This is a genomic window from Streptomyces sp. T12 (assembly GCF_028736035.1).
Lineage (GTDB): Bacteria > Actinomycetota > Actinomycetes > Streptomycetales > Streptomycetaceae > Streptomyces.
In genome coordinates this window covers 4,348,377-4,404,773 of the sequence record NZ_CP117866.1, presented here as the reverse complement: position 1 = coordinate 4,404,773, position 56,397 = coordinate 4,348,377, and the positions used below count along the sequence as shown (strand labels likewise).

The window sequence follows — 56,397 nt, the reverse complement described above, 5'->3', positions numbered from 1 at the left end:
CGTCGCGTACTGGTTCAGTTCCAGGAGCCGTTCCCCCGCCACGCGCACCTCCCGGGCCAGCGGGTCTCCCGGCACCGAAAGCGTCGCGTGATGGGCGATGCGGGCCTGCCGCAGCAGGACCTCGGCAGTTCGACGCAGATTTCCCTGGCGGATCGGCCCAGGCTGCTCGCCGGGTGCGTGGGCTGGCGCCTGCCGGCGCCGCCCTGGGGCGGCTGAGGGCACGGGTGTGGCAGGCGTCGCGTCCTCACGTACGACTGCCACCTGGGGCGGGGCGCCGCGTTCCAGGCCGAGTGCCGGGACGTCGGTCCACTGCCCGCTCCTGTCCCGGATCCAGACGCGGTCCGGGTCGTAGGCGTCGGCATGCACGCTGCGGACGGGCCCGCGCAGCCCGTTCAGCGCCGGTCCCCAATACCGCCGACCCCGCACCTTCAGCCCGGTCGGCGACTGCCGCTGCCCGACCTCGGGCAGCAACTCCGGATAGGTGGTGGGGGGCAGGGGCAGGTGCACCCATCCCTGGCGGGCAACGCATGCGGCGAAGGCGCCGCTCGGGGTGGGCGCGAAGTCCGGTTCCGCCACCGGCCTCAGCGCCTCGATCTCGAGGTGCTGCCAGTCATGCTCCACCCACTCCTGGGCGTACACCTGCACTGTCCGTGCACTCCAATGGCCGGCCGTCGGTGCATCCGGCCGTGCCGCGAGGCAGTCGGTGAACCGGGTGGCCAGCCGGTGCATCTTGCCCTCACCGGAGGTCACCAGCATGGGCGAGGTGGGCAGCAGGCTCACCCCGTACTGCCGACACAGTGCCGAGAAACGGCTGTGCGGGGGGAACACACCGGGCGCGAGGGCGATTCGTTCCGGCATGATCAGCGGCGCCGCTGGCCGCGACCCGACAGGTGAGCCCGCAGCGCCGCCGCTGTGACCGGCGGGCGGGAAGTGCAGGGTGGCGGCGGTCCACCAGCGCGCCAGGAAGGCACTGGCGTCCGCCGGGCGGTCGACGACATCGACCGTCAACGCGCAGACCGACCAGGTCAGTTCGTCGATCGCCACCGTCAACCGCATGCGCTTCTTGCCTTCGGGGGTCCTCAGCACCACGGCATCGACGTAGACACGTTCCCCTGGGCGCGACAGCCACGTTCCTCCCGCGATGACCACAGGCTTCCCGTCCTGTGCCACGCGCTGATCCCGGCCCTGACCTGTGTGCCCGGCGGACAGTAGGCCCAGCAGCCGGTAGAACGTCGAGCGGGACGGCAGCCACGACTCGTCGCCCCCGTGCACGTCGACAACCGTCCGCAGAGTCTGCTGACGGTAGTGCTCCATCGGCCGGCCCGGCCCGCCTTCCTCGGCGGAGAGCACCGCGATGAGGCAATCCAGTACACGCGGGTCGACATGCCTGCCCGGCGTGGAGATTCTGGTGGCACGGCGGTCGTACAGGCCGCTCAGCCCGTGCGACTGATACTGCTGGCGCTTGCGGCGGACCGTGCGTGCCGACGCCCCCTCGATCCCGGCCGCCGCGAGTTCCTCGGCCTTGGCCGCCTCTCGCTCCGCCAGCGTGCGTCTGCCCGGATCGTACGCGGGCCTAGGGGGCAGGGCCGGATCCGTGTCCGGAGGCCGCCCGCTGATCACTTCCACGATGTGCCGCTCCCACCACAGCGCCTGGGCATGGGAGGCGGGTGTCACATCGTGGGGCGGCATGGGGCCCGGACGGGAGCGCGGGCCCTGTTCGAGCACCTCGAAGCCGTCCTTGCCCACCAACTGGTGCACCGGGCACACCGCACCCTGGCCCAGCGCGTTGACGAGCTCGACGCCCTCGCCGTCCAGGCCGATGACCGACCACGCGTGGTCGCCGAACCGGACACGATCCCCCAGTCCGAGCCGAGCGGCCGCCGGTCCCCTCATCAGCCCTTGCCGACCTTCCCGTTGGCCCGCCACAGTGCACCCGGCGCACAGACCACAGATGGTGCCGACGCCGCACGGGCGGCACCTCACTCATGAGCACAGAACGCCTCGTGCGCACCCGTAAGTTATACGCGTCCAGCAATCAAAAGAATTAAGCAATTAACGCCTATACGTCAGTGCGTATCGCCCGAGGCGAGGGCGGCCCCAACAGCTCCTGCCCACCGGCCGGACCGCCTGAGCGCGGATCACCCTCGCAGGCTCTGAGGGGGATACCTGCTGTGGTCGGGGCGGACTGCCGACCCGGCCCGCGTCTACTCGGGGGCTTCCTGAAGATCGCTGACACCGCTCTCCGGGGACTCGCCGGGAGCGGGGATCTTCCACTCCAGATGGTCCGGCCACAGCATGACGCCCAGCGCGCCCTCCAGATCCACCACGGTGAGCATGTCCGGCCACACCGTCCCGTTGAGAACGTTCGCGATCACCTGACGATTGACTCCGCTCTTGCGCGCCAGCGCGTTCGCGCTCATCTGCTGATCCGTCATGGCCTCGGCGAGCCTGCGCGCGATGGCCTGGGCGACGAGGGCGCCGCGGTGCGGCTGCATCATGGCATGCGGCCAGCCACCGCTGACCACGTAGTCTCTCGGCTTTTGCGCACGTCTCGTTCCTCCAGGCACCCGACAAGTGTGGCTGAGACACCCTCCCGATGCGCGCCACCCCCGCCATGCTACTGATGTAGCACCCCTTGGACTGGCTATTCATACGGCTGATTTGTCGGCACCTGCTTGCGGGAGATGGCAGCGGGGCGGTGTATGCGCGTCGGCCAACAGTGAAGGCACCTGGGGGTGCGGTTGTTCTGCGTCATCCGGGGAAGCGCTCCTCCGCGGCGAGGTTTCCTTCCTTCCGGCCGTGGCCCTGGCAGGCTGGGCCAGGCCGAGCAGCGGCACGGCGGCCTACGTGCCGGGCCGCCCGTTGGTCAGCGGCGATGGCCGCCGTGCGATCGCTGTGGTGGGCGAGATCAGGGGGGAGTGTGCTCGGTTGCCGTGTCCGCTTACGCCTACGGCTGCCGCGGGCCCTCCGGGGGCGCGCCCGCTCGGGCAGTGCCCGGAGGGGCGCGGCGGCGCTCCTCGCGACCGGGATGACTTGAAGTTGTTGCTGGGGTCGGGTGCGGAGACGACCGTGTGGCTCGCTTGGATCGCGCACTTGAGATCGTCCTGGTCCGTGACATCCCCGATGGGGACCGTGATGGTGGACGAGGGCGGTGTTGCCGTTTCGGTCACTAGCTGACCGAAACGGTAACCTTTGGTCATGAAGCCAACCGTGAGGCCCACCAGCGAGGAGATCGATCGTGCCCTGATCGACGTGGCGGCCTTCGTCTTTGCGCGGCACGGGTTCGCTCAGGGCCCCGTGCAGGCGATCGCTGACGGTGCCGGCTACTCCAAGGCGGCTGTGCTGAAGCGTTTCGGCTCGAAGGAGCGGATTCAGGACGCCGTGGTGGCTCGCGCGGAGGAACATGCCGCACGAGTGGCGGCTGCGGGTGAGGGCCTCCCGGTCGGGCTCGAGCGGGACGCCGCCCTGCTCGGTGCGCTGGTCGAGCTGATCGAGGAGTGGCCGGGGACTGGTGCGCTCATGGCCGGCGCCTTCTGGCTGACGCGAGAGCCCGAGATCATGCAGCGCCTCTCCGGGGCGCAGCGCATGTTGATGGAAGCCTTTGATCCCGATGTCTGGACTGATGAGGAACGGCATGTGCGGGTGGTGTCCGCGATCGGTGCTGTGACGGTCACGATGATGGCGAACCGTGAGGCCAGGTGGACCGAGCGCACCGATGTGGTGATTGCCGCGGGCCTTGGCGCACTGGGCCACAGGGGCAACGGCGATGCCGGCACGGGTGATTGAGACACTGCGACGGGGTAGCCGGCGCTGCAGTACGGAACAACGGGCCCGGCGACCAGTGCGCAGCGTCGGCTGAGGCAATGCTGCGTCACTTGTACAGTTCGGCCGGGGCAGGGTGCCCGACGTGGCTCGAGGAGCCACTCGTCATGGCTCGCTGACCGCACCCGCCTGGCAGTGACGACGGCTCAGGATCTCGGCTTGAAGTACTCCTTCGTCAAGAGGGTGGACTTGAGGTGCAGAAGGTCGGCCTCGGGTTGGCCGGGGCGCCCGCAGAGGAACACCGTAAATGGCCAGCGTCCATGCCCGCTTCTTTTTCTGTGGCAGCGCCGGCGCATCAGGAGGCGGCGGCTCCCTGTGCAGGCGGCACGGTGGCAGACAGCTGCTGTCGGTGCAGCCAGTCGCCGATCACGGTGCAGGCGTGTTCGCGGTGGCCTGCGGCGGGAGAGCAGGACGTCGTGGAGGGCGCCAGGGAAGGGGACGACGGTGGTTTCGCTGCCGAGGCCACCCGACCAGCGGGCAATCCGGGCGACGTCCAGGACGGTATCGGAGCGGTCGCCGACCTCGGACGAGCGGTCGTCGATGGGCTGATCGAAGGGGGCGCCGCCGCTCCATGCCCAACCGGCGATCTCCATACTGGATACGGTGTTGCTGTTATGGTGCTGGCCGAGGAGGTGGACGTTCAGTGGCAGCAGCTGGTCCTGTGCGAGCGACCACGGCATCGGCTCGGCGCCCGGGGCGTCCGCCCGTGCCGCTGGAGCGCATCGTCTCTACCGCACTGCAGATCGTGGACGATGAAGGGGCCGACGCTCTCTCGATGCGGACGCTGGCCCAGCGCCTGGGCTCCGGCACGGCGACGCTGTACCGGCATTTCGACAACCGGGCAGCGCTGGTCGCTCATGTCGTGGACCGCATGTTCGGCGCCGTGGAACTGAAGGGCGACGAACTCCTCGCGATGGGCTGGCAGCAAGCGCTGCGGACGGTCGCGCACACCATGTTCGAGGCCCTGGCCCGGCACCGGAACGCGGCGCGCCTGATGGTCGAAGAGATTCCCCTGGGGCCGAACGCCATGGCGCTGCGGGAGCACTGTGTCGCGGCGCTGCTCGACAGCGGCTTCTCGCCGCGACTGGCCGCGCACGCCTTTGCCACCCTCTCCCGCTACGTCCTCGGATTCGCCATACAGGTCAACGGTCATGGCGGCGGCGGGCAACTCGACGACGCGCAACTGTCCGCCGTCTTTCAGAGCGTCGATCCAGCCTTGTTCCCGGCAACGGTCACCGTCGCCGGGTCGATGCCCGTTCCGATCGAGGACGAGTTCTCCTTCGGACTCGAACTCCTTCTCAGCGGGCTTGCCCACCTGCGCGACGACGCCTGACCAGCCAGGACGATGCGAACCTGAGGCCGCCCGCCTGCGGAGTCATCCCGGTCGGCATGGAGCGAGGCTGTCAGGGACTCGTGATCGACCCGCCGGCCCCGGCCAAGGGCGAATGCGCCGGCCGAACCGGCCCACCGGTGCCCGCGCGAGGAAAGCCGTCTGCCCCGGGCACTCAACGTTGCAGTGCCCGGGACAGACGAGTCAAACAGCCGCTCGTGGTGCGCCTACAGGGATGCTGTGGAACATCCCTAGCGGAGTCTGTCCGTCACTGCGCGGCGGCGGCAGGGGCGCTGTGCTTCCTGGTCAGCCCTTTGAGGTCGTAGGCACGAGTACCCGCGGCCCCGAAGAGGAGGCCGAGGACAAGCGCGATCACGGAGGCCAACACGGCACGCGTCAGCCCCGAATCCCAGGTGGCTCCGAAGTACAGGATCGAGCGCGTACCCAGATAGATCTGGTGCATGGGCTCGAACGAGCTGAGGAAGCGGACGAAGGGGGGCATGGCTTCCGGCGGTGTCGTACCCCCGGAGCTGGGGATCGACAGCACGATGAAGAGGAAGAGGTTGACCACCATGCCCAGACTGCCCAGCAGGGCGAGAATCGCCTGAGCAACCACTGCGACGGCCGAGATGCTCAGCACGCTGAACAGCCACAGCGCCCCTGGATGGTCCAGCGGCATGCCGATCCAGTCCGCGATCCCCAGATAGACACTGCTGACGAGCACCGCGATACCCGTCATGATTCCCCACTTCAAAACAAGGGTGGCCAGGCGGCTGCGACCCGAGTGGCTTTCCATGCGGTAGAGCGGACCGATCTCCGACGGAGCGAAACCGAGCTGGGAGTCGACGAGACTGGTGGCGATCAGGGAGCCCGTGAACCCGGCCAGCGCCAGCAGGAGGGCGTAGTAGAAGGCCGAGAGGCCGCCGCCGGTCCCGTCGGGAACCGCCTTGAACGGCGTGACATGCACCGGCATCGGTTCGGACAGAACGATGCGTGCCGTTCCTGTGACGGACTGGCTGCCGGATGCCGCCTTGTCCCCGGCCTGTGTCGCAGTGGCGAGCAGTTGCTTGCCCACGGTCTGGTTCGCCTCGGCCAGTGCCTGAGAAGCGAAGGAATTGACGACGGACACGCTGGAAGTGTTCGCGAGGGGATTGGTGTACACGGTGACCGCGGGCTGCTGTGCGGCCCCACCGGTCGCCGCGCTCTCCGTGAGAGCCACCAGCTTCTTGCTCAGGTCCGAGGACAGAACGATCGCGCCGTAGAGCTTCCCCTTGCCCATGTCCTCCTTCGCTGCGGCAAGGCTGACGAAGCGTAGATCGAACTTGTCGTCATCGACCCCCTTGCGCAGGCCGTCGGAGATCTGCTCGCCGACGTCGATGTGCTGCCCCGATGGGCTCGTGGCTCCGGTATCGGCGTTGACGACCGCTACGGGAAAGCCGTTGAGCTCTTTGGAGGAGTTGACCGTTGACCCCAGATACAACGCTGCCAGGGCAGCCATGACCACGGTGACGATGACTGCCGGGGTCAGCCACAACCGCGGCCCCAGCCTGCTTCCTGCGGGCTCGTTGTCGTTCGTCATGGTGTGCACATCCCTTTGGGTGACCATTTCGGTTACTAGGTGACCAGGATGGTAACCATGCTGCGTAAAGTCAAATGCAAAGGCCCCCGGCACGGGTTCGCCCAGGGCACCTCGTGTCGAGGACACATGGCGCTCATCGGTGCGGCCGGGCGCCGGACGGCCTGAGGGCTGAGAGCGGGATGCTGTGGTTCTCCAGGCCTTGATCGGTGTGATCGCGACGTGGCCGTGAACCGGCGCGCTCATCATCGGTGCCTTCCGGCTGACGCTGGAGCCAGGAGTCGTGGAACGTCTGGCTGCCGCACGGCACATGCATGATGGATGCATTCGGTCAGCGTGCGGGGACGGACGAGGAACGGCACGTCCGTGGCGTCGCTGCCCTCGGCGCCGTGACCGTCGTCATGATGGCGAACCGTGATTCCAGTTGGGCCGATCTCGCCGGCGTCGTACGGATTGCCGTGCTCGGGGCCCTGGACCGAGGTTCTGACAGCGCTGGCGGCAAGGCTGGCTGGCCGGCACACTTCGCTCGCAGCCGGGGCCCTTTCCTGCGCGGCGAGCGCAGTTGGGCATCATGCCGCTAGAAGCGGATTGCCCCTTCGGGCAGATCCCGTTCAGCAGTGAGCGGCAGCTCCAAAGAGGTGAGCATGTCCCGGTACCGCTCGGCCAGTTGGGTGGGGAGCTTTCTGCTGAACACCACCAGCTCCCGGAAATAGCCGGGCCCGATCCGCCGGGCGTGCCTCGACCAGCGCAGCGGCACCGCGTTCTCCGGTGTCACCGTCACGCCGATCCCCTCGACCGTGAACAGGAGCGCTGCGGAGACTTGGCCCGTCCGTGCGACGGCGCGCGGCGTGAACCCGAGGTGCCCTGCCAGGCGGTCCACCACTTCGCTCATGCCCTGTTCCTGCTCGTAGAGCACCCAGTCGGCAGCGGCCAGTTCGGCCGGATCAGCCGCTGTCCCCGCCGGGTATTCGGCCGAGCCGGTCACCACCATCTCCTCATATCCCAGGGAGACGACGGGCCCCTCCCACGGGTCGGGCCGTGGACCGACCGCGATGTCGCCCTGGCCACTGCGCATGGCCTCTTCGAGGTCCCGGCGGTGGGAGTAGTCGTGCAGTCTCAGCACGGTGGAGGGGTACGTCGAGTGCCAGCGCGCCGCGGACGGCGGCAGGATCCCCGAGGCGACGGACCGTACGGTCAGGACGTGGACGTCGCCCTGACGGCCCTCCACCACCTCGCGCACCGAGTCCTGGGCGTCCTGAACCGCACGGACGACGTTCTGTGCTCGGGACAGAAAGACACGGCCCGCGGGAGTCAGCGTCACCCCTTGCCGGCCGCGCTCCAGCAGGACCGCGCCCAGCTCCTTCTCCAGGGCCCCGATCTGCTGGGAGAGCGAAGGCTGCGTGACATAGAGCCGCGCAGCCGCTCCGCTGAAGGAGCCCGCCTCCCAGACCGCGAGGAAGTACTCCAGCTGACGTAGCTGCATGTGATCAAGTTACTCGGCCGAGCGTTGCCCAGTACTCGGCGGGGCTAGGTGACGTGGTGCCGTACTGCTGTGCTGAGGGGTGTTGCCTGTGCGTCATGCCATGAGTGCGACCCTGCTGTCCTTACGGGTGAGCCGGGACAGCAAGTAGTCGACCTCGGTGCGGGCACGCGCCGACAGCGCGGCCCCGGGCTTGCGCTGGGTGTCGGAGGCCAGGATTCCGCGGCGCTTCATGACGTACTTGCGCACGGCCAGGCCGATGCCCGGTTGCTGTTCGTAGCGCAGCAGGGGCAGGTGGGCGTCGAAGATGTCATGGGCGGCATCACGATCGCCGGCGGCGGTGTGGCGTACGACGTCGACGAGGAGTTCGGGCACGCAGTAGCCCGTCATCGCTCCGTCGGCTCCGCGTTCGGTCTCGAAGTCCAGGAAGAGACCGCCGTTTCCGCACAGGATCGACAGGCGGGGCATCGCTCCGTCGGCTTCGAGTTGCCGGAGTGCGCTGATCTTCTCCAAGCCCGGCCAGTCCTCGTGCTTGAGCATCACGCACCCTGGCGCGGCGTTCGCGATGCGGGCGATGACGGCAGGGGACATGACGACGGAGAACGACAGCGGATAGTCCTGGATCACGAACGGCACGTCCGCGCCGATGGCGCCCGCCGCTCCCTCGTAGTAGCTCACGATCTGGTCGTCGGTACGCAGCGTGTTCGGCGGGGCGATCATGACGCCGCCGGCACCGGCTGACATGACGTCGACCGCGAGAGCCCGCATGGCGGCGTAGCCGGGTGCGGAGACGCCCACGATGATCGGCAGATCGGTGCGCTTGATGACGTGCTGGACGATGCGCACGCCCTCCTCGTGGGACAGCTTGGGTGCTTCGCCCATCTGGCCCAGGAGAGTCAGTCCGGTGACGCCGGCGTCGCCGTAGAAGTCGACGAGTCGGCTGAGTGAGTCGAAATCGATTGCGCCTTCCTCGTCGAAGGGCGTTGGTGCGATGGCGAAAACACCATTGGTGTTGCGGTCCACGGGTGCCATTGTTCTGCCTCCTCAGAAGTCCGATGTCTTTTTCAGAGGCTGGCGATGAGTCCGCCGTCGACGCGAATGACCGAGCCTGTGATGTAAGAGGCCTGGACGCTTGCGAGGAAGGCGACGGCGGCGGCGTATTCCCGCGGTTCGCCGTAGCGGCCCACAGGGATCGACGCGACGCTCTCGGCGGACGTCTCCGCGACGGACTTGCCCTCCCGATCGGCCTTGGCCTGGTCGAGGAACTTGATCCGCTGGGTGCCGATCCGTCCCGGAACGACCACGTTGCAGGTGACACCCTCGGCCGCGACTTCCCGGGCCAGCGTCTTGGACCAGCCGAGCAGGCTGCCCCGCAAGGCGTTCGACAGCCCAAGGTTGGGGATGGGGGCGATCACCCCCGAGCTGGCGCTGGTGATGATCCTGCCCCAGCCGCGGCTCCGCATCAGCGGCACGACCCTGTCCGTGATCGCGATGACGGACAGCACCATGGACTGGAAGTGCCTCAGCCAGAGTTCAGGGTCCTGCCCCGCAACCGGCGAGGGCGGCGGCCCTCCCGTGTTGTTGACCAGGATGTCCACGGGACCGAGCGCCCCTTCGACTGCCGTGATGTGCTGGTCGATCGCGCCCAGGTCCGCGAGGTCCCATTCCAGGGGCACGGCTTTCCCGCCCGCGTCGGCCACCGCCTCGGCGGTGCTCTCTGCGGCCTGTGGGCTGATGTCCGCGACGGCGACAGCGGCGCCTTCCGCGGCGAGAGCCTGGGCGATCGCGCCGCCGAGACCCCCACCTCCGCCCAGTACGAGCGCGGTCTTGCCCGAAATTCCCAGATCCACAGCTTCGCTCCTTGGGCGGTGGCCCCGTTCCCTGGCCGTACGGCCGACGGCTACGTCCGTCGTTTCCACATGACACTGCCACGAGGTTGTGGTGGGTCTCCAATAGGAATCTCTCGCGACATGCATAAGGGATGCCTATGCGCCGCGAATAGGGAATAGGCGTTGCCGGCGTGCAAGATGAGGTGGGGAATAGGGCCGTTTCGGCCCGTCGATTCCCGACGCATGTTCATGGCCGTAACTGGAGGCCCCTATGTCCTTGCCGGAAACCATGCAGGCCGCGGTGCTGGGCGAGCCCGGCACCCTCGCCGTCACGACGCTGCCCGTGCCGCAGGTGGGACCGGAAGACGTTCTGGTACACGTCCGCAGGGCGTCCCTGTGCGGAACGGACTTGAAGATCCGCAGTCGGCACTTCTTCAAGGACGGCGGCCCGGCCGCGGGCGAGTTCGTACCCGGCCACGAGTACGCCGGCGTCGTCGCCGCGGTGGGCAGTGCCGTGGACGAGCTCCGGGTCGGCGACCGGGTGGTGACGGAAGCCCACCGCGGCTGCATGCGCTGCGCCAACTGCCTGGCCGGGGCCTACACGGACTGCCTCAACTACGGCCTGCGGCACACCGGGCACCGCGTGCAGGGGATGACCGTCAACGGGGGCTTCGCGGAGTACGCGCTCAACCACGTGGCGACCCTCCACCGGTTGCCGGACACCGTGGACTTCGACGCCGCAGTCGTCCTCACCACCGTGGGCACCGTGATGCACGCCTTCGACGTGCTAGACACCCTGCTCGTCGGATCCACGGTCGCTGTGATCGGCCCCGGACCGATAGGTCTGCTCGCGGTACAGGTCGCACGTGAACTCGGCGCCAGGACCGTAGCCCTGGCCGGCACGCGGGAAGCCAGGCTCGCCATCGGCAAGTCCTTCGGCGCGGACCTGGTCGTCAACTCCTGGGAGGAGGACGCCGTAGCGGCGGTTCGGGAGGCGACCGACGGGATCGGAGCCGACATCGTCCTGGAGTGCTCTGGCGCCCCGAGTGCGGTGGACGACGCGCTGCGCATGGCCAAGCGGTCCGGGAAGGTCGTCCTCGTCGGCTTCTTCGAAGAGCCCGTACAGGCCGACCTCAACCACGCCGTGATGAACGGCATCTCGATCCAGACGGTCCGCGGCGAGGGCACCGGTTCGGTGGCCCGCGCCGTGGGCCTGGCCGCCCGGGGTCGGCTGCGCACCGCGGAACTGGTCACCCACCATTTCGGGCTGCCCGACGTCGCCGAGGCGTTCGACACCTACGCCGAGCGCCGGGGCAACGCCATCAAGGTCATGCTTGACATCTCCGAGGACCCGGAGTCCACCGGTGGCCGCTGACCGAGAGGGCACCGTGCCCGACGCCCTGGCAGCCGGACGGGAGAAGGCAGCGGCCGCCATGGCCCATGCTGCCACCGCCTGGCTGAACAGCCTGAGCGAGGACCAACTCCCGCTCGCCGCCTACGACTCCCCGCTCCACCCGTATGCGGAGGCCGAGCGGCTGCGTTGGTTCTACACCCCCACCGAACACGGCGGGCTCGCCGTCCGAGACCAGAACGCCCGCCAACAGAGCCTGGCCATGCGGCTGGTGGCCACCGGACTGTCCATCCCGGGCTACGCCACGGTCACCACCGTGATGGGACTGGAGAACGTCCTGGACCAGCTGGAAGGGTGGCGGGTCCACTGGGGCCGGCAGCGCGGACGGGACCCCGGCCTGTACTGGCTGAGGATCTTCGGCCGCCCCGGCGACCGTGTCTGGGCATGGCGGTTCGGCGGCCACCACATCTCCCTGAACAACCTCGTCGTCGCCGGCCGGCTCGTCTCCACGACCCCCTGCTTCATCGGTGCCGACCCGGCCACGACCGAGCTGATCGGAGGCACCCTGCGGCCCTTGCAAGGCCCTGAGGAGACGGCCCGTCAACTGGTCCGCAGTCTGGACCCGGGCCAACTCCAAAGCGCCCTGCTCCACCCGTCCGCAGTCTCGGACATCGTCTCCGGCAACCGCCCACGCGTCGAACACGGCGACACGATGATGCACATGCAGGACCTGTGGCGCGGCCAGTTCGCCGACCCTGAGCTGGACCGGCTTGTCAACGACATCGACCGCCGGGCGGAAGCGGGCAGCGGGTACACCGAGAACGATCACGCGCGCGTGGCCATCACGATTCCCCCCAAAGGCATCAGCGGTCGCGACCTGAACAACGAGCAGCGGCACCTGTTGCGCCGGCTCGTCACCCTCTACACCGGACGGGCACCCGAGTTCCTCGCAGACGCCTACGACACCCACTACGCCTCTGACACCGTCCTCGACGCGGTGCATTTCGGCTGGGCGGGCAGCACGGACGCCGGGGAACCGCACTACTACCGGGTGCAGGACCCTCGCGTCCTCATCGAGTACGACAACACCCAGCGGTACGCCAACCACGCCCACTCGGTGTGGCGTGACCTGACCTCCGACTTCGGACTGGACGTACTCGCCGAACACCGCGCACACATCGCACACGAGTAGGGCGTACTCGGGGGCGCCGTACACACCCGTACCGCCGGTCCACCCCCCCCCCGAAAGAACCAGCACCATGACCACCCTGCTGATCGTCGACGACGAGTCTTCTGCTGTGTCGGGTCAGGTACGGGCGGCAAGCCTGGCTTCGACGCCGTCGAGAAGCGACTGCAGTCCGAAGGACACATACGGGCGAGGGGTGTCTGCGAGGGCGGCGCCGATCGCGAACGTGACGACGCTCTGGGCGGCTTGCTCGGCATCCCGCCTGGTGAGGCCGGACGCCTCGCAGACCGCGAGCAGGTGCTCGTCATGGCGGTCCCTGGCCGGGCCGTCAAGAGGCTGGATGGTCATGGCGGCCAGCAGCCAGGGGTGCCTGAGAAGCATCGAACGCAGGTTGTCGGCCATGGCCAGGAGGGCCGGACGCCATTCGAGGCCGTCGAGAGCGGGGAGAGGCGTCTGCCCCCAGACGGTGTCAGCGGCCAGCAGGAGCAGATCGTGTCGGCTTTTGATGTGCCAGTAGAGTGCCGCCGCGGTGATGCCGAGACGGCTGCCGAGTCTTCGCATGGTCAGACTCTCGATGCCGCCCTCGTCCAGAAGGGCGATGGCCGCCTGGATGATCTGCTCCTGGTGCAGGGCGTCGCGGGGCATCCCCGCAGTAGGCGGCATGGGGCAGCTCACGGGACCTTCTTGCTGTGGGAACGAGGCCGCGGTGTGCGGCTCTGAGGCGCGTGGCCATCGCGCCGACGAGGACGGGGTGTCGTGCGCGTCGGCGCGCGGTTCATGCGTGGGGGCCGTTGCGGTATGTCAGCCGGGAGAGCCCGCGGGCCCGAGGCTGCGCAGCAGGCGCTCTCCGGACTCGCGTAGCTGGTCCTTGACGTCGTCGAGGCCGGATGCGAGCAGGACGTGATCGCGTTTGCGCCAGGTGCCGGCGACCATCACGGCTTCGATGTTGGCGATGTCGGCGTGCAGGACCGTGGCGACCGGGTCGTGCGCCGGCCACAGGTTGAGCGCCCGGGCGTCGACGGCGACCAGGTCGGCCTGCATGCCCACCTCGATCCGGCCCACCTTGTCTGCCAGGCCCAGTGCCTTCGCTCCTTCGACCGTGGCCCAGGCAAGCGCCTGTTTGCTGGTGACAGACGGTGTGTTGGCGTACATGCCGGTCGTCTGCCGGTGATGGGCGTGGTCCAGGCTGCGCTGGTGGGCCAGAGCGATCCGGGCGGCGGTGAGGACCGTGCCGGGTACGGCGGTATCGATGTCGGTGCCCAGGGAGGGTGCCGCGCCCAGGCTCAGCAGGGATCCGGTGATGGGTGTGCCGTGTCCCTGGCCCAGTTCGTTCTCCGGGGTGGTGGTGAAGGTGACGCCCGTCTCGACGAGCGTCTTGATCCAGTCGTCGGGCAGGTCGGCTCCGTGCACGACGTTGGTCAGGGGGCTGAACAGCCCGGCGTTGCGCACGGCTTCCCAGCCGGGTGAGGGTTCGCCGCCGCTCTGGTGCATCGAGACGACGAGGCCGCGTTCCGCGCCGGCCTGGAAGTCGGCCACCGCGGTCTCGGCGGAGGAGTACTGCGGCCCCTGGAGTGCCATGCCCAGAGTGAGGAGGGCGTGGTCGCGGACGGGGCCGTCGAGCAGCCGGTCGATCTCGGCGAGCGGGTGGGGTGTGTCCGGCGAGCGGTAGGGCGTGCCGTGCAGGAAGACGGCGCGGATCCCGGCCTGGATCAGTCCCTCGACGGCCGCGTCGGCGTGTTCGGGCGACAGGGCGTTGTGACACCAGTCGCCGAGTGTGGTCGTACCGCAGTTGATCTGGCTCAGGGCGCCGGCGAGATTGCTGATGTGCATGTCGGCCGGGGTGTAGTGCCCGACGCACTCGCCGTGCAGGTGGGTGAGGTACTCCATCAGCGTCCAGTCGGCGCCCACGGAGCGCAGCGCGGTCTGCCAGGTGTGCAGATGGGCGTTGACCAGGCCGGGGATGAGGACGCGGCCGGAGAAGTCGACGACCTCGGCGTCGGGCGCCTGGATGGTTTCGCCGACGGCGGCGATGGTCTCGCCGTCGACGAGGATGTCGACATGCTCGGCGTCCGGCCGGTCCGGCGTCATTGTGATGACTTGCGCCCCGCGCAGCAGTATGCGGCTCATTCAGTGGCCCCCGAACCGGGGGAGGTGTGGCTCTGCTGGGACATGGTGCGGCTCCTTGCCTGCGGCGTCATTGCCCGCACGGCGGCTTGTGTGGTGGTGAGGAAGTCCCGAGTGGCGATGTGCCCGATGTAGCCGTCGGGACGGATCAGCAGCAGCGTGTCGCCGGTCAGGCCGTAGGCACTCTGCAGCGTGTTCTTGGGGTCGGAGAAGGCGCGGCCGTCGCCCGCGGCCGATCCGACGGTGAGCCGCTTCAGCTGGGCGCCCGTCGTCGGCCAGTCGAGGAGTTCGAGGTTCCGGGCGGCGTAGGGGCCGTAGGCGATGGCGGTGAAGTGCGGTCCCTGGAAGAGGTTGAACAGGCGGGTCTCGGCGCCGTCGGCGCCGAGCAGTCGGGCGTCCGGGGCGCGGTCGCCCACGTGCAGCGTGCTGCTGTCGCTGCTGTCGCCGTCGGCGGGGGCGAGCGGGCCACCGTAGTAGGTCAGGGCGAGCTGCTGCTCGTCCTTGCCGCGCTTCATGCTGGAGGGGTCGAGCTTGGCGATGCCGCCCCATTTCTCCGTGGACAGTCCCAGGACCCGGGCGGCGATCGGCTGCCGCTCGGCCTCGTAGGTGCCCAGCAGGGCCGGGTCGGCTCCGGCGAGGACCTGGCCGAGCTTCCAGCCGAGGTTGTAGCCGTCCTGCATACCGGTGTTCAGGCCCTGGGCGCCGGCTGGGGTGTGGACGTGCGCGGCGTCGCCGACGAGGAAGACACGTCCGCGGCCGTAGTGCTCCGCAAGACGGATGTTGGGCCGGAACACGGACGTCCAGTGGATCTCGTGCAGCTGGATGTGCCGGTTGCGGGTGTGGGAGTGGATCCGGTCGATGATGGCGCCGATCTCCTGGGGCGGCTTCTCGTCGGGCGTGAGCCGGATCATCCACTGGAACATGTCGCTGTGGGGGAGCGGGCAGGCGCCGATGAGCTTGCCGCCGAGGCCGGGCCACATGTGCCACCGGTTGCGGGCCAGGCCACTTACGGAGGCATCCACGATCAGCACGCGCTCGGCCTCGTCCGTCGTCCCGACGAAACCGATGTCGAGCTGCTTGCGCACCACGCTGGAGCCGCCGTCGGCCCCCACGGCATAGCGGGCGACGATCTCCTCGACCCCGTCCGCGCCCGCCACCTTGGCGACCACCGTGTCCTCGTCCTGCGTCAGCTCGGTCAGTTCCTTGCTGAACTCGACCTCGCGGCCGAGCTCACTGAGCCGGGCGTGCAGGGCGCGGTCCGTGCGGAACTGCGGGATCAGCCAGGTGTTCGGGTACGGGACGTCCGGGGTTGCCTCTTTGTGGGGGAACATCTTCCACGGCACACCGATGGGTCCTGCGTGGATCCCGAGCTTGGGATAGATGCCGCCGCCGGCCAGCACGTCGTCGAGAGCGCCGAGGTCTTCGAGGACTTCGAGGCTGCGGGGCTGGATGCCCTTGGCGCGCGAGCCGTCGAAAGCGTGGGGGGACCTGTCGACGATCCGGACGTCGAGTCCGCGGCGTACGAGGTCGATCGCCAAGGCGGAGCCCGAGGGGCCGGCACCGATGATCAGTACGTCGATGGCCTGCGGGCTGTTCATGAGTCGAGCCTTTCGGTGCGTGCGGACACGAACGGGACGAGCTGATCGGCGACGTCGCGAGGCCGTTCGTATGGGGCCATGTGCCCGCATTTGTTAATTACGTGATGTTTCTGAGGCTTCAGCAGAGCGCGTGCTGTGTCGAACTGCACCAGCGGCGTGACGTTGTCCTCGTCGCCCCACAGCAGCAGCGTCGGAATGCCCAGTGCCCCCGTCCGCCGGAAGAGGTCGTCACGGCCGGTGAAAGGCAGGTGCTGCAGGGTGTCGAAGACCGCGTACAGCGAGCCCTCGAAGCGGAGGGTGTCGAGGACCATCTCGGTCAGTTTCGCGCCGAGCTCGGGGTCGCGGACGTTGTGCCCGAGGTGCCCCTGGAGCAGCTGAAGGCCGCGACGGCGGGCGACCACTCCGGCCAGCAGATCGCTGCGCAGCAGCCGGTGGGGGGAGGCCAACCGCGGTTTCGCGAGACCGGCGGGTCCAACGATGGTGAGAGTGGACACCGACGAGCGGTACTGGGCGGCGTACGTCATGCTGACCAGCGCGCCCATGGAGGTGCCGACCAGGTGCAGGGGCCGCGCCGTCAGGCCGAGCCGGTCCGTCAGCTCGGCCAACTGCCGCGTGAACAGTGTCTCGTCGTATCGCGCCTGTACCCGGTCGGAGTAGCCGCGGCCGTAGGCGCTGCAGGTCAGAGTGCGCAGCCCGCGGGCGTGCAGCTCGCTGACGAGGCCGTCCCAGTAGAACAGCGGGATGGTCAGACCGCCCGCCATCAGGACCACATCCCCGTCCTCGGGCCCCGTCAACTCGTAGTGGGTGACGCCGTCGGACAGCTCGATGAAACTGCCGCGCAGCGCATTGCGCGAGTCGGCGGTGAGCTTGCGGTCCTCGCCCGAGGCGACGAAGTGCTTCATGGAACGGGCCTCCTTGCCCTCAGTTCGCGGGGGTGCCGGCGCAGGAGCCGAGGAACTTCGCGATCGCGTCCGCGACCCACTGCGGTTCCTCCTCCGGCAGCAGATGTCCGCCGTGGGGGTGGACGAGCTCCTGGGCGCCGGGGATGTCGCGGGTGAAGTGCTGGCCGTCGATGCTCGCGCTGCGCAGCACCAGCGTGGGCACCGTGATGCGGGGGATCTGCGCGCTGCGGTCCGGCTGGTCGGTGTTGCAGAAGTCGACGAAGGCCGAGCGGTTACCGGGGCGGCTCATGAGCTGATAGGCGCGGTCCACCATGGCGTCGTCCGCGATCTGGGAATGCGGCCCGACGGCCTCGCGCAGGTTGCGTTCGAGTGCCCCGCGCGGCATCACCCGCCTCAGCAGGGGCCGCACCAGCGGGTTGCGGGTCAGGCGCATCCCCGCGGGCACCGTCTTCTCCGGGTAGCCGGTGGCATTGACCAGTACCAGGCCGGTCAGCCGCTCTGGATGATCCAGCGCGACGTTCCAGGCGATGTTGCCGCCCAGGGAATTGCCGGCCAACGCGTAGCGCGGCACGCCCAGCGCCTCCATGAAGCCCGCCACCGTCGCGGCGTACGCCGGGATGCGGTAGTCGCGGTTCTTGCGCGGGCCCGTCAGTCCGAACGCCGGCAGGTCGGGACGGATGACATCGAACGAATCCGACAGTAGATCCGTCGCGCGGTCGAAGTGCTGCAGGGATGAGGCACTGCCGTGCAGCAGCACGAGTGCCGGGCCGTGCCCAGCACGCTTGTAGTGGATCCGCAGTCCGTCCACCTCGACGAACCGGGAATCGGGCTGGGGCTCAGACCAGGTACTCATAATGGCTACACTGTTACCGATAAGATGGTTGTGTCAAGAGGAAGTCCCCGCGTGTTACGGCCACGGTGGTCTTGAGCGAGGAGATGGATCAGTTGGTGCGCCGCGCTGCCGGTCGTCCGCCGGTCCCACCGGACCGGATCGTCGCCATGGCGCTGCGGATCGTCGACGAGGAGGGAGCGGAGGCGCTGTCGATGAGGGGCCTGGCCGAGCGCCTGGGCTCGGGTACGGCGACGCTGTACCGGCATTTCGGCAACAGGGCAGAGCTCGTGGCGCAGGTCGTGGACCACATGTTCGGCCTCGTCGAGCTGGACGATCGGGAACTGGCCTCGGTGAGCTGGCGGCGGTCTCTGAGGGCGATGGCACACGCCATGTTCCGCGCCTTGGGTCGGCACGGGAACGCCGCCCGGCTGCTGGCCGAGCAGATTCCCGTCGGCCCCAACGCGATGGCGCTGCGGGAACGCTGTGTCGCGGTCCTGCTCAAGGCGGGATTCTCGAGGCCTCACTGGCCACGCGCGCGTATGTGACGCTGGCTCGTTACGTATTTGGCCTGGCGATAGAGCTCAACCATGAGAACGGCGCCGGTGGGCCGCGCAACGAGGAGTCGGTCGCTGTCCTGCGGGGCGTGGATCCGGCACGGTTCCCCGCTGTCCACTCGATCGCGGAGGCGTTGCCGGTGCCTGTCGAAGAGGTCTTCTCCTTTGGGTTGGATCTCATCCTCAGGGGGCTGGGGGCCTTCCGTGATGGCGGCTGACCAGGGCAACAGCTGCGTCGAGCGTCAGGTCGTGCCAGTGGCTGCGTCTGTCGAGCGCGATCTTGTCCATCTCGGGAGTGCGGCCGGAGCGTGCGTCGCGCACTGGGCGACCAGGCACATCCCGGCCTGAATGAGCCACGGGCGTCCGGTGATCTTGATTCAGGCGGACTGAGACGTGCCTGGCTTCGCCGGGGGCGCCAGGCTGGGTTATTCGCTTGGCTCTGCCCGTCTTCACGTCGATCCTGGTGACCGCTGGATCGGGATGCCGACAGCCGTGTCCACGACCGGCGTACACGCACGACAGGAGCGCCGATGGACGCCGGAGACCACCTCGCCCAGCAGATCGAGGCCATGCGGCAGATGCTCGCCGACACCGAGCCTGCCGCGCTGCGGACCAGCTATCTGGCCGACCCCTCGGCCGGCAACCCGGTGCTGCAGGGGTCAACGGCGACGGCTCTCGTCGCGCGCTGGAACGCACGCTCCAGCGGATTGTGGGTGCCCGCCTCCTCCCAGGAGCCGGCACCGATCGATCTGACTGCCGTCTTCCTCACACCGGAGGAAATCTTCGGATTCCAGCTGCCCGCCGACTACAGCCGGCGCCAGCTCCAGAGTCTCCCACTGGAAGGGGTTCTGCGCTTCTGCGCCCTGGCCCTCAATGCCCTGGCCGTTCCTGGGGCGTCCGCCAGCGCGGTTGATCGGCAGTTTGTCGAACTGTTGTTCAAGGAGCCGATCCGCGGGCGGGTGCTGAACCTGCTCAGAGATGAGACCCGTCGACTCCTCGTGCCTCAGGCCTTCATGCTCTTGGCCCGTATGGCGGTGCAAGCCTCGCCGGACACGCTCTCGGAAGGCACATCCCAAGGCGACGTCCTGGGAGCCCTGTTCGGCCTCACCCAGAGCATGGGGGTGTTTCCCGAGTCCGGTCCGACCGTCATCGGAGACCGGCCGGGCACGCTGGGCCGGGAGATCATCGCCAACCAGCACTTCAACCACAACTGGTCCGTCGCCGGCTTTCTGGCCCGCTATGCGCGCCGCTGGCTGCAACTGCCCGCCGAGCACCAGGGCGAGCCGGGCATCGTCGATCTCGGCCAGGCCTACCAGGACTGCACCGGCATTCGACTCGAGTCTCTGGCGGCTGTCGCAGGCTTCCTGTGGATGGTCACCACCTCCGGTCGCTTCGTCATCGAACCGGGCGAACTGGCCAGTCTGGACATGCCCGCTGAGGAGGTCGACGCGGTACTGGCAATGATCAGCACCGACCTGACAGGAATACGGCAGGCGGTGCGCAGCGAACGGCCCGAACAGCGCACCGAATGGTCTTTCGACCCGTTCCAGCGGTGGCCGGTCCTCCGTCTGCTCGAGGGTCGGCTGCTCATTCTCGACCCCCGCCACCTGCTCAACCGCGCCTTCGGCTGGCTCCCGATGCTGGACATCAAGTTCCCGCCGCCGCAGCACACCAAGCCCGTCGGCCACCGCAAGCTGGCCGCCAAGGCCGAATCGACCCTGCGTCACCTCAGCGAGGTCTACGTCAGCGAAGTGCTGCACCGGATCACGGGCGATGAAGGCACCACCCGCCGGGTCTACGACGACGCCGAGCTCAAGGCGGCCTACACCACGCAGGGGCAGCGCATCGCCGACGCGGCCATCGACTACCCCGGCACCTGGATCGTCATCGAGGTCACGACATCCCAACTGCGCCGTGAAGCTGCCACCGCCGTGCCCGGCGAATCACAGATCGAGGACATCGACAAGCTCATCGAGGAACTCGACCAGATCGACGCGACCATCACCGCGCTGCGCCGCGACGAGGCCGCGCTCACCGGCACGTCGGCGGCTGGCGACCGCCGCTACCTGCCGCTGCTCGTGCTGCCCGAGGGTTTCCCCGTCAACCCGGTCACCCTCACCGTCATCCGTGAACGCGCCCGCCTGCGGGGGCTTTTGCAGCTGCCGGACATCGATCAGGTGGAGATCGTGGACATCGAAGAGCTGGAAATGATCGAAGGTATCCAGGAGGAGTCCGGCCCCAGCATGCTGGACATCCTGCGCGACAAGCAGTCCGGCAGCCTGCGCAACGCCGCCGTGCGTGACCACATCCTCCACGGCATGCGGCTGCGGCCCGGTCGGCCCGCCCGGCAGTCAGGCCTGTTCGAGGCAGCGCTGAAGCCGCTCGCAGACGCACTGCCGCGCCCACCTCAGGACCAGTCCCGCCGGGAGCACGGATGAAGCAACGGCGGGGCGAGGCCGGTGCTTCGGCGGGCGAAACCCGTAAGAGCATGACCGTTGAGGCTGGTCGACAGTGTTCACGGAACGGACACCGCCGGTCGCCCGCTACAGCGACACCTGCCTGATGCGCCATACCCCCACCACAGCCCACCAACTGCAAGCCCAGATCGCCGGTCCCGGCGCTCACCATTGCCGCGCGGTGGGGTCGTCGATCTCACTCTCCGCCGGGAGGTGGCCGTGCTGCTGATACGGCATGTCGTCGGGATGCCGTTCGAGCCGGGCGCGCCGCCAGGCCACGTCGAAGGACAGGCTGCGGTTGCTGGCCCGGGTCATCCGCCAGGCACGCCAGCTCGTCAGCGGCGAGAGCAGCCACCGCAGTGTGGAGGTGCTCACCGGACCGCCTCGCCCTCGCGTGGAGGACGGACGCCTGCAGCTCTCCTCATGACTCACCCGCCGACTCGGCGGCACCGTGCCCGTTGAGCAGGGCTTGTGCCTTCGCGGCGTGCTGCGGTCGCTGGGCGCTGGTCATGCCGGCGGTCAGGAGGGTGTACAGCATCTGTTTCTGGGCCGGGTCGGGGAAGCTGGCGAGGAACTCGCGCAGCACTTCAACGGCGGCGTGCTCGACAGTGCGCTCGTCCTCGGGGCGGTGCTGGGCGAACACCTCCGCGACACTGGTCACCTCACTGGCGAGGCCGGAGAGCTTGGACCAGTCCACGCCTTCCCGCTCGACCCAGCGCACCAACAGGGCTGCGGGGTCGGCCAGTTCGACCGCGAGCGCATCAGTCTTCTGCCGGCGCAGGGTGTCGGTGACGGCTTGCTGGCGTTGCGCTGCCAGCAGCGTGGCCACGGCCGCGCGGTCGTCCGGCAGCAGATCCAGGATCAGCTCTGCCGTGAACTCGACGGGAGGAGCGGTCGGCAGCTGACGCTGTCGCGCAAGGTGCTGACCCAAGACGTCCCGGGCCGAGGCGAGATCGGCCGGGTCGCAGTCCGTGGAGACCTCACCCGCCGCGCGTCTGAGCGCGGCGCGTACAGCCCCTGCAATCTCCTCGGCAGCGCCCGGATAGGGCGGCTCTGTAAGGACCGTGCCGGTGATCCGGGCGGTGAAGCCGATGCCGGGGCAGGAACTGCGCAGCCTGACCTCGAAACGGGTCAGGCCGCGCCGGACCGCTCTGCGCGCACGGCGGCGCGACCATCGTGTGGAGGCCATGGATCAGGACTCCGCCGACGCCTGCTCATGGGCGGCCTGCACGGCCGACAACGCGGCAGGCAGCCGGAGATCCTTGCGCAGCTCGATGACAGCCTGGCCGTTGGCGACCCCAGGTTCACCGAAGATGAGCGCTGAGATCGGAGTGGAATAGAGGTGCTCCACCACGACCTGGTTGAGGATGTCCGTCATGAGCTCGGTCGGAACGTCCTCCGTCTGGCGGACCTCCGCCCAGGCCGCGAGGAGTTGTCGGCAGTCGTCGTCGACCCGCGTGTCGGCCAGGGCCGCGCTCCAGCCCTCCACGAGCGCTTCCCGCACGTCCTGCTTCTGCTCGGCCGCCGCCAGCATGACCTGGAGAACATAAGGGTCGATGCGCGGATCCAGCAGCGACAGGAACGCCCGGTGCCCTGCCAGGTGCTTCTTCTGCGTAGCCCAGTTGATGACCGTGCTCCACACCCGGGGCAGCTGACCCTCGCGGGCAGCGATGTCCCGCAGCGCCTCCTGCGCCGTCCGCACGGCCTCATCCGGCTCCTGCCGGTCGAGGATGTGCCGCAGCCGAACCAGGGCTTGGCGCGGGTAGTGCTGGGCGAACTCGCCCTGGCAGACCAGGGCGACGACGGTCGCGACGGCCTCCGACTCGTCCCGCGCCGAGTCCAGCAGCAGGGCGCGGACCTGGGCTCCCAGAGCGCCCGCCTCCGCGGCGACGGTCAGGAAGCGGGCGATCAGCTCGCGGTGCTCGGCACTATTGTCGCCATTGTCGATCCACGCGTGGACCTGTTTCACGACACGGATGTCGTTCTCCGCTACGGCCAGTTCGACCAGGAGATCACTGATCGCAGCCAGTCGGCCGGCACCCGGCTCCTTGGGCGCGGTGATGGCGTCCAGCCAGGTCAGCAGGTGCGGGTGGATGTCGGCGCGCTGCTGCCATAGGTGGAGCAGAACGGCGCGGTCATATCCGGGCTTGTGGTCGAGGGTGACGGTCCGCCCGTTGACCTCGGCGCCCATCGTCGTCAGACGGGTGGTCAGATCGGGCCCGGTCAGGATCGTACGGACACTCGTCTCCGGGTCTTCACCGAGGAGCGCCCGGGCGCCGTCCTGAACTGTTAGCGCGTCCGTGTTGTTGAGGAACAAGGACGAGATGAGCAGGGCGCGGTCCTCCGGCTTGTCCGCCGTCGTCTCGAAGACCGTGTTCACATCGGAGCGCCACTCCTGGAATACGCTGACGGCGCGCTTCAGCCCCTCAGGTGAGTCCTCGGCGGAGGCGAGGGTGATGGCCAGCCGGGCTGCGTCCTCGGGACGACTGCTGTCGGTCAGCAGATGAGCCGCCTGACCGGCCAGGTCCTCCTCCGTGGGCGTCCGGCTGAGCCAGCGGATCAGGTCCGGCCGGTGGTGCACGTACTCCAGATGCATCCGGGCCACGCGATGCGCGGACGGCCGGCCCGTGGCACGGGCGACGACCTTGGCGAGGGCCCCCGACACGGTCTCGGGCCACCCGTGCTCGTCGGCGATCACGACAAGGAAGGAGCCCGAGAACCTCAGCTCCTCGGCATAGCCCACCAACTGCTCCGCGATGTGGCCGGGCTTCTGCCAGGAGCTGATCTCCGCCGCCACATCCAGCAAATAGCCCGTGCCCGGCTCATCAGGCAGCACCGAGACGTCCGGGAAACCCGGCCTCTCCCAGTCCGGTACGATCTCCTGGAGCTTGAGCCCTTGGCCCCGGGAGTTCTCTTCCGCCCGGGAGGTCTCCCACAGCGCCTTGATGCCTGCCGTGCGCTTACCGAAACCGGGAGGGCCGGCGACGACTGCCAGTCGGGGCCCGGCTCCGGTGAGACGCTCGATGGCCTTGGCCGCTGTTCCGACTCGCTCGTCCCGCACACTCAGGTCCACCCATGCCCGTCGTACGGCGTCGAGCTCGATCTGCGGGATGTCCTTTACCGGCAACGGAGGCTTGCTCGTCATCGTGACGGAGCCTGCGGCCACGATGATCTTCGAGTTCCGGTTGTTGTCCACCGATACCTGGAGTCCAGGTGCAGAGACGGTGGGAGGAGCGGGAGGTGGCGGGACGGGCCCGGGCACAGTCTCTGCGCTCACCGGCTCCCCTCCGGCGCGCGGTAGTGGATGCCGCCCGAAGCGCTGATGTCACCGCCGGAGATGACGACCTGGCTGTTGGTGTTACCGCGCACACTCGTGCGCGCCCCCTCGCCGTTGTCCACCCCCTTGACCCGGTCGGCCAGGTCCTGCACCTGCTGCGCGGCGTCCGGGTTCTTCTGCAGGAACGCCGCCAACTGGATCGTCAGTTCGTTGCGCAGCTGGCCCTCCACCGACCCGCGCTCGCTGTCCGGGCTGTCGACGAGTCGCTGCCGCGCCGTGTCGATCAGACGCAGCTCCTGCTCGGCGGTCTCCTCCCCGCCCCGCCGGAAGAGGCTGGCCACCGCATCCCGCACGGACTCCCACGTGCTCTTGACCATCTCGGTGACCAGGGCGCCGGCCCCCACACCCGCGACATCCATGATGTTCAACGCGTCCCCCTATCGTCGTTTCCCCTGCTCCGCGAGGTGTGCAGGGGTCGGCGGCATATTTGCCACATCAGGGTGGATGTCGGCGTGGAGGTCGGCAATCGAAAGTATTTGCCACATACGTGAACGCGTAAATCTCAAGCAGGCGGAATCGGTCAGTCATCGCGTGTGGCCAGGAACCTCACGGCAAGCGGGGTGGCGGGGACCGCTGGCGGGAGTGTTGATGCTGGTTGAATAACGCCCTGAACTGGCCAAAGCATAACTTTGGGTTATTGTCCTGAAGTGGGCGCAGTCTGGGTATGTGTCGCCGGAGCATCCGCTATGCGCGTGTTGAAGGAGTGGCGACCGGCGGGGCGTTGACGCTTCGGAGGAAACGGGCTGGCGTCGTCGGCGTGGAGCGGCTACCAGTCGATTTCTGTCTGCACCGGCAGCCCCGTGTCGATCTCGCTACGGACTGCCGGCATGCCAACGATCGGAACATCGAGCTTGTTCGCGATCGGGGTGTACAGGTCGGTCTCGACTTCCTCGGTCTCCAGGGAGACCAGCAGCGCGTACCGCACGGGGCGGCCTACTCGGTCGGTGCGGTTGTTGCTCTTCCACCAGCCACCGGAAGGGTGGACGGCAAGGACGCCGCAGTCGGCGAGGTCTGCCGCCGAGCCCACCCAGAGGTCGGAGTGGAGTGAGCCCTGATTGCGGCCCTGCGGACCGACCAGCCAGTTCTTGTCTCCCTCGAAGGCCTTGGCATGGGCGGGGGTGTCGGATTCTGCCTCGGCCTGCGCGGTGATGCGCCGCTCGAAACCGTCCACCGACTCGCCCGGTGCCCTGATTGCAAAACGCAAGCGGTGCGAGGCGTAGCTGTACTTGCCCTGCATGCCGCGGCGCCCTGGGTTCGGTTCGACGAAGTACGACAGCGTCACACGGAGCTGGACGGTCGCGGCGCCGAGCTCCCGCAACTGCTCCAATGGCCAAGGGAGTTCATGCAGATGAAGCTCCGCCAGGCGCACGCCGCCACCGGGATGCTTCCGGAACGGAACCAATTCGCTCTGCACGATCAGAGTGACGGCGTTGGCAGCGCTGGAGAGCACCCGCTCGGCGCGCGGCACGCCCCAGCCGTAGCGGCGAATGACCTGCTTCATCACCTCCTTCTTCATCAGTCGTGGTCGACCGGTACTCGTGTGCAGACCGTCCGGGCCCGTCATCTCGGGTGTCCAGCGTGCCTCGTGCACCAACAGCCCACGGACAGCTTCAGGAGTCAGACCGGGGTACGCGGCGTGGACGAGAGCGGCGAGGCGGGCGGCTTGAGCGGTGGCGGAACTGGTTGCGTTCGCGGATGAGACCTGTCGGAAGAAGTCCTTGCCGGTGGTGGTCACGCTGACCACATCGTGCGGAGTCAGCAAGGTCTCCCCGGGGTCGACCAGCAGATTCCCGCCCTCCATGAGGATGTCGGGCTTGACCACGGGCTTTCCCGTCAGCGCGACGGATGTCCGGCTGAACGGAGACAGCTGACCGGAGGCGGCGAGCGGTCGGAACCCCGCGAATGAAGGCGCCTCGGGCACGCTGGTGAGTTCGGTGAACGCTCCGACCGTCAGTACGTTGTGCGCGTGCGCGGGCTCTTCGATCCGCGACAGGTCACACAGCTGCAGATGGTCCAACTGTCCCTGGGGGGTGCGGATCTGCTGAGGCTCGGGTCTCCAGATGTTGCCCGCACTGACGACGATCAGCCGTGAGGCGTCCGGATCGGGCGCGCCGATCAGCTCGATGCGGTCGTCGTGCGCCACCACATCCGTTCCGGCGGCGAGTGCGTCGAGAGTCGCGGACCACAGGGTCGGCGTGCCGTCGGTGCCGTTCCTTCCGTCTCCGGACTGGTAGGTGACCGCCATGGAGAACACCCGGGCGCGCGGCGGGCCCGCGCTCAGCGCTGCGACCTCGGCCGTCGACACGGCATTCGCGGTCCTTTCCGCGTGCGTGCGCGGGTGCGCTGCGTCCTCAGTCACACCGTCCAGCAGCTTCACGGACTCCAGCCCATGCGTCAGGACCACGGGCCCCTGGCTTTCCAGCGGCACGGCGAGATCTCCGTAGAGCGCGATCCCCGCCATCTCGGTGCCATGCCCGTGCCGGTCAGCCGCGGTATGGAGGGGCAGAGCGCTGTGCGCTCGCCCATGCAACGAAGCCTTCAGGAGCGGATGCTCCTGGCTCACTCCTGTATCCAGCACACAGACCACAGGTGCGTCAGGCGGGGCGGCCTCGAGGCGCCCGGCGAGGTCGTCTACCAGACTGTGCTGGAAGGAGCGGTCCACCGAGTGCAGCTCCTGGGCGAAGACGGGTCGGCGGATCTCCACCGGGCACGCGTTGGTCCCCAGAATGACCTGCAGTTCCTCACCGGAGGCCTGGACGTGAGCGATGAGACGCTCGCCGACAGCCAGCGCTACCTCAGCGACCGCCCACTGCTTCTCCGCGGCGAGCTCACGCAGGGACGCCACAGGATCGGACTCGACGATCTGCGGATCGAACCACAGCTCCCACCAACGGCGTTCGTCCATCGGCGGCAGAGGATCGCTCTCCTGCCAAAGGTGTTCGAAGAGCGCTCGCTGGACCGTCTCCATGTTGGCGACAAGAGCCGCCTGCTTGGGCGCACCGCTGGTGGTGTTCTGGGTGAACTCTCGTAGCCGCCGGGAGAAATCAGAGACCTGCTCGTAGGGCACCCACACCAACGCATCCTCGGGGCTCTGATCGACAGGCGCATGCACGCTCATGAGCGTCAGACCGGACCTGTCCAGGGCCTCCAGGGTGAGCGCATGGCCGACCGCGGCCTCGACGCGGACCGCGAATCCGTCCGCCCGGTAGGGCTCCGGGACTTCACCGAGGACCTCCACCGCCTCGTCGCGAGCCTGCTCCAGGCCGCCAACCAGGCGGGACACATGCCCCTGCCGATCTGCGGACCGGTCCGCGAGAGGTCCGCCGCCCGCAGGGCGGGGCTGCTTCGGTCGGAGGGTGCGGCCGGGCCACGGAACGAGGAGGTGTGGGGTGCTGGGGGATGTGTGCGGCTCAGGCATGGTGGAGCGCGTGCCGCTCACTCAGAGCATCCAGCAACAGGCGATCGTCGATCACGTCAGCACCCCCCAGGATGGCCTGCTTGGCAGCGGACTCGGCAGCCTTCACGAGTTCCGCATGGCTCAGCCCGGCCACGCTCTTGGTTACAGAGGGCCACCGTACTGCGCTGGTGTCCATTCCCGCGAGTCTCCTGCGCATCACCTCCACCGCCTGCTCCGGCGTGGGTGTCTCATACGCGATTACCAGATCGAAGCGCCTGAACAATGCCCGGTCCAGGATCTCGTGATGGTTGGTGGCCGCTACGACGAGGCTCTCCGAGGGGGCCTCGTCCAGGAACAGCAGGAATGAGTTGAGGATGCGGCGTGCCTCGCCCACGTCGTTGCCAGCGGCTCGCTGTGCTCCCAGCGCATCGAACTCATCGAACAGGTATACGGCTCGTGTCTGTGCCACGGCATCGAACACCAACCGCAGCTTCGACGCCGTCTCGCCCATGAAACGGCTGATCAGCGCGTCCAGGCGGATGGTGAACAGCGGCAGGGACAGCTCGCCGGCCAGTGCGGCCGCCGTCATGCTCTTGCCGGTTCCCGGCGGACCTGAGTGCAGGATCCGATGGACGGGGGTGAACCCGAAGCGCTCTAGTCGAGCACGCTGCCGCTGCTCGTGAAGTACGCGGTCCATGGTGGCCCGTAGATCGGCAGAGAGCGTCATGTCGTCGAGCCGGATATCGGGATACCAGGCGGTCAGCAGGCTGGACAGTTCCCCGCGGGGCTGGACCACAGGCGTCGGCCCGACGGGGTTGAGGGCCTTCCCGCCCTGCTGCCGCATCGATTCGACGAGTTCTCGCAGCTCTACTGCGAACTTGCCGTGTCCCTGGCGGGCGGACTTGGCCGCCACCTGCAGTGCGATGCTGTAGAAACGGTCGTCGTCGGCCTCGGCGTGTGCTCGCACGAGGGCTTTGAGATGTTCGGCGCTGGCAGCCATCCGCGTCACACCTCCCCGAGCAACCGGTGCGGCCTAGTAAACTTACTGCCACTGACAACGCATCGTACGAGGATCTCGTGCCACGTACCCACTCGACGAAACCGTCCGCACCTCTCTATTCGGTCTCGATGGCATCGTTGTCGAACGGTAGGAGGGGGTGCTCGGCTGGGAGAGCCTCCTCCAACTCGCGCTGTACACGCTCACGGCGCCGCTTGGGGAATTCGCTGACGCGCAGCCACCTTCCGACATTCGGATCCGGGCCGGGCACCAGCCACGTGGGCACGCCGCTGAGCAGGCCACGGAGGCACATGTCGGACGTCCCGCCGGATCCAGGATCGAACTGACTGTGGAAGGCAATGACCATCGACGGCCGTTCCGCCAGCATCCGGGTGTTCCGCTCGGGCCCCGCCAGCCGCCACGTCTTTGGTCTGGCGTGACGCTCGGCCTCCCAGTCCACGGGGTAACACCGATGCCGGTCCGCACCCAGGCCCCTTCGCCGGCACCACCGGTGGGCCGCGCGGTCGGCACCGTTCGCAGCGCCCTCGATCACGACGAGCCGATCACCGTAGTGGGCTGCCAGGCGGTCCAGCACTGCGGCGACGGTGCCAGGCCAGAGCCACCTCCGGTCCCCGCACACGATTACTCGGGGATCAGCCAATTCCATGGCACTCTTCATCCCCAGGGCAAGCTTGGTCGGCCGACCGGTTTTCGAGCCGTGCAAGTTCCCGCTCGCTGATCAATGCTGCGATCGGGCCGGAGTCGTCGGCAAAAGTGAGCCGAGCGCCAGAAGTCGAGACCCTACGGATGAGATTCTCCAACGGCAGAGGGAGTCTCGACACCGCGATTCGGTTGCTGGCATCCAACGGTGACTCCAGCCAAGCGCAGCTGTGCAGCAGGAAACCCAGCGCGCATTCCTGGGCCGCTGCACTTGAGGACCGGTCGCGGGCCAAGGCTTCTCTGATCGCATCGCTCAGGAACTCTTCCGTGTTCTTTCCTGCCGCCCTGGCCCACGAATGGATTCGTCTCTTCACCCCGGGAATGAACGGAATGCTCATCCGTAGCATCCCGTCCGGCCCGGGGAAGAGAGTACACAGCACGTCGATCGGCAGAGCATCCTCAAGCCGTCGCCACACCTTCTTGATCGCTTGCTCTTCGTTACGTGCTGAGACGAGTACGGCGATGTTCTTACCGTCCTGTGACGATGCCATTGGCATTCCGCTGAGCCGTTGCGCGGATTTCAGCTCGACTCCTCGCACGGTCCGGGTCAGGATGATTTCGATGGCGTGCAAGGGCATGGTGGCTCCCGTTCAGTAGAGAGAGATCGGGCCGTCAGGAAGCCAACCTTCGACGTAACCGGAAACAAGAAGGCTCACCCCCTCGGGGGAGACCTCCCGATGGCGATCCTTAAGCTCGTTGACTCCCCACCTAGTGTGTGATGGGGAGGATCGCTGGAATGCATCCGACTCAACGGAACTGATCCTCACGATGAATACGTGGGAAATGGTGTGACGGTTATGCTCCCAGCATTCAGGCTCACGGGTTTCGCGAACTCCGTAGACGGATCCGAAGCGGGGGCTGTCGATGTGGAACCGAGTGGCGAGATGCCGGGTGGCGCCGTCTCTGAAATCGGCACCCGGCGTGAGCAGTGTTTGTGGAACTGTCCAGCCGCTGCAGCAGCAGCCGCACAGCATCAGGCGGTTCTCGTCGTCCAGCAGGAGCAAGTAGACGCGACGATCGGCAACTGACCGTGAGGTGAGCATGCAGCAAGACTGGGGCGCTAGCTACTCAAGTAGCAACTTGGATGCCGCTCAGTGGGTGAGTGCTTCATCAGGCCCGGCTGAAGGTGCGCCGGGACAGAAGGCTGATGTCTCACTGCTGGACTGCACAGGTGGCAGTTGATCGGGCCTCGCGCAGTCACGCACGGCAGCTGTCATGACCTGCGGAAACGCTCAGGCGGCGTTTGAGATTCAGGCTGCGGCGTTTTGGGGCCCTACAGGGCACTGGGCCTGACCTGCGGCGATTGAATTTCCGACAGATCCCACGAAGGCAGAAGGTGCCCTGACAGCGTAGCGGATCCGTGTCTCGTCGTTCGCCCCGGTTGTCGGTGATCGGCGGCGTGCCTCTCCGATCTTCTGCGATCTTCTTCGGCCGCCCCAGGCCACCCCCGGCCCTCCCCGGCCATCCCCACCCATCCCCGGCCCCGCTTGACCTCAAGTTAACTTGAGATTTTACGTTGCTTGCGCGGGCCCACCCAGGGCCGAATCGCGGACTCTCCCGACCACGCGGACTCTCCCGACCACCCGGAATCGAGGCACCTCCATGTCCCAGCCCCCACTCAAGATCGGCGTAATGATCGGCAGCGTCCGCCCAGGCCGTTTCGCCGACAAGGTCTCCCGGTGGTTCGTCGCCGAGATCGGTCGGCGTGACGACATGGAGACGCACGTCATCGACCTGTCCGAACCCGCTCTCGCCGAGGAGCTCAAGCTCACCCTGGAGCCGACCGGCGCCCCGGACGGCGACGCCCCGACGTTGGCCGAGCGCATCGGTGGGCTCGATGGGTTCGTTGTCGTCACGCCCGAGTACAACCATGGGTACCCCGCCGTGCTGAAGCTGGCCATCGACTACGTCTACCGGGAGTGGCGGGCCAAGCCGGTCGGGTTCGTCTCGTACGGGGGCATGGCCGGCGGGCAGCGGGCGGTGGAGCAGCTGCGTCAGGTCTTCGCCGAGTTGCACGCCGTCACCCTGCGCGACACGGTCAGCTTCCACATGGCCTGGGAGCAGTTCGACGACGAGGGCCGCCCGTACGACCAGGACGGCACCGCCAAGGCCGCCGCCGTGCTGCTGGACCAGCTCGCCTGGTGGGGGGTGACCCTGCGCGAGGGCCGTGCCGTCAGGCCGTACGAGGGCTGAAGCTCAAGGGCCGCAGGAGAAGGGCCTCGGGAGCAGGGCCTCAGGGGAAGGGCCTCAGGGGAAGGGCCTCGGCAGAAGGGCCTCAGAGAAGGCCCCCCGGACAAGGGCCTCAGGAGACCGAAACCCGTGTGAATCGGCCCGCCACCCGCAGATCCCCCTCCACCCGCCCGGCCGTCTCCACCAGCTCCGGCAGTACCTCCCGCACGCACTCCTGCACCGATCGCCGCGCCGCATGCATTGCCACGTTCACCGCGGCGACCACCCGGCCCGTCCGGTCGCGGACCGGTACCGCCACCGATCGCAGGCCGACCTCCAACTCCTCGTCGACCAGGGCGTATCCGCGCTGGCGGACGTCCTCCAGAACCGTCGCGAGAGTCTCGGGGTCCGTGATCGTGCGGGGGGTCAGCGGGCGCAGTTCGCCCGGGGGAGTGGCCAACTGCCGTTCCCCGGCCGGGGTGTCCGCCAGCAGCACCCGGCCCAGTGACGTCGCGTACGCCGGCAGCCGCGTGCCGAGGGTGATGTTGACGCTCATCACGCGGCTGGTGGCGGCCCGGGCCGTGTACTGGATCTCCTGGCCCGACGGCGTCAGCACCGCCAGTGACGCCGACTCGTGGACGCGGTCGGCGAGTTCGGCCAGGTGCGGGGTCGCGATCTGGGACAGGGACGTGCGGGACAGGGGCGGGTAGCCCAGCGACAGTACGCGCGGGGTCAGCGTGAAGCCCCGGTTCCCCGACTGGCGTACCAGGCCCAGATGCTCGTAGGTGATGAGTGCCCTGCGTGCCGTGGCTCGTGCCAGGCCCGTCGCGCGGGCCACGTCCGTGAGCGTCAGCTCGGCCCGGCCCTCGCCGAAGGCGGTCAGTACGGTCAGCCCGCGCGCCAGCGACTCGACGAACTCCCGGCCAAGTTCCTGCTTGGAGGCGCCCGTCCAGATGGCAAGGCCCGCCGGTGCCGCCCCGGGCTGCGGCTGCGGTGCCTCGCGCAGCTCGCGCTCCATCTTGGCCACCGCCGCGCGCAGGCGGGGGAGGAGCGTGTCGCGCAGGTTCGCGGCGGTGTGGCGGCTCGTGTGGCTGACCACGTTCGCCACGCAGGCGATACGGCCGCCCGCGCGGGGATCCCGTACCGGTACGGACACGGCCACCAGCCCCGGCTCGATCAACTGGTCGTCCAGCGCCCAGCCGTCCTTGCGTGCGTGCTCCGCCCGGCGCTCGAAGTCCTCGTCGGGCGAGGCGTGTTCCCGGGGCGGTACGGCGGGAAAGTCCCGGTCCTGCGGGTCCGCCGCCCGGCGCTCGCGCCAGGCTTGCCACTCCGCGTCCGTCCACTCCGTTGCGAACAGCGGGCCCGGTGCGGTGCGTTCGGCCGGGAGCAGGTCGCCGATGCGGAAGCTGAGGGACATCGCGCGGCGGCGGGTCGCCTGGTGGATGAAGCGGATGCCGTCGCGGTCGACGACGGCCAACGACACCGACTCGTCCAACTCGTCCGCGAGCGCGTCCGCGTGGGAGGAGAGGAGGGCGGGCAGGCCCAGGGCGGCCAGGTAGGCGTTGCCCAGTTCCATCACGCGGGGCGCGAGGACGACGTCGCGGCCGTCGAGACGGACGTACCCCATGCGCGCGAGCGTGGACGCGATGCGGTCCACGGTGGAGCGGGCCAGTCCGGTGGCCCGCTCCAGCCCGCTCGCGCTCAGCGTCCCGCCGGCCTCCGTCAGCTGCCGCAGCACCGCGACGCCACGGATCAACGGTGTCACCGCCTCCGCCGGTACGGCACGGGCGGCGTCCATGGTCGTCTTCGCGGGCATCGGCTCTCCGGTACGGCGGTCGCAGCAGGCTAACCGTAATGCGACCCACGCGCGCGTACGGCGACGTGGACTCACGCGCGCGTACCGCGTACGACGCCCCCACACCCCGCCCAGCCCTGCTCCACCCCTACTCCCGCGTCACCCGCACCCGATGCTCACCCCCCACATCCGCCCCCACCACCGCAATCCGCACCCCCCGCTTCGTATCCCGGAATTCCTCCCCCGGCACGAACGTGGCGTCCGACAGTTCGGCGTGGACGTTCGGGCTGCGGGTGCAGCCGGCGCTGTCCTCGTGGGAGTCGTGGACCTTCACCGGGCCCATCCCGGTGTCCACGTCCGCGTCGACCTTGTAGATCAGGACGCCGGGGCGGCACACGGTCTCGTCGTTGCCCTCGCGGGTGCGCAGTTCGACGGCGTAGCCGCTGCGGCGGTCCAGGGGCACGAACACCAGCTTCGGGCCGCCCTTGAGGGCCAGCGGGGTCAGGGCGTACTCGGACGTCCCGGGGCCGGCCGCGCACCGCACCTGCGCCGCGTCCAGCCAGCCCAGCTTCCACTTGTGCCAGCCGAGCAGGTCGTTGTTGGACCCCCAGTCCTCGCTCATGATGTCCCAGTGGCCGACCGCGCCCCCGCCCTCGGCGGTGTAGAGGTCGGGCAGGCCGAAGACGTGGCCGTTCTCGTGGGGGAGGACCCGGTAGCCGGTGCGGTGGTAGGTGCCGGAGCCGTCGTCCTGGCGGGAGTAGACGAAGGAGGCGTTGGCCACCGAGACGCCGTCGGCCACCGGGGCCTCCAAGTTGCCGGCGAAGGACACCGACAGGACCGTGTCCAGGGCCGACGGGCCGGCGTTCGGCGTCACCAGCACGTTCAGGAAGTCGTACGACCGGAAGTCCACCTTGGGATCGGCCGCGGCCACGATGTCCTGGACCAGCTCCCGGTAGCCGGGGTCGAAGGGCGCGCCGCGCTCTATGCCGTACGCCCGGAAGGACTTGGGCATGCGCAGCCAGCCGGGGATCGGGGTCCGGGGGTGGTAGTCGAGGCGGCCGTAGGAGCTGGTGCGGAACCACTCCTGGGTCTTCGGGAAGAACTCCGCGAAACGGTCGAGCGCGCTGCCGGGGCCGGGCGCGTCGGGGAAGTCGACCATCAGGGTGAGGGCGCGGACGGTGCCGGTGGAGCGGGCGTAGCCGCGCGGTGTCGGTACGCCCTCCGACATCTGGACCGTCGGACGGCCGCTGATCATGCAGGGGCCGAGGGGGGAGGAGCGGGCCAGCGCGATCGGGCCCGCTCCGGTCGCCGTCGGGGTGCCCGCCGTGTGGTGCCCGATGCCTGCCGAGGTGCTGACCGCCAGGGTCAGGGCGGTCACGGAGGCGAGGGCGGCCACACGGCGGGGGCGTATCCGACGGCTCGGCTGCATGCATGGGCCCTTCAGTCCATGGCAGAGCGCCGGACTGCGCGCTGCACCCTCTCGATCACCCTGTGTCGAGGGGTGGGCGGGCGCGCGCTGGAGGAGACCGAACGTGGGTTTCTCATCCAGAGGAGATGTGACTCAGGTCACAGAGAATTTCCTCAGGTGGGAAATAACCGGGGAGCGTCTCCCCGTTTAGACCTGTGTCCGCGCGAAACGGGGAGACCTTCCCCGGATCGCGATCCATCAGCACTCAGGAGTACGCCGTGCAGACCGCAACCCCTGTGCAGCGCAAGGCGGCCCGGCCGCGTGCCGACGCCCTGCGCAACCGGGAGCGGATCGTCACCGCCGCCCGGGAGATGTTCGTCGAGTTCGGCCCCGACGTGCCGCTCGACGAGATCGCCCGCCGGGCCGGCGTCGGCAACGCCACGGTGTACCGCAACTTCCCGGACCGCGACGCACTCGTGCGGGAGGTCGTCTGCTCCGTCATGGACCGTACGTCGGAGGCGGCCGAAGTCGCGCTCGCGGAGACCGGGGACGCCTTCGAGGCCCTGGAGTGCTTCGTGCACACCGCCGCCGACGAGCGGATCAGTGCGCTGTGCCCGATGGTCCAGAGCACCTTCGACCAGCATCACCCCGACCTGGAGGCGGCGCGCGAACGGGTCGAGCAGCTCACCGAGCAGCTCATGGACCGGGCCAGGGCGGCCGGTCAGCTCCGCGCGGACGTGGGTGTCGGTGACCTGATGACCGCCGTGGCCCAGCTGTCCCGGCCCCCGGCCGGCACCGCCTGCCTCACCTTCGACCGCTTCGTACACCGAACGTTGCAGCTGTTCCTGGACGGCCTGCGGGCACCGGCCCGCTCCACCCTGCCGGGCACGGCCGTGACCATGGAGGACCTCCGCCAGGCCTGACCGATCAGTTCAGCGCTCAACGCCAGTCAGTACACCGAGTTCACGCCCGTCACCGAGCGGCCGTCACCGTTGACGGACCGTCCCCTTTAGACACGCTTTTTCCCTTACGAAGTCCCGAAGTGGGTACCCCCATGTCTGAAACAGCCGCAAAGGCTCCCGGCGCACCGGCGACATCCGGTGACGCCAACCGCTGGAAAGCGCTCATCTTCATCGCGCTCGCCCAGCTGATGGTCGTCCTCGACGCGACCATCGTGAACATCGCCCTGCCCTCCGCCCAGCAGGACCTGGGCATCTCGGACGGCAACCGTCAGTGGGTCGTCACGGCCTACGCCCTCGCCTTCGGCGGTCTGCTGCTGTTCGGCGGCCGGATAGCCGACCTGTGGGGCCGCAAGAACGCCTTCGTCGTCGGTCTCGTCGGCTTCGCCGGTGCCTCCGCGCTCGGTGGCGCCGCCACCAACGAGGCGATGATGTTCGGCGCCCGCGCCCTGCAGGGTGTCTTCGGCGCGCTGCTCGCGCCCGCCGCGCTCTCCCTGCTCGCCGTGATGTTCACGGACGCCAAGGAGCGTGCCAAGGCGTTCGGCATCTACGGTGCGATCGCCGGTGGCGGCGGCGCCGTCGGCTTCATCCTCGGCGGTGTGCTGACCGAGTACATGGACTGGCGCTGGACGTTCTTCGTCAACATCCCGTTCGCGATCGCGGCCGCGGCCGGCGCGTACTTCGTCATCCGTGAGCCGGAGGGCGGCCGCAACCGCAACCCGCTCGACATCCCCGGCGTCCTGCTGTCCACCCTGGGCCTGGTCGCACTGGTCTACGGCTTCACCCGCGCCGAGTCCGACGGCTGGGGCGACTCCGTGACCGTGGGCATGTTCGTCGCCTCCGCGGTCCTGCTGCTCGCCTTCGTCGTCACCGAGGCCAAGGTCAAGGCCCCGCTGCTGCCGCTGCGCGTGGTGACCGACCGCAACCGCGGCGGCATCTACCTCTCGCTCGGTATCGCGATCATCGCGATGTTCGGCACGTTCCTGTTCCTGACCTACTACCTGCAGATCGTGAAGGGCTACTCGCCGATCAAGACCGGCTTCGCCTTCATGCCGATGATCGTCGGCATGATGGTCGGCTCGACCCAGATCGGCACCCGTCTGATGACCCGCGTTCCGGCGCGGCTGCTGATGGGCCCCGGCTTCCTGGTCGCCGCGCTCGGCATGCTCCTGATGACCCAGCTGGAGATCGGCTCGTCGTACGCCTCGATCATCCTGCCGGCGATGCTGCTGCTCGGTCTCGGCATGGGTACGGCGTTCATGCCCGCCATGTCCCTGGCCACCCTGGGCGTCGAGCCCCGGGACGCGGGTGTCGCCTCCGCGATGGTCAACACCTCGCAGCAGGTGGGCGGCGCGATCGGCACGGCCCTGCTGAACACCATCGCCGCCTCGGCCACCACCTCCTACATCGCCGACCACATCGGCTCCGCGAGCTCCCGCTCGCAGCAGCAGCTGGTCCAGCTGGAGGGCATGGTGCACGGCTACACCAACGCGATCTGGTTCGCCGTCGGCATGCTGGTGCTGGCCGCGGTCATCGTCGTGACCTTCGTCAACGCCGGCCGCCCGGACGGTACGACGGTCGCGTCCTCCGAGGAGGGCGCCGAGGACGAGGTGCTGGTGCCGGTCGTCGCGCACTGAGGCCGACGACGACCGTACGGTCGTACTCCTTCGGGACCAGGCGTACGTACGGGGATGGGGACGCTCCGTACGTACGACCCTCAGGACCTGCCCCGGCTCGCTGCTGAATGAGCGGTTCAGCGGAGCCAGGGCAGGTCCGCACCCGCTTCACTGGGCTGCAGGCCCTCGGCGACGATCCGCATGATCTCGCCGAGGGCCTTTTGCTGTTCGGTGGTGAGCCGGTCGAACATCGCCTGGCGCACGGCCTCCACATGGCCCGGCGCGGTCTCCCGCAGCACCTCCATGCCCGCGTCGGTCAGGACCGCGAACTGGCCCCGCTTGTCGTCGGGGCAGTCCTCGCGCCGGACCCAGCCGTTCTTCTCCAGCCGGGCGATGGCGTGCGAGAGACGGGAGCGGGTGATCTTCGCGTACATCGCCAGCTCGGTCATCCGCAGCCGGCGGTGCGGGGACTCGGCGAGCTTGACGAGCAGGCCGTAGTAGACGTGCGGCATGCCCGCATCCCGCTGGAGCTGGCGGTCCAGGTGGTCCTCGAGCAGGGTGGTCGCGTCGATGTAGGCGCGCCATACGCGCTGCTCATCGTCGGTGAGCCAGCGCGGCTCCGCCGCGGACGCGGCTGCGGGCGAGGGTGGTGCGGAGGTCGATGCCGTATTCATGTACTCCACTGTACGAGAGCTCTCCTTGAAATTTTAACTACCGCGGCGTACCGTCTTCTGAGTAGAGAAGCTTTAGATTTGAAGCAAATAACGCTTCAGGTCTCCGGAGGGAGTCGCCGCCATGTCCGCCGCCACGCAGGAGCGCATGCCCGCTCTCTATCTCAGCCACGGCGCCCCGCCCCTCGCGGACGACCCGATCTGGCCCGGCGAGCTCGCCGCCTGGTCCGCCGGGCTGCCGCGCCCCAAGGCGATCCTCATGATCTCCGCCCACTGGGAGGAGGCCCCGCTCGCCATCGGTGCCACCGAGACCGTTCCTCTCGTCTACGACTTCTGGGGATTCCCCGAGCACTACTACAAGGTGACGTACGCGGCACCCGGCGCGCCCCAACTCGCCGAGTCCGTCCGGAAACTGCTGCGCGCCCCCGGCATCCCCGTGCAGGACACCCCCGACCGCGGCCTCGACCACGGCGCCTACGTCCCGCTCGTCGAGATGTACCCCGAGGCGGACATCCCCGTCCTGCAGGTCTCCATGCCGACCCTCGACCCGGTGAAGCTGATGGAGATCGGCCGCAAGCTGGCGCCGCTGCGCGACGAGGGCGTGCTGATCGTCGGCTCCGGCTTCTTCACCCACAACCTCGCCGCCCTGCGGCAGGGCGGCATCCCCGCCTGGTCCGTGGAGTTCGACGACTGGGGCCGCCGGGCACTGGAGAGCGGCGACTGGGACGCCCTGCTGGACTTCCTCCACAAGGCGCCGGCCGGCCGCTACGCCCACCCGCGCACCGAGCACTTCGCCCCGCTGTTCGTGACGATGGGCGCGGCGGACGCGGCCGGTGAGCCGGCGGCGCAGAAGTCGGTGATCGACGGGTTCTGGATGGGGCTGGCGAAGCGGTCGGTGCAGTTCGGCTGATCGCTGCTGATCGGTGCGGTCCGGCTGCGGGGCTGGGCCTCTCGTGAGGCTCAGAGCTCCTTCTCGTACCAGGCGACGTCCCAGTAGCGGCCGAACTTGCGGCCCACCTCGCGATACGTGCCGACGTGCCGGAACCCGAACCGCTTGTGCAGCCGCACGGACGCCTCGTTCGGCAGGGCGATCCCGGCGTAGGCGCGGTGCAGGTCCTCGTCCGCCAGGGCCTCGAAGAGGGCCTCGTAGAGGAGGCTGCCGACGCCGCGCCGGCCGGCGTCCGGCGCGAGGTAGATCGTGACCTCGACGGAGGTCTCATAGGCGGGCTTCGCCCGGAAGGCGCTGGATGTGGCGTAGCCGAGAATCCGCTGTGAGTCGTCCCCGAGCCCGCCCTCCTCGGCAACCATCAGCCGGTGCGGGCCGTCTTCAGGGTGGGAGAGCAGCCAAGGGCGGCGCTCTTCCGGCGTGAAGACCGCGGTATCGAATGTGATGGGCGTCTCACGTACGTAGTGGTTGTAGAGGTCGGTGAGGGCTTCGAGGTCACTCTCGACTCCTGGCCTGACCTGCACCTCTGTACGTGCCGACGACATCGTGCCTCCTCGCGTGGCCGGACAGGGTACTGCAAGATCAGAAAAATAGGGGGGCGGGTTGGGAATTCTGTCCTGATTCCAGTCGTTGTTTCCATCGAACGGCGGGCACTCGAGAAGAGTCCCAAGCGTTCAAGAACCACCCGCCAGCCCACATCGCAAGGGAGCACGCATGGCAACCCGTGCCGTCGCCCGTCGTCAGTCCGCCACTGGCGGGACCGACGCGGCAAGCAGTGTTCGCGCCCATGGCGGCGAGATCGCGGACCGCGACCTGGTCGGCATGTACCTCGACGAGATCGCGCGTACGCCGCTGCTCGACGCAGCCAAAGAGGTCGAGCTGTCGCAGATCATCGAGGCGGGTGTGTTCGCAAGGCAGGTCCTCGACGGCTGCGAGGAGGCCAGGGCGGACGCCACCCGCGAGGAGCTGGAGGCCCTGGTCGCCGAGGGCGAGCGGGCCAAGGACATCTTCATCCGCTCCAACCTCCGCCTGGTCGTCGCGGTGGCCCGCCGCTACCCGCGCAGCGGCCTTCCCCTCCTCGACCTGATCCAGGAGGGCAACGCCGGCCTGGTGCGCGCGGTGGAGAAGTTCGACTACCGCAAGGGCTTCAAGTTCTCGACGTACGCGACCTGGTGGATCCGTCAGGCCATCACGCGCTCGATAGCCGACCAGTCCCGCACCATCCGCCTCCCCGTCCACCTGGTCGAGGAGCTGGGCCGCATCCGCCGCGTCCAGCGCGAGTTCAACCGCGAGCACGGCCGCGACCCGGAGCCCGCTGAGATCGCCGCCGAGCTCGGCTCGAACCCGGACCGCGTGATTGACGTCCTGGACTGGGCCCGCGACCCGGTCTCGCTGAACATGGCGGTGGACGACGAGGGCGAGACCCAGTTCGGCGACCTGCTGGAGGACACGTCCGCGGTCTCCCCGGAGCAGTCGGTCCTCACCCTCCTGCGCAGCGAGGAACTGGACGACCTGATCGGCCGCCTGGACCAGCGCACGGCGTCCATCATCAAGATGCGCTACGGCATCGAGGACGGCCGCGAGCGCACCCTGACCGAGGTCGGCAAGGAGCACGGCCTGACGCGCGAACGCATCCGCCAGATCGAGAAGCACGCCCTGCTGGAGTTGAAGAAGCTGGCCCGCAGCACCGGCTTCGACGCGGCCGCGTAGCCCCTCCGGCCCGAGGGGCGGGGGCGTACGACCCGTGCTGGCGCGTACGCCGGGTGGCCAAAGACCGCGCAAACATGGCGATGTAACGCCGCTTCAAGGCGCGGGGCACCGGGAACAAGACTTCCGGGTAAGGGAGTTCGGGTCCTGAGGCGACCGCCCTCAGGCCCCCCCGGACAAGGACCACGGCGCCCCACCAGCCGACCACGACCACACCGAGCACCGACAGACCAAGTCCCGACGCACTCCCCCCGGCGCCGGGACTCTCCCCGAGCCGGGCTTCGGCGCCCATCCCCCCTGGGTGCCGGGGCCCGGCTCTTTTTCGGCCACCGGGCAGGCAGACGGGTGGGCCACCCCGTACCTGAACCACGGGGTGGCCCACCCGAATGGCAGATTGTGCCACATCGGCATAGCCTGCCGAACGTGAGCAGTCCCACCCCCGCCCACCACCCCTCCGCCGCTCCGTCCCTCACGGAGCGACGCAAGGCAGCGACCCGCATGGAGATCGCCCGCGCCGCGGCCGCCCTCTTCGTGAAGCAGGGTCTACGGGCCACCCGCGCCGAGGACATCGCCCAAGCGGCCGGCATAGCGCCGCGCACCTTCTACCGCTACTTCGCCACCAAGGAGGAGGCGGTGGCCCCTCTCTACGCGGCCGGCGCCGACCGCTGGGCAGAAGCAGTCCGCACGGCCCCACCGGAACTACCCGTACCCCAAGCCCTGGAACACGCGGCCCACCACACCCTGACCCCGGGCGCCGGCGTCTCCTCACCCTCCTGGGAGTGGGTCCGCACACTGGTCCGCCTGGCCGACACGAGCCCCGCGCTGCGCAAGGTGTGGGCGGAGGTGTGCCATGAGGCGGAGACAAGGCTGGCGGAGGTACTGGCAAGCAGGGGCGACAACGTTGCCGAGCCCACCCCCGCCCTCCGCTTCGCCGCAGCCGTGGCAGCCGCCGCCGTACGCGTGGCCGTAGAAACCTGGGCAGCGGGAGACGCCCCCGCACAGGGCCCGCAGGGCCCGGCCCCCCTGGCGATGCGCAACCTGGCGGCACTGAGGAACTTCCCGTGGGAGGACATCACGGCACGCCCACGCCCGGCGTGAAGGCATTGGGCCGGTGCCCCCGCGGCGCAGCACCCGCGTACGGCGGGAAGGGGACGTGCCGGGGGGTGTCCGCCCGCAGCGGCGGGCGTCAACGCAGGGCACCCCACTGACGTACGGCAACCGCCCGACCGAGGACGGACACCCCCCGGCACGCCCCGCCCCACAACACAACCCAAGGCGCTACGCGAACCCCCACCCCACCCGCACAGGCCGCCGCAGGCATCCCCGCTCAACCGCCGGAGGCCCCCGCCCCCGCCCGACTCAACCGCCCCCCCAACTCCCGCACACACCGCACCAGTTCCTCCGGCGACTCCACCACGAACTCGCAGTCCACCATCGCCAACCGCACCGCCATCCACTCCACCGAGTCCCCCACGGACCCCCGCAACCGACACCGCCCCCCACCCTCAACCGCCTCCGGCGCCCCCAACCACCCAGGCAAGCGAGCCGCGACAAACTCCGCAGGCGCCTCGAACGTCACCGAGAACTCGTACGTCTCCTGCCGCCGCCACATGGACTGCCGCAGATACTCCGCCGCACTCCCCGTCGGCAACTCCCGCGGATCGAACCGCGCCCCCGTCGCGAACGGCTCGCTCACCCGGTCGACCCGGAACGTCCGCCAGTCCCCCCGGTCGAGGTCGTACGCGACGAGGTACCAGCGCCGCCCCGTGGACACCAGCCGATACGGCTCGGTCAAGCGGCGCGACTCCGTCCCGTCCCCTGCCCGATACGCGAACCGCAACCGCTCCCGCCCCGCCACACTCGACGCCATCACGGTCAGCGTCTCGGGCGCGATACTCGCCCCGTCCCCACTGATCAGCGGCGTAGTCGCGGCCTGAAGCGTCGTCACCCGGTGCCGCAACCGCGCCGGCAGCACCTGCTCCAGTTTCGCCAGCGCCCGCACGGACGCCTCCTCCACCCCCTCGACCGCATGCCCGGCCCCGGCCCGCAGCCCGACCGCGATGGCCACGGCCTCCTCGTCGTCGAGAACGAGCGGCGGCATCGCCTTGCCCGCCACGAGCCGATACCCACCGTCGGCCCCCTTGGTCGCCTGCACGGGATACCCCAGCTCCCGCAGCCGGTCGACGTCCCGCCGCACCGTGCGCCGGGACACCCCGAGCCGATCGGCAAGCTCGCCGCCGGGCCATTCGCGGGGTGTCTGAAGAAGAGAGAGGAGCGTGAGGAGCCGTGCCGGAGTATCCGTCGTCATGGATCCGAGGATGCCGTAGAAGTAGGACACGATCTGACCTAATCAAGGCATAGCTTCACACCATGACCTCAAGGACCTCAGCCGGGACAGAACCAGCACCCCTGCCCAACCCCGGCGCACAGCCCACCTCAGCCGCCGCAGCAGCAGACCGCCGCCGGTGGTTCGCCCTGGCCATCGTGATGACCGCGGCCTTCATGGACCTGGTCGACGTCACGATCGTCAACGTCGCGATCCCGTCGATCCAGCGTGAGGCCGGCGCGACGTTCAGCCAGATCCAGTGGATCACCGCCGGCTACGCCCTCGCGTTCGCCGCAGGCCTGATCACCGGCGGCCGCCTGGGCGACATCCACGGCCGCAAGCGGCTGTTCCTCATCGGCATCGGCGGCTTCACCCTCGCCTCGGCCCTGTGCGGCTTCGCCGCGAACCCGGAGATGCTGGTCGCCTCCCGCATCCTGCAGGGCACGATGGCGGCGCTGATGGTCCCGCAGGTCCTGTCGATCGTGCACGCCACCTTCCCGGCGCACGAACGCGGCAAGGTCTTCGGCCTGTTCGGCGCGGTGGTCGGCCTCGGCGCGGTCACCGGCCCCCTCCTCGGCGCACTCCTCACGGAGTGGAACCTCTTCGGCCTCGAATGGCGCCCGATCTTCCTGATCAACCTCCCGGTCGGCATCGCGGGCCTGATCCTGGGCAGTCGCTTCATCACCGAGTCCAAGGCGCCGAAGGCACTGAAGCTCGACCTCGTCGGCGTCGCCCTCGTCACGCTCGGCCTGCTGATGCTGCTCTACCCGCTGACCCGCGGCCGCGAGCTGGGCTGGCCGCTGTGGGGGTACGTGTCGATGGCGGGCGCACTCGTCGTCCTCGCGGCGCTGGTGGCGTACGAGAGGCGGAAGGCGGCCCGCGACGGCTCCCCGCTCGTCGAACTGTCGCTGTTCAAGGTGAAGAGCTTCGCGGCCGGTATCGCCGTACAGACCGTCTTCGGTGTGGCGCTCGGCATCTTCTTCCTGGTCTGGACGCTGTACATGCAGTTCGGTCTGGGCTGGAGCCCGCTGAAGGCCGGTCTGACCGGGATCCCGTTCTCGATCGCCGTCTCGACGGCGGCCGGGATGTCCGTCCAGAAGCTGGTCCCGCGCTTCGGCCGCAAGGTGCTCCAGGCGGGCGCGCTGGTGATGGCGATCGGCGTGCTGCTCTACATCTGGGAGGCCGGCCGCTACGGCCTGTCCATCGCCCCCTGGCAGATGGCCCTGCCCCTGGTCGTCATGGGCGTCGGTATGGGCCTGATCGTGGCCCCGCTGACGGACGCGATCCTGTCGGACGTGCCGCGCGAGCACGCTGGTTCGGCGTCGGGCCTCATCAGCACCGTCCAGCAGATGGGCAACGCGCTCGGCCTCGGCCTGGTCTCGGTGGTCTTCTTCGGGGTCGTCGACGACCGGCTGACCGAGGGCGCGGAGCGCACGGCAGCCGGCATGGCCTTCGCGGACGGTTTCCAGCACGCGCTCGGCTGGGTGGCCGTGGTGATGGGCGCCATCTTCCTGCTGATGTTCGCGCTGCCGAAGCGCCCGGCGCAGCACATCGAGGGAGCGGCCGATGATCCGTCGCCGACGCCGGAGAAGGAGCCCGCGCTGGTGGGCTGAGAGCACTGGTGGGCTGAGAGCGGGGGAGGGGCCCGGCGCTTCGGTGCCGGGCCCTTCGTCGTTTCCGTATCTCCCCATGTCAGAAGCCGGATCCCCCTGCGTCAGAAGCCCGATCCCTCCGCGCCAGAGGCCCGATCATGCCCGATTGGGCCCGAACCTGTTTACTTTCCGGAAATCCGGGCGTAGCCTCCCAGCGAAACCACAAGTTCGGGCACAGTTCGGAGGCGAACGGACATGTACGCACCGGAGCGGCAGCAGGAGATTCTCCGGCTCGCCCGTGACGGCGGCCGAGTGGACGTCCTGTCGCTGGCCGAGGAGTTCCAGGTGACGGCGGAGACGATCCGCCGGGATCTGAAGGCCCTCGATCGCGCGGGGCTCCTGCGCCGGGTGCACGGCGGTGCGATCCCGGCCGGGCGTCTGGACTTCGAGCCGGACCTCGCCGAGCGCGAGTCGACGGCGGCCGACGAGAAGGACCGCGTCGCGAAGGCGGCCCTCGCCGAGCTGCCCACCGAGGGCACGGTGATCCTCGACGCCGGTACGACGGTGGCCCGCCTCGCCGCCGCGCTGCCGCTGGAGGCGTCCCTCACCGTCGTCACGCACAGCCTGCCCATCGCGGCCCGCCTCGCGGACCACCCCGGCATCCAGCTCCACCTGGTCGGGGGGCGCGTACGGCACCGTACGCGCGCCGCCGTGGACGCCTGGGCGCTGCGGGCGTACGGCGAGATCCGCGCCGACGTCCTGTTCGTCGCGGCCAACGGCTTCTCCGCCGAGCACGGTCTGACCACCCCCGACCTCGCCGAGGCCGCGGTCAAGCGCGCGGCCGTGGCCGCGGCCCGCCGTGTGGTGCTGCTCGCCGACTCCTCCAAGCACGGCCAGGAGCACTTCGCCCGCTTCGGTGACCTGAGCGACGTGGACCTGCTGATCACCGACAGCGGGCTGAGCCCCGAAGACGCCACCGCGATCGAGCGCGGCGGCACGGAAGTAGTGCGCGCATGATCCTCACCGTCACCCCGAACCCGTCTCTGGACCGCACCTACGAGGTCCCGTCCCTCGACCGTGGCGAGGTCATACGCGCCACCGGCGAGCGCATGGACCCGGGCGGCAAGGGCGTGAACGTCTCGCGCGCGATTGCGGCCGCCGGGCAGCGTACGGTCGCGGTGCTGCCCCTGGGTGGTGCGCCCGGCGCGCTCGTCGCCGACCTGCTCGACGCTCAGGGCATCGAGGTGGCGCCGGTCCCGGTCGCCGGGGCCACCCGCTCGAACATCGCGCTCGCGGAGTCGGACGGGGTACTGACGAAGATCAACGCGCCCGGTCCCGAGCTGTCCGCGGCCGAGCAGGAGCTGCTCCTGGAGACGGTCCGCGAGCAGTCGCGCGACGCCGACTGGATCGCCTGCTGCGGCAGCCTGCCGCGCGGTCTTGCTCCGTCCTGGTACGCCGATGTGGTCGCCCGGGCGCACGCGGGCGGCGCGCGGATCGCGCTGGACACCTCCGGGCGCGCCCTCCTAGAAGCCCTGCGGGCGCGGCCCGACGTGGTGAAGCCGAACGCCGAGGAGCTCGCGGAGGCCGTCGGGCGCCCCCTGTCCACCGTGGGTGACGCGGTGAAGGCGGCCGAGGAGTTGCGCGAGATGGGCGCACGCGCCGTGCTCGCGAGCCTGGGCGCCGACGGGCAGCTGCTGGTGGACGACGCGGGCGCCTGGTTCGCCGACGCGCGCGTGGACGTCGTACGCAGCAATGTCGGCGCCGGTGACTCCTCCCTCGCCGGCTTTCTGATCGCCGGGGGTAGCGGGCCCGAGGCGCTCGCCTCCGCCGTCGCGCACGGCGCGGCGGCCGTGCAGCTCCCCGGCAGCGTGATGCCGTCCCCGGGTGACCTGGACATGGCGGCGGTGACGGTCACGGCCGAGGTGCCGGTGGATCGCGTACTGAAGGAGCCGGTGTCATGACGAATGTCGTGGTTGTCACAGTTCTTGCCGATCCGGTCCGTAAGCGGCGAAGCTCGGCGTTACTCACGTCCGCCGACGGACGGCAGGGCCTCCTGAGCCGCTCTGCCGCCCGGGGGAGGCGGGTGTTCCCCGACCTCGCCTCCCCCACCCCCCACTTCACCCCTCACTCCACCCCCGCCACCCCCCACGGCACCCCCGTCCCCTTCTCCGCCCACCAGACTCCCCGGGCGATACGCGAGCGAAGGAGCCCGCGATGAGCGACATGATCACCGCGGACCTGGTCGATCTCGACCTGTCCGCCGACACCAAGGAAGCGGCGGCGCGTGCCCTCGCCGAGCGCATGGTGGCCCTGGGCCGGGTGACCGACCTCGACGGCTTCCTCGCCGACGTGGCCGCGCGCGAAGCACAGATGCCGACCGGCCTCGACGGCGGCATCGGCATCCCGCACTGCCGCAGCGAGCACGTCACCGAGCCGACGCTCGCCTTCGGGCGCAGCGCCGCCGGCATCGACTTCGGTGCGGCGGACGGTCCGGCCGACCTGATCTTCCTGATCGCCGCCCCCGCCGGCGCGGACGACGCCCATCTGACGATCCTGTCGTCGCTGGCCCGCCAGCTGATGAACGCCGAGTTCACGGACGCGCTGCGCTCGGCGGGCGACGCGGCGTCCGCGGCGGCGCTGATCCGGGGTGAGGAGCCCCCGGCGGCCGAGGCCGCGGACGCGCCTGATGGCGCCGTTTCCACAGACTCCGTGGCGTCGTCGGTGGCGGCCTCCGCCGACGCCGCCACGGGCACCACCACCCCCGCCGAGGGCACCCCCGCCGAGACGTCCGGCGAGCGCCCCTTCCGTATCGTCGCCGTCACCTCCTGCCCGACCGGCATCGCCCACACGTACATGGCGGCCGAGTCGCTGGAGAACGCGGGCCGCGAGGCCGGTGTCGAGCTCGTCGTCGAGACGCAGGGCTCGGCCGGCTTCACCCGGCTGGACCCGGCCGTCATCGCGGCGGCGGACGGCGTGATCTTCGCCCACGACGTGTCCGTGCGGGAGAAGGACCGGTTCGCCGGCAAGCCGACCGTCGACGTCGGGGTGAAGGCGGGCATCAACCGCCCGGCCGAACTCATCGCCGAGGTGCGCGCCAAGGCCGAGCGCGGCGAGGTCACCGCGGCCGCCAGGCCCGGCGGCGGCACCCCCGTCGAACGCGCCGGCGAGCCCGGCGAGGGCTACGGCACCAAGCTGCGCAAGTGGCTGATGTCCGGCGTGAGTTACATGGTCCCGTTCGTCGCGGCCGGCGGTCTGCTGATCGCCCTCGGCTTCGCGATCGGCGGCTACCAGATCAACGAGGCCAAGTCGGTCACCGAGCACTTCGACTGGGGCCAGGTCGACAGCTGGGGCGCGCTGCTGTTCCAGATCGGCGCGGCGGCCTTCGGCTTCCTCGTCCCGGTCCTCGCCGGATACATCGCCTACGGCATGGCCGACCGGCCAGGACTCGTGCCCGGCTTCGTCGGCGGCGCGATCTCCGTGACGATCGGCGCCGGGTTCCTCGGCGGTCTGGTCGCCGGTCTGATCGCCGGTGGTGTGGTGCTCGGCATCCAGCGGATCGACATCCCGCCGGTGCTGCGCGGCATCATGCCGGTGGTGGTGATCCCGCTGGTCTCGTCGGCGGTGGTCGGCTTCCTGATGTTCGTGGTGATCGGCAAGCCGATCTCCGAGGCGCAGAAGGGCCTGACCGACTGGCTGAACAGCCTCTCCGGCTCCAACGCCATTCTCCTCGGCATCCTGCTCGGCCTGATGATGTGCTTCGACCTCGGCGGCCCGGTCAACAAGGTGGCCTACACCTTCGCGACGGCCGGCATCTCGGTCGCGGCCCCCAGCGACTCCGCGATGAAGATCATGGCCGCCGTGATGGCCGCGGGCATGGTCCCGCCGCTGGGCATGGCCGTGGCCACCACCATCCGCAAGAAGCTGTTCACCACGGCCGAGCGCGAGAACGGCAAGGCGGCCTGGGTGCTGGGTGCCTCCTTCATCTCCGAGGGCGCGATCCCGTTCGCGGCCGCCGACCCGCTGCGCGTGATTCCCGCCTCCATGGCGGGCGGCGCGGTCACCGGCGCGCTGACCATGGCCTTCGGCTCGACCCTGCGTGCCCCGCACGGCGGCGTCTGGGTCACCTTCCTGATCGGCAAGCCGATCCTGTACCTGGTGGCCATCGCGGCCGGTACGGCGGTCACGGCCGGCCTGGTCATCCTCCTGAAGGGCATGCGCAAGACGGCCCCGGAGGGCACCTCCGCTGCCAAGTCCCCGGCGGCCGCGGCCGCGGAGGCGAAGCAGCCGGTGGCGGCGTAAGCCCTCCGCCGGGCAAGCCTCCCGCTTGTCCCTTTGGGGCGCTGTGAGTTGTTCACGGCACCTGCGAGATACGTCACGGTCCGGGCCCAAAGGCCCGGACCGTGGTGTCTACTGGGGCGCATGCCTGAGCACGTCTCGTTCCTCCAGCTGCTGGGGCCGGTCGTCCTCGCCCTGGCGGCCGTGCTCTGGGTGATCGGCCTGACCCGCGTCCTGCGCCGTGCCCGCACCGGATCGTCGCCGTGGCGCACGGCCCCGGCTCTCTCCGCACTCCCGCACCAGCGGCAGGCCGCCCCCGAGCTGGAAGCCGTGGAACTGACCCCGGCGGAACGGGACGCGTTCGCGGGACTCGTACGGCAGCTCGGCGACGGTCGCTGAAAGAGGGGCCGATCCGGCGGCACGGCACCTGCGCTGTGCGGCGGAGCCGGCGTCACGACACCTGTGCGCTGAACAGCCAAGCCGGCGTCACGACACCTGCGCCGCCCGCCGCTCCATCGCATCCCGTGCCGCGTCCTCGCTGACGTACACCTCGCACATGTGCCGCCCGTCGGGTGTCGCCGTGTGCTCGACCTCCCAGAGGGAGACCTCCTTGCCGTCGTGCAGCAGGAAGGCGTGCTCGTAGAGCGAGAAGCACAAGCCGGCGCGCCTCGCGCGGCCCGGGCGCCCGAAGGCCTGCGTGATCTGGTGCGCGAACGCCGTGGTCAGCAGCGCGGCCGTCTCCGTGTCCGGCCGGTCGGCGTTCTCCGCCCGGCGCAGTAACCGGCGCGCGTGGTCGGCCGAGTCGTCCGGCACATACGCGTGCCGGGGCGCGGGTATCGGCGACAGCTGCACCGTCACCGGCAGTTCGAAGTCCGGCGCGTCCGGCGGCAGCGGCAGCCGCCCGGTCGCGGCGCGCAGCTCCTCCTCGTCGACGTACACCTCGTGCTGCGGGGCGCGGCCCTGGGCGGTGTTGTGGACGAGCTCCCACAGTGTGAGCGCCGAGCCGTCGGCGAGCAGCCAGGTGTGCCGGTACGTCTCACGGTGCAGCCCCGCGCTGTGGTGCGCGGAGTGCAGCGAGCTGTCATGAGCCAGCGCACAGTCGAGCCGCCGTATCGTCTCGTCGGGCAGCTCGAAGGAGTTCAGGGCGCGGCCGAGGAGTCGCGCGAGGTGCTCCTCCGGAGACTCCGGCGACTCGGGTGGTTCGTACGCTGCCGTCTCGTACGGAACGCTCAAGGTTTCTCCCGGCGTTGCTGCATGTCACCTTGTGGGTGCATACCGTAGCCCCTCGGGCGGACATCATGTCCGGGAACCGAGAAAACGTACGTCCGGTAAAACGCACGGGTCGCGCGAGAAGTTCCCGCGCGACCCGACGAACTGTCAAGAATCCCTGCTCGGACGGTACTTCAGTGGATCACGCGGCGCTGCCCGCGACCCATTCGCTCCACGCCATGTTCCAGCCGTTGAGCCCGTTGTCCGGCGTGACGGCCTTGTCGGGGGAGTTCTTGACGATCACCACGTCGCCGAGGATCGAGTTGTCGTAGAACCACTTGGCGGGGGTGTCTCCCTGCCCGCCCTGCATGTCCCGCAGGCCGACGCAGCCGTGGCTGGTGCCCTGGCTGCCGAAGGGCGGGTTGCCCTTGTTGTACCAGTAGTTGCCGTGCAGGAAGGTCCCCGACTGCGTCAGTCGCATCGCGTTCGGTACGTCCTTGATGTCGTACGCGTCGGCGAGGTTGACCGTGCGGCTGTCCATGCGCAGCTTCTTGTACTTCTCGGAGATCACCATCTGCCCGTTGTAGGTGGAGAACTCCGAGCTGCCCGCCGAGATCGGCACGGACTTGAGGGTCTTGCCGTCGCGCACGACCGTCATGGTCTGCGTGTTCACGTCGACGGTGGACACCTGCGAGCGGCCGATGGTGAAGGTGACCGTCTTCTTCTGCACCCCGCGGATGCCGTTCGCGCCCTCGACGCCGTCCAGGTCGATCTTCATCGTGACCTTGGAGCCGGCCTTCCAGTACTCCTCGGGCCGGAAGTCGAGCCGCTGCGTCCCGAACCAGTGCCCGACGACCTGCTGCCCGCTGCTGGAGGTGACCTTGATGTGCGACTGCACGGCCTTCTTGTCGCTGATCGCCTTGTCGAAGTTGAACGACACCGGCATGCCGACACCGACCGTGGTGCCGTCGTCGGGTGTGTACGTCCCGATGAAGCTGTCGGCCGAAGAGACCGTGGTGAAGTCGGAGTCGGCGGCGGCCGTGCGCCCTTCGTCGTCCTTCGCGGCGGCCGATATCTGATACTTCGTCCCCCGTTCCAGCTGCTCCTTCGGCTGCCAGCTGCCCCCGTCGGCGGACAGGGAACCCGGCACGGCCTGCCCGGTCCCCGCCACGGTCATCTTCACGTCGGTCAGCTTGCCGTCGCTGACCTTCACGCCGGTCGTGTTGATCGACGCGCCTGTCGAGCCGTCCTTCGCCGAGATCACGATCTTCGCGGCGGACGTCTTGGAGGAGTCGCTGCCCCCCTTGTCGTCGTTGTCGGCGTTGGCGCTCCCACCACAGGCGGTGAGGGTCAGGGCGCCGATCATCAGGGCGGCACAGGCCCCCAGTGCGCGCCGCGCTGCTATGTCCGGCGTTGTCACGAGCTGCTCCAGTTCTTACGATCTGCGGGATCCGTTCCGTTCCACGGTGGAAGAGGCCACCGTCACCGGACCGGGTTCCCGCCGTTCGCGGTGAATGCCATCACGTGACACAACCGCGACAATCGACCACGCGGAGCAGGCGCCACCCCCTCAGTGTTGCCCCCTGCCGTCAGCGCTCCCCGTACAACTCCCCGTACGACGGCCACACTCCACCCGGTCCGTCCACCGACTCGGCCGCGCGCACGGCACGCACGATCGCCCGCGTCACCGCGTCCGCGCCCGCCGCGAGAAGCTCGTTCAGCGCGAGCGGGTGCCCGGCGTCCAGCGGCCGCTCCCCGGTGGCCAGCGCGAACACGGTGTCCCCGTCATTGAGCAGATGCACCGGCCGCAGGGCGCGCGCGATGCCGTCGTGCGCCGTGCCGGCCAGTTTCTGCGCCTGCGCCTTCGACAGGTCCGCGTCGGTGGCGACCACCGCGAGCGTGGTGTTCAGCGGGGGCGGCGCGCTCTTCGCCGCGATCTCGGCGAGCCGCGCCCGCGCGGCCTCATGGACCTGCTCCTGCGGATAGTCCACGCGCCCCTGGAACAACTCCCCGTACAGCACCCCCGTCTCCGGATCCACCGCCGCCCCCGCCGCGTTGGCCACCACCAGCGCCGCCACCGTGATCCCCGAGTCGAGAACGACGCTCGCCGTGCCGACCCCGCCCTTCACCGACCCGACCGTCGCCCCCGTACCGGCGCCCACGCACCCCTGCGACACGGGTGCCCCCGCCTCGCTCGCCGCGGCCTCCTCGACCGCCGCCCGCCCGGTGTCCGCGTCCGGCCTCGCCCGGAAGTCGCCGCCCCGGCCCAGATCGAAGACGCAGGCCGCGGGCACCACCGGCACGACGTGCGCCGGATCCACCCCCACGCGCACCCCGCGCCCCCGCTCCTCCAGCCAGGCCATCACCCCGGACGCCGCGTCGAGCCCGTACGCGCTGCCGCCGGTCAGCACGATCGCCTCGACCTTCTGCACGAGGTTGCGCGGATCGAGCGCGTCGGTCTCCTTGGTGCCGGGACCGCCACCGCGTACGTCCACGGCTGCGACGGCCCCGCCCTCGGGTGCGAGGACGACCGTGGTGCCGGTGAGCCAACCGTCGCCTTTGCGCGTCGCGTGCCCCACGCGCAGCCCGGCGACATCTGTCAGAGCGTCAACTGTCATGGGGCCAGTCTCGTCCAGCACCCGGCGCGGTCCCGCGATGTCCGGCCACGCGGGGTTGGTCAGGCGACCGGCGCCCGCGCCGCCGTCCCGCGCTCCCGGGCCGACCTGCGTGCCGTCAGCGTCTCCCCGGTCGCCACCGCCCCCGCCGAGACGAGGCCGGCCGCGAGCACCGCCCAGTCGCCCAGGAACGTGCAGCAGATCACCAGCAGGGCCGTGGTCGGCAGCACCAGCTGCTGGGCGATGCCCACCTTGAAGTACCGCGAGTGCAGCGCCCAGACGGTGAGCAGATAGAGCGCCGTCGGCAGGGTCACCGCCGCCGACGCGGCCAGCGTCGAGATGTGCGCCTTGCCGACGACCTGCTCGACCGCCACCTCCAGGCCCGCGCCGATCGCGGCAGCCGAGGCGAAGACCAGATAGTGGCCGTAACCCCACAGGAACGCCTGCCTGTTGGAGCGCAGGTGGCCGTGGATCGGCACCACGAAGTAGATCCACCAGGCGGCGAAGATGATCAACAGCCCGCCGGCCGCGATCGGCAGCAGGTCGCCGAGTGCGTCGTTCTCGTCGATGCCGGTCTTCACGGCGACCGTGGCCGCGGCGATGGTCTCGCCGAGCACGATGATCGTGAACAGCCCGTACCGCTCGGCGATATGGCGCGGATGCCAGGACGTGGGATGGTCCTTCTCCGCGTACGGCGGCACACACATCTCCAGGATCGCCATCACCAGGAACACCCAGGGCCTGGCCTCCTCGGGCAGGACCACCAGCCCCAGCCAGCCGATCTGGCACAGCAGCACGCCGACGGCGTACCGCAGGGCCATCGTCCTCTCCGGGCCCTCGCTCGACCTGGCCGCCCGCAGCCACTGCGTCACGAGGGCTAGGCGCATGATCACGTAGCCCAGCAACACCGCCAGGAACTCGTGGTCCTCGAACGCCCGGGAGACCCCGGCCGCCAGGACCAGCACACCGGCGATCTGGACCAGGGTGACGACCCGGTAGAGCACGTCGTCGTTGTCGTACGCCGAGGCGAACCAGGTGAAGTTCATCCAGGCCCACCAGATGGCGAAGAACACCATCGCGTAGTTGAGGATCCCCTCGCCCGCGTGCCCCTCGGCGACGGCGTGCACCAGCTGCATACCCGCCTGGGCGATGGCCACGACGAAACACAGGTCGAAGAAGAGTTCCAGCGGCGTGGCGGCCCGATGCGCCTCGCCACGGCCACGGGCCGCGAGTCTGCGCAGCGGTCGGCGGCTTCCCGGTGTGCGGGGGGAGTCCGGCGCGGGAGTCGAACTGGACGTCATGGGGTCAAGCACAGCAGATGGGGCGGGGAATTTCTTGCGAAGGGATCACCAGCGCGCAAGCGCGGGGACCGCCGCCGGGAGGCTTGTCGCCGTGGAGGGCCGTCGTGCGGGCCGTACCCTGGACGCATGAGTAACGCCCCCGCCTCCGAGCCGCGCGAGCCGAAGCCCGCGCTGATCTTCGACGACCCGCTGGACCAGCAGTCCTCGGACGACACGGACCGCGGGTGGGGCGACCGGCCGGGCAGCGACGGCGACAGCGCGGCCGACCTGAAGCGCTTCCTCGACGAGAAGCCGCCCCACCACCTCTGAGCCGTTACCGCTCGTCGTGCCCCGAACCGCGCTGCGCCACCAGTGCGTCGCGGATCTCCTTGAGCACCTCCAGCTCGGTCACCTCGATGACCTCGTGGGCGCCTTCCTTCGCCTTCCTGCGGGCCTCGGCCCGGGCCAGGTACTTCGCCATCGGCAGGACCATCAGGAAGTAGACGACGGCCGCGGTGATCACGAAGCTGAGGGTCGCGCCGAGGACCGAGCCCCACAGGATCTGGATCCCCTGCTCGCCCTCGCACGACGAGCTCAGGCACGAGCTGTAGTGATCGAGGTTCTTGGTGCCGATCGTGCCGACCAGCGGGTTGATGATCCCCTTCACCACCGCGTTGACGATGTTGGTGAACGCGGCACCGATGACCACCGCCACGGCCAGATCGACGACGTTCCCGCGCATCAGGAAGGCCTTGAAGCCGTCCCAGATGCCCGGATCCTTCTTCTCGCTCACTTCGGAGCCTCTCCTCGCGCGCACAGGTTGCGGAACAAACCGCTCCGCAACCTACGTCAGGGCTAGGCCATCCTGTCCAATTACGCCACCGGAATGAGGGACTTGACAGGGCCTTGAATGCCATGCGCACGACACGTGCGGTCCGGCTCAGCACAGCGTCACCGCCAGCCGTCCCGCAGCGCTCGCCCCCGCGAGGCGCGCCGCGGTGGCACGCGGCACCGAGAGCACGACCAGCGCCCCACTCTCGGTCGCGGCGTCCAGCGGTTCCGGCACCTTCGTCACCCGCGCCCCATGCGCGACCACATGGGCGTCGCCACCCGTCGCGGTGTCCTCCGCGGCGATCACGTCGACCCGGTCACCGGGCCGCAGCAGCCGCACGGTTGCCCCGTCGTCGATCCGCACCGGCGCGGACACCCGCTCGACCGCCTGGTGCCGGTGTACCGGCTCCGCCACCGGATGCCCGGGCGCCCCGTCGGCCCCCCGACCCGCTTCCCGCGGGCCCGCCGCCACGAGCGCCGCCGCGGTCACGGCGAGCCCGGCTGCCACCGCCCGCCTCCGGTGCCGTGTGAGCCGGCGTGGTCGATACCGCCCGCCGCGTACCCGTACGGGGGCGAAGTGCGGCACCTCGCACGTGGCCGGAGCGTCCGTGCCCGGTGGGAGCGGAGCAACGGGAGAGGAAGAGGGAAAGGGCGACTGAGCCACGGACATGAGGACACCACCTGCGACGACGGAACGGCTTGCGAGCCCACGATGAGGCATCGCGCCGCAGCCCGCCGGGCCCGGTGGACTACCGGCCGGTTGTGGAAAACTCCCCCACCCGAACGAGGACTTCCGCCCGCCGCAGAGCCCTACGAGCCCTACGGCAGCTCGAACCCCGGATTCATCCCGCCCAGCGCATTCGTGCACAGGCAGTCCCGCTCCTCGTTCGCCGGCAGCGCGGCCACCGCGTCGAAGAGCACGCCCCGCAGCCGGTCCACGTTCGCCGCGAACACCTGCAGCACCTCGTCGTGCGAGACGCCCTCTCCGGTCTCGGCGCCCGCGTCGAGGTCCGTGACCAGCGTCAACGAGGTGTAGCAGAGCTCGAGTTCGCGGGCGAGGGACGCCTCGGGGTGGCCGGTCATGCCCACCACCGACCAGCCCTGGGCCTGGTGCCACAACGATTCGGCACGGGTCGAGAAGCGCGGCCCCTCTATGACGACCAGCGTGCCGCCGTCCACCGGCTCCCAGTCCTGTCCGCGCGCCGCCTTCAGTGCGACCGCGCGTCCGGTGGGGCAGTAGGGGTCGGCCAGGGAGACGTGCACCACGTTCGGCACGGTGCCGTCGGGCAGCGGCAGCCCGTCGAAGTACGTCCCCACCCGGGACTTCGTACGGTCGACCAGCTGGTCCGGCACGAGCAGGGTGCCCGGCCCGTACTCCGGACGCAGGCCGCCCACCGCGCACGGGGCGAGGACCTGACGCACGCCGAGCGAGCGCAGCGCCCAGAGGTTGGCCCGGTAGTTGATCCGGTGCGGCGGCAGATGGTGACCGCGTCCGTGCCGGGGCAGG

51 protein-coding genes (2 of these 51 running past the window's edge) are annotated in these 56,397 nt (G+C 69.4%); 19 read left to right on the top strand and 32 right to left on the bottom strand.

What is annotated here, in order from left to right; all coding sequences use genetic code 11:
- On the bottom strand, positions 1–1,893 hold the 5' portion of the coding sequence (locus PBV52_RS19515) for an AAA family ATPase (RefSeq protein ID WP_274239784.1). Its footprint begins 699 nt before the window's first position; the window shows 1,893 of its 2,592 coding nt (coding positions 1–1,893); its start codon is at positions 1,891–1,893; its stop codon lies beyond the left edge, outside the window.
- A 311-nt stretch (positions 1,894–2,204) separates the two neighbouring features.
- Complete coding sequence (locus tag PBV52_RS19510; protein WP_274239783.1) at positions 2,205–2,498, bottom strand: helix-turn-helix transcriptional regulator; 294 nt, start codon at positions 2,496–2,498, stop codon at positions 2,205–2,207.
- A gap of 700 nt (positions 2,499–3,198) precedes the next feature.
- On the opposite strand from PBV52_RS19510, the gene PBV52_RS19505 reads away from it, so the two are divergent.
- Positions 3,199–3,786, top strand: a complete 588-nt coding sequence (locus PBV52_RS19505; RefSeq protein WP_274239782.1) for a TetR/AcrR family transcriptional regulator — start codon at positions 3,199–3,201, stop codon at positions 3,784–3,786.
- 182 nt (positions 3,787–3,968) lie between these two features.
- Here PBV52_RS19505 and PBV52_RS19500 read toward each other — a convergent pair whose 3' ends face one another.
- Positions 3,969–4,415 (bottom strand): hypothetical protein, encoded by a 447-nt coding sequence (locus PBV52_RS19500; protein WP_274239781.1) that lies wholly within the window; start codon positions 4,413–4,415, stop codon positions 3,969–3,971.
- 113 nt (positions 4,416–4,528) lie between these two features.
- On the opposite strand from PBV52_RS19500, the gene PBV52_RS19495 reads away from it, so the two are divergent.
- Positions 4,529–5,155 carry a TetR/AcrR family transcriptional regulator gene (locus PBV52_RS19495; RefSeq protein ID WP_274239780.1) on the top strand — a complete coding sequence of 209 codons (627 nt, stop codon included), beginning with the start codon at positions 4,529–4,531 and terminating at the stop codon, positions 5,153–5,155.
- A 265-nt stretch (positions 5,156–5,420) separates the two neighbouring features.
- On the opposite strand, the gene PBV52_RS19490 is transcribed toward PBV52_RS19495, so the two are convergent.
- The 4 genes from PBV52_RS19490 to PBV52_RS19475 all read right to left on the bottom strand — a co-directional run bounded on the left by PBV52_RS19490 (position 5,421) and on the right by PBV52_RS19475 (position 10,058).
- Positions 5,421–6,731 (bottom strand): YhgE/Pip domain-containing protein, encoded by a 1,311-nt coding sequence (locus PBV52_RS19490; RefSeq protein ID WP_274239779.1) that lies wholly within the window; start codon positions 6,729–6,731, stop codon positions 5,421–5,423.
- Between the two features lie 574 nt (positions 6,732–7,305).
- Positions 7,306–8,211: a LysR family transcriptional regulator gene (locus PBV52_RS19485; RefSeq protein ID WP_274239778.1), complete on the bottom strand. Its 906-nt coding sequence runs from the start codon at positions 8,209–8,211 to the stop codon at positions 7,306–7,308.
- Between the two features lie 93 nt (positions 8,212–8,304).
- Positions 8,305–9,240: a dihydrodipicolinate synthase family protein gene (locus PBV52_RS19480; RefSeq protein ID WP_274239777.1), complete on the bottom strand. Its 936-nt coding sequence runs from the start codon at positions 9,238–9,240 to the stop codon at positions 8,305–8,307.
- A 32-nt stretch (positions 9,241–9,272) separates the two neighbouring features.
- Entirely contained in the window at positions 9,273–10,058 is a 786-nt protein-coding gene (locus PBV52_RS19475; protein ID WP_274239776.1) for an SDR family oxidoreductase, read from the bottom strand.
- Between the two features lie 250 nt (positions 10,059–10,308).
- On the opposite strand from PBV52_RS19475, the gene PBV52_RS19470 reads away from it, so the two are divergent.
- Positions 10,309–11,412: a zinc-binding dehydrogenase gene (locus PBV52_RS19470; RefSeq protein ID WP_274239775.1), complete on the top strand. Its 1,104-nt coding sequence runs from the start codon at positions 10,309–10,311 to the stop codon at positions 11,410–11,412.
- Positions 11,402–12,580, top strand: coding sequence for a DUF3500 domain-containing protein (locus PBV52_RS19465; protein ID WP_274239773.1), 1,179 nt, complete (start codon positions 11,402–11,404; stop codon positions 12,578–12,580). The genes PBV52_RS19470 and PBV52_RS19465 overlap by 11 nt, the downstream gene beginning before the upstream one ends.
- Before the next feature lie 114 nt (positions 12,581–12,694).
- Here PBV52_RS19465 and PBV52_RS19460 read toward each other — a convergent pair whose 3' ends face one another.
- The 5 genes from PBV52_RS19460 to PBV52_RS19440 form a co-directional block, all read right to left on the bottom strand.
- Positions 12,695–13,219: a TetR/AcrR family transcriptional regulator C-terminal domain-containing protein gene (locus PBV52_RS19460; RefSeq protein WP_274239771.1), complete on the bottom strand. Its 525-nt coding sequence runs from the start codon at positions 13,217–13,219 to the stop codon at positions 12,695–12,697.
- Positions 13,220–13,375: 156 nt separating this feature from the next.
- Positions 13,376–14,701, bottom strand: a complete 1,326-nt coding sequence (locus PBV52_RS19455; protein WP_274239769.1) for an amidohydrolase family protein — start codon at positions 14,699–14,701, stop codon at positions 13,376–13,378.
- Positions 14,698–16,296, bottom strand: coding sequence for an FAD-dependent oxidoreductase (locus tag PBV52_RS19450; RefSeq protein WP_274239768.1), 1,599 nt, complete (start codon positions 16,294–16,296; stop codon positions 14,698–14,700). The genes PBV52_RS19455 and PBV52_RS19450 overlap by 4 nt, the downstream gene beginning before the upstream one ends.
- A complete protein-coding gene (locus PBV52_RS19445) occupies positions 16,293–17,198 on the bottom strand; it encodes an alpha/beta fold hydrolase (RefSeq protein ID WP_274239767.1) in 906 nt (301 codons plus the stop codon). The genes PBV52_RS19450 and PBV52_RS19445 overlap by 4 nt, the downstream gene beginning before the upstream one ends.
- Before the next feature lie 19 nt (positions 17,199–17,217).
- The gene (locus PBV52_RS19440; protein ID WP_274239766.1) at positions 17,218–18,051 is read right to left on the bottom strand and encodes an alpha/beta fold hydrolase; all 834 of its coding nucleotides are present in this window, start codon (positions 18,049–18,051) and stop codon (positions 17,218–17,220) included.
- 83 nt (positions 18,052–18,134) lie between these two features.
- Between PBV52_RS19440 and PBV52_RS19435 the strand changes: the two genes are divergently transcribed.
- The 3 genes from PBV52_RS19435 (at position 18,135) to PBV52_RS19430 (ending at position 21,022) form a co-directional block, all read left to right on the top strand.
- The gene (locus PBV52_RS19435; RefSeq protein ID WP_306801430.1) at positions 18,135–18,575 is read left to right on the top strand and encodes a TetR/AcrR family transcriptional regulator; all 441 of its coding nucleotides are present in this window, start codon (positions 18,135–18,137) and stop codon (positions 18,573–18,575) included.
- A complete protein-coding gene (locus tag PBV52_RS51410) occupies positions 18,572–18,802 on the top strand; it encodes a TetR/AcrR family transcriptional regulator C-terminal domain-containing protein (RefSeq protein WP_306801429.1) in 231 nt (76 codons plus the stop codon). Before PBV52_RS19435 ends, PBV52_RS51410 begins: the two co-directional genes overlap by 4 nt.
- A gap of 312 nt (positions 18,803–19,114) precedes the next feature.
- Positions 19,115–21,022, top strand: coding sequence for a hypothetical protein (locus tag PBV52_RS19430; protein WP_274239765.1), 1,908 nt, complete (start codon positions 19,115–19,117; stop codon positions 21,020–21,022).
- A 183-nt stretch (positions 21,023–21,205) separates the two neighbouring features.
- On the opposite strand, the gene PBV52_RS19425 is transcribed toward PBV52_RS19430, so the two are convergent.
- The 8 genes from PBV52_RS19425 to PBV52_RS19390 form a co-directional block, all read right to left on the bottom strand.
- Positions 21,206–21,415, bottom strand: a complete 210-nt coding sequence (locus PBV52_RS19425) for a hypothetical protein (protein WP_274239764.1) — start codon at positions 21,413–21,415, stop codon at positions 21,206–21,208.
- 46 nt (positions 21,416–21,461) lie between these two features.
- Positions 21,462–22,229: a hypothetical protein gene (locus PBV52_RS19420; RefSeq protein WP_274239763.1), complete on the bottom strand. Its 768-nt coding sequence runs from the start codon at positions 22,227–22,229 to the stop codon at positions 21,462–21,464.
- 3 nt (positions 22,230–22,232) lie between these two features.
- Entirely contained in the window at positions 22,233–24,185 is a 1,953-nt protein-coding gene (locus PBV52_RS19415) for a hypothetical protein (protein WP_274239762.1), read from the bottom strand.
- A 128-nt stretch (positions 24,186–24,313) separates the two neighbouring features.
- On the bottom strand, positions 24,314–24,745 hold the full coding sequence (locus PBV52_RS19410; RefSeq protein ID WP_274239761.1) for a hypothetical protein: 432 nt from the start codon (positions 24,743–24,745) through the stop codon (positions 24,314–24,316).
- 398 nt (positions 24,746–25,143) lie between these two features.
- Positions 25,144–27,495, bottom strand: coding sequence for a S8 family peptidase (locus PBV52_RS19405; protein WP_274239760.1), 2,352 nt, complete (start codon positions 27,493–27,495; stop codon positions 25,144–25,146).
- A 292-nt stretch (positions 27,496–27,787) separates the two neighbouring features.
- Positions 27,788–28,774, bottom strand: coding sequence for an AAA family ATPase (locus PBV52_RS19400; protein WP_274239759.1), 987 nt, complete (start codon positions 28,772–28,774; stop codon positions 27,788–27,790).
- A 115-nt stretch (positions 28,775–28,889) separates the two neighbouring features.
- On the bottom strand, positions 28,890–29,438 hold the full coding sequence (locus tag PBV52_RS19395; protein ID WP_274249457.1) for an SLOG family protein: 549 nt from the start codon (positions 29,436–29,438) through the stop codon (positions 28,890–28,892).
- The gene (locus PBV52_RS19390; protein ID WP_274239758.1) at positions 29,425–30,069 is read right to left on the bottom strand and encodes a hypothetical protein; all 645 of its coding nucleotides are present in this window, start codon (positions 30,067–30,069) and stop codon (positions 29,425–29,427) included. The genes PBV52_RS19395 and PBV52_RS19390 overlap by 14 nt, the downstream gene beginning before the upstream one ends.
- 1,024 nt (positions 30,070–31,093) lie before the next feature.
- On the opposite strand from PBV52_RS19390, the gene PBV52_RS19385 reads away from it, so the two are divergent.
- Entirely contained in the window at positions 31,094–31,684 is a 591-nt protein-coding gene (locus PBV52_RS19385) for an NADPH-dependent FMN reductase (RefSeq protein ID WP_274239757.1), read from the top strand.
- 109 nt (positions 31,685–31,793) lie between these two features.
- On the opposite strand, the gene PBV52_RS19380 is transcribed toward PBV52_RS19385, so the two are convergent.
- Together PBV52_RS19380 and PBV52_RS19375 are read right to left on the bottom strand one after the other, a co-directional pair.
- Positions 31,794–33,476, bottom strand: coding sequence for an IclR family transcriptional regulator C-terminal domain-containing protein (locus PBV52_RS19380; RefSeq protein ID WP_274239756.1), 1,683 nt, complete (start codon positions 33,474–33,476; stop codon positions 31,794–31,796).
- 127 nt (positions 33,477–33,603) lie between these two features.
- A complete protein-coding gene (locus PBV52_RS19375; RefSeq protein ID WP_274239755.1) occupies positions 33,604–34,884 on the bottom strand; it encodes a M6 family metalloprotease domain-containing protein in 1,281 nt (426 codons plus the stop codon).
- Between the two features lie 257 nt (positions 34,885–35,141).
- Here PBV52_RS19375 and PBV52_RS19370 point away from each other — a divergent pair, with 257 nt between their 5' ends.
- Together PBV52_RS19370 and PBV52_RS19365 are read left to right on the top strand one after the other, a co-directional pair.
- Complete coding sequence (locus tag PBV52_RS19370; protein WP_274239754.1) at positions 35,142–35,786, top strand: TetR/AcrR family transcriptional regulator; 645 nt, start codon at positions 35,142–35,144, stop codon at positions 35,784–35,786.
- 131 nt (positions 35,787–35,917) lie between these two features.
- Positions 35,918–37,459 carry an MFS transporter gene (locus tag PBV52_RS19365; protein WP_274239753.1) on the top strand — a complete coding sequence of 514 codons (1,542 nt, stop codon included), beginning with the start codon at positions 35,918–35,920 and terminating at the stop codon, positions 37,457–37,459.
- Between the two features lie 116 nt (positions 37,460–37,575).
- On the opposite strand, the gene PBV52_RS19360 is transcribed toward PBV52_RS19365, so the two are convergent.
- Positions 37,576–38,112: a MarR family winged helix-turn-helix transcriptional regulator gene (locus tag PBV52_RS19360; protein ID WP_274239752.1), complete on the bottom strand. Its 537-nt coding sequence runs from the start codon at positions 38,110–38,112 to the stop codon at positions 37,576–37,578.
- A gap of 121 nt (positions 38,113–38,233) precedes the next feature.
- Between PBV52_RS19360 and PBV52_RS19355 the strand changes: the two genes are divergently transcribed.
- On the top strand, positions 38,234–39,019 hold the full coding sequence (locus tag PBV52_RS19355) for a dioxygenase (RefSeq protein ID WP_274239751.1): 786 nt from the start codon (positions 38,234–38,236) through the stop codon (positions 39,017–39,019).
- Between the two features lie 50 nt (positions 39,020–39,069).
- Here PBV52_RS19355 and PBV52_RS19350 read toward each other — a convergent pair whose 3' ends face one another.
- Positions 39,070–39,600: a GNAT family N-acetyltransferase gene (locus PBV52_RS19350; protein WP_274239750.1), complete on the bottom strand. Its 531-nt coding sequence runs from the start codon at positions 39,598–39,600 to the stop codon at positions 39,070–39,072.
- Between the two features lie 169 nt (positions 39,601–39,769).
- On the opposite strand from PBV52_RS19350, the gene PBV52_RS19345 reads away from it, so the two are divergent.
- Complete coding sequence (locus PBV52_RS19345; protein WP_274239749.1) at positions 39,770–40,765, top strand: RNA polymerase sigma factor RpoD/SigA; 996 nt, start codon at positions 39,770–39,772, stop codon at positions 40,763–40,765.
- Between the two features lie 495 nt (positions 40,766–41,260).
- Positions 41,261–41,860 (top strand): TetR/AcrR family transcriptional regulator, encoded by a 600-nt coding sequence (locus PBV52_RS19340; protein ID WP_274249456.1) that lies wholly within the window; start codon positions 41,261–41,263, stop codon positions 41,858–41,860.
- Between the two features lie 229 nt (positions 41,861–42,089).
- Here the strand turns inward: PBV52_RS19340 and PBV52_RS19335 are convergent, their stop codons facing one another.
- The gene (locus PBV52_RS19335) at positions 42,090–43,070 is read right to left on the bottom strand and encodes a YafY family protein (RefSeq protein ID WP_274239747.1); all 981 of its coding nucleotides are present in this window, start codon (positions 43,068–43,070) and stop codon (positions 42,090–42,092) included.
- A gap of 62 nt (positions 43,071–43,132) precedes the next feature.
- Between PBV52_RS19335 and PBV52_RS19330 the strand changes: the two genes are divergently transcribed.
- The 5 genes from PBV52_RS19330 (at position 43,133) to PBV52_RS19310 (ending at position 49,354) form a co-directional block, all read left to right on the top strand.
- Positions 43,133–44,701 (top strand): MFS transporter, encoded by a 1,569-nt coding sequence (locus PBV52_RS19330; protein WP_373921886.1) that lies wholly within the window; start codon positions 43,133–43,135, stop codon positions 44,699–44,701.
- A 234-nt stretch (positions 44,702–44,935) separates the two neighbouring features.
- Positions 44,936–45,697 carry a DeoR/GlpR family DNA-binding transcription regulator gene (locus PBV52_RS19325; RefSeq protein ID WP_062704529.1) on the top strand — a complete coding sequence of 254 codons (762 nt, stop codon included), beginning with the start codon at positions 44,936–44,938 and terminating at the stop codon, positions 45,695–45,697.
- The gene (gene pfkB / locus PBV52_RS19320) at positions 45,694–46,641 is read left to right on the top strand and encodes a 1-phosphofructokinase (protein WP_274239743.1); all 948 of its coding nucleotides are present in this window, start codon (positions 45,694–45,696) and stop codon (positions 46,639–46,641) included. Before PBV52_RS19325 ends, pfkB begins: the two co-directional genes overlap by 4 nt.
- A gap of 253 nt (positions 46,642–46,894) precedes the next feature.
- A complete protein-coding gene (locus PBV52_RS19315; RefSeq protein WP_274239741.1) occupies positions 46,895–48,979 on the top strand; it encodes a fructose-specific PTS transporter subunit EIIC in 2,085 nt (694 codons plus the stop codon).
- A 120-nt stretch (positions 48,980–49,099) separates the two neighbouring features.
- A complete protein-coding gene (locus PBV52_RS19310) occupies positions 49,100–49,354 on the top strand; it encodes a hypothetical protein (RefSeq protein ID WP_274239740.1) in 255 nt (84 codons plus the stop codon).
- Positions 49,355–49,441: 87 nt separating this feature from the next.
- Here the strand turns inward: PBV52_RS19310 and PBV52_RS19305 are convergent, their stop codons facing one another.
- The 4 genes from PBV52_RS19305 to PBV52_RS19290 all read right to left on the bottom strand — a co-directional run bounded on the left by PBV52_RS19305 (position 49,442) and on the right by PBV52_RS19290 (position 54,080).
- Complete coding sequence (locus PBV52_RS19305) at positions 49,442–50,188, bottom strand: DUF6227 family protein (RefSeq protein WP_274239739.1); 747 nt, start codon at positions 50,186–50,188, stop codon at positions 49,442–49,444.
- Positions 50,189–50,366: 178 nt separating this feature from the next.
- A complete protein-coding gene (locus PBV52_RS19300) occupies positions 50,367–51,584 on the bottom strand; it encodes an Ig-like domain-containing protein (protein ID WP_274239737.1) in 1,218 nt (405 codons plus the stop codon).
- A gap of 169 nt (positions 51,585–51,753) precedes the next feature.
- Positions 51,754–52,782, bottom strand: coding sequence for a P1 family peptidase (locus tag PBV52_RS19295; protein ID WP_274239736.1), 1,029 nt, complete (start codon positions 52,780–52,782; stop codon positions 51,754–51,756).
- 59 nt (positions 52,783–52,841) lie between these two features.
- Positions 52,842–54,080 (bottom strand): low temperature requirement protein A, encoded by a 1,239-nt coding sequence (locus PBV52_RS19290; protein WP_274239735.1) that lies wholly within the window; start codon positions 54,078–54,080, stop codon positions 52,842–52,844.
- 126 nt (positions 54,081–54,206) lie between these two features.
- Between PBV52_RS19290 and PBV52_RS19285 the strand changes: the two genes are divergently transcribed.
- Positions 54,207–54,389, top strand: a complete 183-nt coding sequence (locus PBV52_RS19285; protein ID WP_274239733.1) for a hypothetical protein — start codon at positions 54,207–54,209, stop codon at positions 54,387–54,389.
- Positions 54,390–54,393: 4 nt separating this feature from the next.
- On the opposite strand, the gene mscL is transcribed toward PBV52_RS19285, so the two are convergent.
- From mscL to PBV52_RS19270, 3 genes are all read right to left on the bottom strand, one after another.
- Positions 54,394–54,852 carry a large conductance mechanosensitive channel protein MscL gene (gene mscL, locus PBV52_RS19280; RefSeq protein ID WP_274239732.1) on the bottom strand — a complete coding sequence of 153 codons (459 nt, stop codon included), beginning with the start codon at positions 54,850–54,852 and terminating at the stop codon, positions 54,394–54,396.
- A 147-nt stretch (positions 54,853–54,999) separates the two neighbouring features.
- Positions 55,000–55,560, bottom strand: coding sequence for a hypothetical protein (locus tag PBV52_RS19275; RefSeq protein WP_274239729.1), 561 nt, complete (start codon positions 55,558–55,560; stop codon positions 55,000–55,002).
- 149 nt (positions 55,561–55,709) lie between these two features.
- A protein-coding gene (locus PBV52_RS19270; protein ID WP_274239727.1) for an S-methyl-5'-thioadenosine phosphorylase crosses the window boundary here: on the bottom strand, positions 55,710–56,397 show its 3' portion. Its footprint extends 155 nt past the window's final position; only the last 688 of its 843 coding nucleotides appear in the window; its start codon lies off the right edge, out of view; it ends in the stop codon at positions 55,710–55,712.

Excerpts from the sequence above, each read along its gene's own strand:
- PBV52_RS19510 (WP_274239783.1), bottom strand. The coding sequence starts at position 2,498 with ATGATGCAGCCGCACCGCGGCGCCCTCGTCGCCCAGGCCATCGCGCGC.
- PBV52_RS19505 (WP_274239782.1), top strand. The coding sequence starts at position 3,199 with ATGAAGCCAACCGTGAGGCCCACCAGCGAGGAGATCGATCGTGCCCTG.
- PBV52_RS19500 (WP_274239781.1), bottom strand. The coding sequence starts at position 4,415 with ATGGAGATCGCCGGTTGGGCATGGAGCGGCGGCGCCCCCTTCGATCAG.
- PBV52_RS19490 (WP_274239779.1), bottom strand. The coding sequence starts at position 6,731 with ATGACGAACGACAACGAGCCCGCAGGAAGCAGGCTGGGGCCGCGGTTG.
- PBV52_RS19485 (WP_274239778.1), bottom strand. The coding sequence starts at position 8,211 with ATGCAGCTACGTCAGCTGGAGTACTTCCTCGCGGTCTGGGAGGCGGGC.
- PBV52_RS19480 (WP_274239777.1), bottom strand. The coding sequence starts at position 9,240 with ATGGCACCCGTGGACCGCAACACCAATGGTGTTTTCGCCATCGCACCA.
- PBV52_RS19470 (WP_274239775.1), top strand. The coding sequence starts at position 10,309 with ATGTCCTTGCCGGAAACCATGCAGGCCGCGGTGCTGGGCGAGCCCGGC.
- PBV52_RS19460 (WP_274239771.1), bottom strand. The coding sequence starts at position 13,219 with ATGCCCCGCGACGCCCTGCACCAGGAGCAGATCATCCAGGCGGCCATC.
- PBV52_RS19455 (WP_274239769.1), bottom strand. The coding sequence starts at position 14,701 with ATGAGCCGCATACTGCTGCGCGGGGCGCAAGTCATCACAATGACGCCG.
- PBV52_RS19450 (WP_274239768.1), bottom strand. The coding sequence starts at position 16,296 with ATGAACAGCCCGCAGGCCATCGACGTACTGATCATCGGTGCCGGCCCC.
- PBV52_RS19445 (WP_274239767.1), bottom strand. The coding sequence starts at position 17,198 with ATGAAGCACTTCGTCGCCTCGGGCGAGGACCGCAAGCTCACCGCCGAC.
- PBV52_RS19440 (WP_274239766.1), bottom strand. The coding sequence starts at position 18,051 with ATGAGTACCTGGTCTGAGCCCCAGCCCGATTCCCGGTTCGTCGAGGTG.
- PBV52_RS19435 (WP_306801430.1), top strand. The coding sequence starts at position 18,135 with ATGGATCAGTTGGTGCGCCGCGCTGCCGGTCGTCCGCCGGTCCCACCG.
- PBV52_RS19430 (WP_274239765.1), top strand. The coding sequence starts at position 19,115 with ATGGACGCCGGAGACCACCTCGCCCAGCAGATCGAGGCCATGCGGCAG.
- PBV52_RS19420 (WP_274239763.1), bottom strand. The coding sequence starts at position 22,229 with ATGGCCTCCACACGATGGTCGCGCCGCCGTGCGCGCAGAGCGGTCCGG.
- PBV52_RS19415 (WP_274239762.1), bottom strand. The coding sequence starts at position 24,185 with ATGACGAGCAAGCCTCCGTTGCCGGTAAAGGACATCCCGCAGATCGAG.
- PBV52_RS19405 (WP_274239760.1), bottom strand. The coding sequence starts at position 27,495 with ATGAGCGTGCATGCGCCTGTCGATCAGAGCCCCGAGGATGCGTTGGTG.
- PBV52_RS19400 (WP_274239759.1), bottom strand. The coding sequence starts at position 28,774 with ATGGCTGCCAGCGCCGAACATCTCAAAGCCCTCGTGCGAGCACACGCC.
- PBV52_RS19395 (WP_274249457.1), bottom strand. The coding sequence starts at position 29,438 with ATGGAATTGGCTGATCCCCGAGTAATCGTGTGCGGGGACCGGAGGTGG.
- PBV52_RS19390 (WP_274239758.1), bottom strand. The coding sequence starts at position 30,069 with ATGCCCTTGCACGCCATCGAAATCATCCTGACCCGGACCGTGCGAGGA.
- PBV52_RS19385 (WP_274239757.1), top strand. The coding sequence starts at position 31,094 with ATGTCCCAGCCCCCACTCAAGATCGGCGTAATGATCGGCAGCGTCCGC.
- PBV52_RS19380 (WP_274239756.1), bottom strand. The coding sequence starts at position 33,476 with ATGCCCGCGAAGACGACCATGGACGCCGCCCGTGCCGTACCGGCGGAG.
- PBV52_RS19375 (WP_274239755.1), bottom strand. The coding sequence starts at position 34,884 with ATGCAGCCGAGCCGTCGGATACGCCCCCGCCGTGTGGCCGCCCTCGCC.
- PBV52_RS19365 (WP_274239753.1), top strand. The coding sequence starts at position 35,918 with ATGTCTGAAACAGCCGCAAAGGCTCCCGGCGCACCGGCGACATCCGGT.
- PBV52_RS19360 (WP_274239752.1), bottom strand. The coding sequence starts at position 38,112 with ATGAATACGGCATCGACCTCCGCACCACCCTCGCCCGCAGCCGCGTCC.
- PBV52_RS19355 (WP_274239751.1), top strand. The coding sequence starts at position 38,234 with ATGTCCGCCGCCACGCAGGAGCGCATGCCCGCTCTCTATCTCAGCCAC.
- PBV52_RS19350 (WP_274239750.1), bottom strand. The coding sequence starts at position 39,600 with ATGTCGTCGGCACGTACAGAGGTGCAGGTCAGGCCAGGAGTCGAGAGT.
- PBV52_RS19345 (WP_274239749.1), top strand. The coding sequence starts at position 39,770 with ATGGCAACCCGTGCCGTCGCCCGTCGTCAGTCCGCCACTGGCGGGACC.
- PBV52_RS19340 (WP_274249456.1), top strand. The coding sequence starts at position 41,261 with ATGGAGATCGCCCGCGCCGCGGCCGCCCTCTTCGTGAAGCAGGGTCTA.
- PBV52_RS19335 (WP_274239747.1), bottom strand. The coding sequence starts at position 43,070 with ATGACGACGGATACTCCGGCACGGCTCCTCACGCTCCTCTCTCTTCTT.
- PBV52_RS19330 (WP_373921886.1), top strand. The coding sequence starts at position 43,133 with ATGACCTCAAGGACCTCAGCCGGGACAGAACCAGCACCCCTGCCCAAC.
- PBV52_RS19325 (WP_062704529.1), top strand. The coding sequence starts at position 44,936 with ATGTACGCACCGGAGCGGCAGCAGGAGATTCTCCGGCTCGCCCGTGAC.
- pfkB (WP_274239743.1), top strand. The coding sequence starts at position 45,694 with ATGATCCTCACCGTCACCCCGAACCCGTCTCTGGACCGCACCTACGAG.
- PBV52_RS19315 (WP_274239741.1), top strand. The coding sequence starts at position 46,895 with ATGAGCGACATGATCACCGCGGACCTGGTCGATCTCGACCTGTCCGCC.
- PBV52_RS19310 (WP_274239740.1), top strand. The coding sequence starts at position 49,100 with ATGCCTGAGCACGTCTCGTTCCTCCAGCTGCTGGGGCCGGTCGTCCTC.
- PBV52_RS19295 (WP_274239736.1), bottom strand. The coding sequence starts at position 52,782 with ATGACAGTTGACGCTCTGACAGATGTCGCCGGGCTGCGCGTGGGGCAC.
- PBV52_RS19290 (WP_274239735.1), bottom strand. The coding sequence starts at position 54,080 with ATGACGTCCAGTTCGACTCCCGCGCCGGACTCCCCCCGCACACCGGGA.
- PBV52_RS19285 (WP_274239733.1), top strand. The coding sequence starts at position 54,207 with ATGAGTAACGCCCCCGCCTCCGAGCCGCGCGAGCCGAAGCCCGCGCTG.
- PBV52_RS19275 (WP_274239729.1), bottom strand. The coding sequence starts at position 55,560 with ATGTCCGTGGCTCAGTCGCCCTTTCCCTCTTCCTCTCCCGTTGCTCCG.